General features: G+C 65.5%; 61 protein-coding genes, 2 tRNA genes and 1 pseudogene (1 of these 64 only partly in view). 11 read left to right on the top strand and 53 right to left on the bottom strand.

The window, feature by feature from the left end; translation table 11 throughout:
• Positions 1-1,316, bottom strand: partial view of a TolC family outer membrane protein gene (locus tag IEX25_RS11610; RefSeq protein ID WP_188715202.1) — the 5' portion only. Its footprint begins 85 nt before the window's first position; 1,316 of the gene's 1,401 nt are visible here — the first part of the coding sequence; it begins with the start codon at positions 1,314-1,316; its stop codon lies off the left edge, out of view.
• Entirely contained in the window at positions 1,313-1,966 is a 654-nt protein-coding gene (locus IEX25_RS11605; RefSeq protein ID WP_103172979.1) for a protein-L-isoaspartate O-methyltransferase family protein, read from the bottom strand. The genes IEX25_RS11610 and IEX25_RS11605 overlap by 4 nt, the downstream gene beginning before the upstream one ends.
• 122 nt (positions 1,967-2,088) lie before the next feature.
• On the opposite strand from IEX25_RS11605, the gene IEX25_RS11600 reads away from it, so the two are divergent.
• Positions 2,089-2,162, top strand: a tRNA-Cys gene (locus IEX25_RS11600).
• Between the two features lie 32 nt (positions 2,163-2,194).
• Here the strand turns inward: IEX25_RS11600 and opgC are convergent.
• The 12 genes and pseudogenes from opgC to IEX25_RS11540 all read right to left on the bottom strand — a co-directional run bounded on the left by opgC (position 2,195) and on the right by IEX25_RS11540 (position 19,966).
• Positions 2,195-3,334, bottom strand: coding sequence for an OpgC domain-containing protein (gene opgC / locus IEX25_RS11595; RefSeq protein WP_188715200.1), 1,140 nt, complete (start codon positions 3,332-3,334; stop codon positions 2,195-2,197).
• Positions 3,331-5,430: a glucans biosynthesis glucosyltransferase MdoH gene (mdoH, locus tag IEX25_RS11590; RefSeq protein WP_103172981.1), complete on the bottom strand. Its 2,100-nt coding sequence runs from the start codon at positions 5,428-5,430 to the stop codon at positions 3,331-3,333. The genes opgC and mdoH overlap by 4 nt, the downstream gene beginning before the upstream one ends.
• Positions 5,427-6,947 carry an OpgD/OpgG family glucan biosynthesis protein gene (locus IEX25_RS11585; protein WP_229665147.1) on the bottom strand — a complete coding sequence of 507 codons (1,521 nt, stop codon included), beginning with the start codon at positions 6,945-6,947 and terminating at the stop codon, positions 5,427-5,429. Before IEX25_RS11585 ends, mdoH begins: the two co-directional genes overlap by 4 nt.
• A gap of 191 nt (positions 6,948-7,138) precedes the next feature.
• A complete protein-coding gene (ptsP, locus tag IEX25_RS11580) occupies positions 7,139-9,385 on the bottom strand; it encodes a phosphoenolpyruvate--protein phosphotransferase (protein WP_188715197.1) in 2,247 nt (748 codons plus the stop codon).
• 63 nt (positions 9,386-9,448) lie between these two features.
• Entirely contained in the window at positions 9,449-10,705 is a 1,257-nt protein-coding gene (locus IEX25_RS11575; RefSeq protein WP_188715195.1) for an aspartate kinase, read from the bottom strand.
• A gap of 99 nt (positions 10,706-10,804) precedes the next feature.
• A complete protein-coding gene (locus IEX25_RS11570; protein WP_188715193.1) occupies positions 10,805-11,212 on the bottom strand; it encodes a DUF1178 family protein in 408 nt (135 codons plus the stop codon).
• 36 nt (positions 11,213-11,248) lie between these two features.
• Complete coding sequence (locus tag IEX25_RS11565) at positions 11,249-12,439, bottom strand: 3-deoxy-D-manno-octulosonic acid transferase (RefSeq protein ID WP_188715192.1); 1,191 nt, start codon at positions 12,437-12,439, stop codon at positions 11,249-11,251.
• Positions 12,440-12,767: 328 nt separating this feature from the next.
• Positions 12,768-16,053: pseudogene (locus IEX25_RS11560) on the bottom strand (error-prone DNA polymerase).
• Positions 16,053-17,582, bottom strand: a complete 1,530-nt coding sequence (locus IEX25_RS11555) for a Y-family DNA polymerase (protein ID WP_188715190.1) — start codon at positions 17,580-17,582, stop codon at positions 16,053-16,055. The pseudogene IEX25_RS11560 and the gene IEX25_RS11555 overlap by 1 nt, the downstream one beginning before the upstream one ends.
• A complete protein-coding gene (locus tag IEX25_RS11550) occupies positions 17,473-18,147 on the bottom strand; it encodes an ImuA family protein (protein ID WP_146038640.1) in 675 nt (224 codons plus the stop codon). The genes IEX25_RS11555 and IEX25_RS11550 overlap by 110 nt, the downstream gene beginning before the upstream one ends.
• Positions 18,148-18,390: 243 nt before the next feature.
• A tRNA-Arg gene (locus IEX25_RS11545) sits at positions 18,391-18,467 on the bottom strand.
• Between the two features lie 77 nt (positions 18,468-18,544).
• A complete protein-coding gene (locus tag IEX25_RS11540; RefSeq protein WP_103172989.1) occupies positions 18,545-19,966 on the bottom strand; it encodes a sensor histidine kinase in 1,422 nt (473 codons plus the stop codon).
• 261 nt (positions 19,967-20,227) lie between these two features.
• Here IEX25_RS11540 and rpmH point away from each other — a divergent pair, with 261 nt between their 5' ends.
• From rpmH to IEX25_RS11495, 9 genes are all read left to right on the top strand, one after another.
• Positions 20,228-20,362 carry a 50S ribosomal protein L34 gene (rpmH, locus tag IEX25_RS11535; RefSeq protein WP_103172990.1) on the top strand — a complete coding sequence of 45 codons (135 nt, stop codon included), beginning with the start codon at positions 20,228-20,230 and terminating at the stop codon, positions 20,360-20,362.
• A gap of 44 nt (positions 20,363-20,406) precedes the next feature.
• The gene (gene rnpA, locus IEX25_RS11530) at positions 20,407-20,808 is read left to right on the top strand and encodes a ribonuclease P protein component (protein WP_103172991.1); all 402 of its coding nucleotides are present in this window, start codon (positions 20,407-20,409) and stop codon (positions 20,806-20,808) included.
• Complete coding sequence (gene yidD, locus IEX25_RS11525) at positions 20,805-21,068, top strand: membrane protein insertion efficiency factor YidD (RefSeq protein ID WP_103172992.1); 264 nt, start codon at positions 20,805-20,807, stop codon at positions 21,066-21,068. The genes rnpA and yidD overlap by 4 nt, the downstream gene beginning before the upstream one ends.
• Positions 21,052-21,930 carry a tRNA 2-thiocytidine(32) synthetase TtcA gene (gene ttcA, locus IEX25_RS11520; RefSeq protein WP_103172993.1) on the top strand — a complete coding sequence of 293 codons (879 nt, stop codon included), beginning with the start codon at positions 21,052-21,054 and terminating at the stop codon, positions 21,928-21,930. The genes yidD and ttcA overlap by 17 nt, the downstream gene beginning before the upstream one ends.
• Positions 21,931-22,029: 99 nt before the next feature.
• Entirely contained in the window at positions 22,030-23,859 is a 1,830-nt protein-coding gene (gene yidC / locus IEX25_RS11515; protein ID WP_188715188.1) for a membrane protein insertase YidC, read from the top strand.
• Complete coding sequence (locus IEX25_RS11510) at positions 23,856-24,617, top strand: MOSC domain-containing protein (RefSeq protein WP_103172995.1); 762 nt, start codon at positions 23,856-23,858, stop codon at positions 24,615-24,617. The genes yidC and IEX25_RS11510 overlap by 4 nt, the downstream gene beginning before the upstream one ends.
• On the top strand, positions 24,614-25,264 hold the full coding sequence (gene yihA / locus IEX25_RS11505; RefSeq protein ID WP_103172996.1) for a ribosome biogenesis GTP-binding protein YihA/YsxC: 651 nt from the start codon (positions 24,614-24,616) through the stop codon (positions 25,262-25,264). Before IEX25_RS11510 ends, yihA begins: the two co-directional genes overlap by 4 nt.
• A 78-nt stretch (positions 25,265-25,342) precedes the next feature.
• On the top strand, positions 25,343-26,242 hold the full coding sequence (argB, locus tag IEX25_RS11500) for an acetylglutamate kinase (protein WP_103172997.1): 900 nt from the start codon (positions 25,343-25,345) through the stop codon (positions 26,240-26,242).
• 74 nt (positions 26,243-26,316) lie between these two features.
• The gene (locus IEX25_RS11495) at positions 26,317-26,835 is read left to right on the top strand and encodes a SixA phosphatase family protein (RefSeq protein ID WP_103172998.1); all 519 of its coding nucleotides are present in this window, start codon (positions 26,317-26,319) and stop codon (positions 26,833-26,835) included.
• A gap of 70 nt (positions 26,836-26,905) precedes the next feature.
• On the opposite strand, the gene IEX25_RS11490 is transcribed toward IEX25_RS11495, so the two are convergent.
• The 18 genes from IEX25_RS11490 to rplO all read right to left on the bottom strand — a co-directional run bounded on the left by IEX25_RS11490 (position 26,906) and on the right by rplO (position 42,711).
• Complete coding sequence (locus IEX25_RS11490; protein ID WP_103172999.1) at positions 26,906-27,694, bottom strand: amino acid ABC transporter ATP-binding protein; 789 nt, start codon at positions 27,692-27,694, stop codon at positions 26,906-26,908.
• A 10-nt stretch (positions 27,695-27,704) separates the two neighbouring features.
• Positions 27,705-29,159, bottom strand: coding sequence for an amino acid ABC transporter permease (locus IEX25_RS11485; protein WP_103173000.1), 1,455 nt, complete (start codon positions 29,157-29,159; stop codon positions 27,705-27,707).
• 1 nt (position 29,160) lies between these two features.
• Positions 29,161-30,417, bottom strand: coding sequence for an amino acid ABC transporter permease (locus IEX25_RS11480; protein ID WP_188715186.1), 1,257 nt, complete (start codon positions 30,415-30,417; stop codon positions 29,161-29,163).
• Positions 30,418-30,527: 110 nt separating this feature from the next.
• The gene (locus IEX25_RS11475) at positions 30,528-31,544 is read right to left on the bottom strand and encodes an amino acid ABC transporter substrate-binding protein (protein WP_103173002.1); all 1,017 of its coding nucleotides are present in this window, start codon (positions 31,542-31,544) and stop codon (positions 30,528-30,530) included.
• A gap of 158 nt (positions 31,545-31,702) precedes the next feature.
• The gene (locus IEX25_RS11470) at positions 31,703-32,416 is read right to left on the bottom strand and encodes an ATP12 family chaperone protein (protein ID WP_103173003.1); all 714 of its coding nucleotides are present in this window, start codon (positions 32,414-32,416) and stop codon (positions 31,703-31,705) included.
• Positions 32,413-33,069, bottom strand: coding sequence for an HAD-IA family hydrolase (locus IEX25_RS11465; RefSeq protein ID WP_103173004.1), 657 nt, complete (start codon positions 33,067-33,069; stop codon positions 32,413-32,415). Before IEX25_RS11465 ends, IEX25_RS11470 begins: the two co-directional genes overlap by 4 nt.
• The gene (locus IEX25_RS11460; RefSeq protein ID WP_103173005.1) at positions 33,066-34,121 is read right to left on the bottom strand and encodes an RluA family pseudouridine synthase; all 1,056 of its coding nucleotides are present in this window, start codon (positions 34,119-34,121) and stop codon (positions 33,066-33,068) included. The genes IEX25_RS11465 and IEX25_RS11460 overlap by 4 nt, the downstream gene beginning before the upstream one ends.
• Positions 34,118-34,477 carry a fluoride efflux transporter FluC gene (locus IEX25_RS11455; protein WP_103173006.1) on the bottom strand — a complete coding sequence of 120 codons (360 nt, stop codon included), beginning with the start codon at positions 34,475-34,477 and terminating at the stop codon, positions 34,118-34,120. Before IEX25_RS11455 ends, IEX25_RS11460 begins: the two co-directional genes overlap by 4 nt.
• Before the next feature lie 31 nt (positions 34,478-34,508).
• Complete coding sequence (locus tag IEX25_RS11450) at positions 34,509-35,825, bottom strand: replication-associated recombination protein A (protein WP_103173007.1); 1,317 nt, start codon at positions 35,823-35,825, stop codon at positions 34,509-34,511.
• A 48-nt stretch (positions 35,826-35,873) separates the two neighbouring features.
• Complete coding sequence (locus tag IEX25_RS11445) at positions 35,874-36,464, bottom strand: acyl-homoserine-lactone synthase (RefSeq protein ID WP_103173008.1); 591 nt, start codon at positions 36,462-36,464, stop codon at positions 35,874-35,876.
• A 62-nt stretch (positions 36,465-36,526) separates the two neighbouring features.
• Positions 36,527-37,138, bottom strand: a complete 612-nt coding sequence (locus IEX25_RS11440; protein WP_103173009.1) for a helix-turn-helix transcriptional regulator — start codon at positions 37,136-37,138, stop codon at positions 36,527-36,529.
• 310 nt (positions 37,139-37,448) lie between these two features.
• Positions 37,449-37,868, bottom strand: a complete 420-nt coding sequence (gene rplQ / locus IEX25_RS11435; protein ID WP_188715184.1) for a 50S ribosomal protein L17 — start codon at positions 37,866-37,868, stop codon at positions 37,449-37,451.
• A 120-nt stretch (positions 37,869-37,988) separates the two neighbouring features.
• Positions 37,989-39,005, bottom strand: coding sequence for a DNA-directed RNA polymerase subunit alpha (locus tag IEX25_RS11430; protein WP_103173011.1), 1,017 nt, complete (start codon positions 39,003-39,005; stop codon positions 37,989-37,991).
• Between the two features lie 116 nt (positions 39,006-39,121).
• Entirely contained in the window at positions 39,122-39,511 is a 390-nt protein-coding gene (gene rpsK, locus IEX25_RS11425) for a 30S ribosomal protein S11 (protein ID WP_089386342.1), read from the bottom strand.
• Between the two features lie 12 nt (positions 39,512-39,523).
• Positions 39,524-39,892, bottom strand: coding sequence for a 30S ribosomal protein S13 (gene rpsM, locus IEX25_RS11420; RefSeq protein ID WP_103173012.1), 369 nt, complete (start codon positions 39,890-39,892; stop codon positions 39,524-39,526).
• A gap of 152 nt (positions 39,893-40,044) precedes the next feature.
• Positions 40,045-40,716 carry an adenylate kinase gene (locus IEX25_RS11415; protein ID WP_103173013.1) on the bottom strand — a complete coding sequence of 224 codons (672 nt, stop codon included), beginning with the start codon at positions 40,714-40,716 and terminating at the stop codon, positions 40,045-40,047.
• Positions 40,717-40,751: 35 nt separating this feature from the next.
• On the bottom strand, positions 40,752-42,122 hold the full coding sequence (secY, locus tag IEX25_RS11410) for a preprotein translocase subunit SecY (protein WP_103173014.1): 1,371 nt from the start codon (positions 42,120-42,122) through the stop codon (positions 40,752-40,754).
• Between the two features lie 109 nt (positions 42,123-42,231).
• The gene (gene rplO, locus IEX25_RS11405) at positions 42,232-42,711 is read right to left on the bottom strand and encodes a 50S ribosomal protein L15 (RefSeq protein WP_188715182.1); all 480 of its coding nucleotides are present in this window, start codon (positions 42,709-42,711) and stop codon (positions 42,232-42,234) included.
• 212 nt (positions 42,712-42,923) lie between these two features.
• On the opposite strand from rplO, the gene IEX25_RS11400 reads away from it, so the two are divergent.
• A complete protein-coding gene (locus tag IEX25_RS11400) occupies positions 42,924-43,532 on the top strand; it encodes a hypothetical protein (RefSeq protein WP_103173016.1) in 609 nt (202 codons plus the stop codon).
• A 2-nt stretch (positions 43,533-43,534) separates the two neighbouring features.
• On the opposite strand, the gene IEX25_RS11395 is transcribed toward IEX25_RS11400, so the two are convergent.
• From IEX25_RS11395 to rpsJ, 21 genes are all read right to left on the bottom strand, one after another.
• A complete protein-coding gene (locus IEX25_RS11395; protein WP_188715180.1) occupies positions 43,535-44,209 on the bottom strand; it encodes a hypothetical protein in 675 nt (224 codons plus the stop codon).
• A gap of 167 nt (positions 44,210-44,376) precedes the next feature.
• Positions 44,377-44,562 (bottom strand): 50S ribosomal protein L30, encoded by a 186-nt coding sequence (gene rpmD / locus IEX25_RS11390; RefSeq protein WP_103173018.1) that lies wholly within the window; start codon positions 44,560-44,562, stop codon positions 44,377-44,379.
• Between the two features lie 12 nt (positions 44,563-44,574).
• Complete coding sequence (gene rpsE / locus IEX25_RS11385) at positions 44,575-45,141, bottom strand: 30S ribosomal protein S5 (RefSeq protein WP_103173040.1); 567 nt, start codon at positions 45,139-45,141, stop codon at positions 44,575-44,577.
• A gap of 130 nt (positions 45,142-45,271) precedes the next feature.
• A complete protein-coding gene (gene rplR, locus IEX25_RS11380; protein ID WP_103173019.1) occupies positions 45,272-45,631 on the bottom strand; it encodes a 50S ribosomal protein L18 in 360 nt (119 codons plus the stop codon).
• A gap of 12 nt (positions 45,632-45,643) precedes the next feature.
• Positions 45,644-46,177: a 50S ribosomal protein L6 gene (rplF, locus tag IEX25_RS11375; RefSeq protein ID WP_103173020.1), complete on the bottom strand. Its 534-nt coding sequence runs from the start codon at positions 46,175-46,177 to the stop codon at positions 45,644-45,646.
• Between the two features lie 12 nt (positions 46,178-46,189).
• Complete coding sequence (gene rpsH / locus IEX25_RS11370; protein WP_103173021.1) at positions 46,190-46,588, bottom strand: 30S ribosomal protein S8; 399 nt, start codon at positions 46,586-46,588, stop codon at positions 46,190-46,192.
• 9 nt (positions 46,589-46,597) lie between these two features.
• Positions 46,598-46,903 carry a 30S ribosomal protein S14 gene (gene rpsN / locus IEX25_RS11365; protein WP_103173022.1) on the bottom strand — a complete coding sequence of 102 codons (306 nt, stop codon included), beginning with the start codon at positions 46,901-46,903 and terminating at the stop codon, positions 46,598-46,600.
• A gap of 17 nt (positions 46,904-46,920) precedes the next feature.
• Entirely contained in the window at positions 46,921-47,481 is a 561-nt protein-coding gene (gene rplE, locus IEX25_RS11360) for a 50S ribosomal protein L5 (protein ID WP_103173023.1), read from the bottom strand.
• Complete coding sequence (rplX, locus tag IEX25_RS11355; RefSeq protein WP_103173024.1) at positions 47,481-47,786, bottom strand: 50S ribosomal protein L24; 306 nt, start codon at positions 47,784-47,786, stop codon at positions 47,481-47,483. Before rplX ends, rplE begins: the two co-directional genes overlap by 1 nt.
• The gene (rplN, locus tag IEX25_RS11350) at positions 47,786-48,154 is read right to left on the bottom strand and encodes a 50S ribosomal protein L14 (RefSeq protein WP_010400243.1); all 369 of its coding nucleotides are present in this window, start codon (positions 48,152-48,154) and stop codon (positions 47,786-47,788) included. The genes rplX and rplN overlap by 1 nt, the downstream gene beginning before the upstream one ends.
• A 76-nt stretch (positions 48,155-48,230) precedes the next feature.
• Complete coding sequence (rpsQ, locus tag IEX25_RS11345; RefSeq protein WP_103173025.1) at positions 48,231-48,476, bottom strand: 30S ribosomal protein S17; 246 nt, start codon at positions 48,474-48,476, stop codon at positions 48,231-48,233.
• 12 nt (positions 48,477-48,488) lie between these two features.
• On the bottom strand, positions 48,489-48,695 hold the full coding sequence (gene rpmC, locus IEX25_RS11340) for a 50S ribosomal protein L29 (RefSeq protein ID WP_103173026.1): 207 nt from the start codon (positions 48,693-48,695) through the stop codon (positions 48,489-48,491).
• A gap of 197 nt (positions 48,696-48,892) precedes the next feature.
• A complete protein-coding gene (gene rplP, locus IEX25_RS11335; RefSeq protein ID WP_103173027.1) occupies positions 48,893-49,306 on the bottom strand; it encodes a 50S ribosomal protein L16 in 414 nt (137 codons plus the stop codon).
• Between the two features lie 12 nt (positions 49,307-49,318).
• Complete coding sequence (rpsC, locus tag IEX25_RS11330; RefSeq protein WP_103173028.1) at positions 49,319-50,035, bottom strand: 30S ribosomal protein S3; 717 nt, start codon at positions 50,033-50,035, stop codon at positions 49,319-49,321.
• A complete protein-coding gene (gene rplV, locus IEX25_RS11325; RefSeq protein ID WP_103173029.1) occupies positions 50,035-50,415 on the bottom strand; it encodes a 50S ribosomal protein L22 in 381 nt (126 codons plus the stop codon). Before rplV ends, rpsC begins: the two co-directional genes overlap by 1 nt.
• A gap of 5 nt (positions 50,416-50,420) precedes the next feature.
• Complete coding sequence (rpsS, locus tag IEX25_RS11320) at positions 50,421-50,699, bottom strand: 30S ribosomal protein S19 (RefSeq protein WP_103173030.1); 279 nt, start codon at positions 50,697-50,699, stop codon at positions 50,421-50,423.
• Positions 50,700-50,702: 3 nt separating this feature from the next.
• Positions 50,703-51,542 carry a 50S ribosomal protein L2 gene (rplB, locus tag IEX25_RS11315; RefSeq protein WP_103173031.1) on the bottom strand — a complete coding sequence of 280 codons (840 nt, stop codon included), beginning with the start codon at positions 51,540-51,542 and terminating at the stop codon, positions 50,703-50,705.
• 94 nt (positions 51,543-51,636) lie between these two features.
• Positions 51,637-51,933, bottom strand: coding sequence for a 50S ribosomal protein L23 (locus IEX25_RS11310; RefSeq protein WP_103173032.1), 297 nt, complete (start codon positions 51,931-51,933; stop codon positions 51,637-51,639).
• Entirely contained in the window at positions 51,930-52,550 is a 621-nt protein-coding gene (gene rplD, locus IEX25_RS11305; RefSeq protein ID WP_103173033.1) for a 50S ribosomal protein L4, read from the bottom strand. Before rplD ends, IEX25_RS11310 begins: the two co-directional genes overlap by 4 nt.
• The gene (gene rplC, locus IEX25_RS11300; RefSeq protein ID WP_103173034.1) at positions 52,550-53,416 is read right to left on the bottom strand and encodes a 50S ribosomal protein L3; all 867 of its coding nucleotides are present in this window, start codon (positions 53,414-53,416) and stop codon (positions 52,550-52,552) included. The genes rplD and rplC overlap by 1 nt, the downstream gene beginning before the upstream one ends.
• Positions 53,417-53,426: 10 nt before the next feature.
• Complete coding sequence (gene rpsJ / locus IEX25_RS11295) at positions 53,427-53,735, bottom strand: 30S ribosomal protein S10 (protein WP_089386317.1); 309 nt, start codon at positions 53,733-53,735, stop codon at positions 53,427-53,429.
• Positions 53,736-54,102: the final 367 nt, after the last annotated feature.

Raw genomic sequence — 54,102 nt, 5'->3', positions numbered from 1 at the left:
TACTGCGAAGGGTCATATGTCGGAATCCCCAGGTTCAGGTGTTCTACCGTAAGACGACCCATAGCAGCCAGAAGTTGATAATGTGCTAACTGGAGATTGGCTTCCGCAGTGATCCTGTCGGCCCGCGCCTCGAGCAGCGCCTGTTCGGCATCCAGCACGTCAAGGGTGGTGCGGGCGCCAAGCGCCGCTTCCTCGCGGACCCCGTTATAGGCCTGCTGTGCCGCCGCGATCTGTTCGTCGATGGCACCGATCTGCGCGCGGGCGACCGAGATGTTGGCCCAGGTGACGCCGACAAGCTCGCTGATCTGGCGGGACACGTTCAGCAGGCTTGCCCGCGCCTGGTCGCGAACCGCCATGGCGCGACGATGGGCGGCGGGCAGGCGTCCCCCCGAATAGATGGTCTGGTTCAGTTCCAGGCCCACCGAGGCGCTGTTGCGGTTGTCGTAGGCCCCGTTCAACTGCGCCTGGGGGCTGCGGGTGATCCCTGCACCGATGTTTCCCGACAAGGACGGATTGCGTTCGGCCGCGGCCTGGGCGACGCCCAGTTCGGCCACCGCGGCCTGACGTTGCGCCTGTGCGATCAGCGGGTGATTGCGCTGACCGATCGCACGCGCCTCGTCCACCGAGGCAGGCAGGTTCGGCAGCGGAGGGGGTGGGTCGAGTTCGCCCGGAAAGCGCCCCGTCACCGCCAGATAGCGTTCGCGCGCGACTTCCAGATCCCCCTGCGCGGCGGCAAGCCCAGCCTGGGTTTGCGCCAACTGGGCATCCGCTTGCGCCACATCCGTCACGGTGATCTCGCCCACGTCGAATCGGTCCTGCGCCGCCTGGCGTTCGCTGGACAGCACCTCGACCGAGTTCTGTTGCAGCGCGACCCGCAAGGTCGCCTCCTGAATGTCGAAATAGGCGCTTGTGGCGTCCAGAAGGACGTCCTGTTCGACCGAGACAAGCCCCTGGCGCACGGCCAGAACCTGCTCCTTGGCTGCATCGATCGCCAACTGGGATCGTCCCCAGTCGTAAAGAAGAATCTGGGCGCCGATCTGCAGGGTGGTGTTTCGCGCCGTGACGTAATCGGTCGTGCCTTCGCTGCGGCTGATCGTATGGCTGGCGGTCCATTGGACGATCGGGCGCAGGGCGGCGATGGCTGCGGCCACGTCTTCGTCGGCGGCACGCAGCACGGCGCGGTTCTGTTCGATCAGGGCGGAATGACGATAGGCCGCTACCATCGTGTCGGCCAGGGATTCGGCCTTCGCCCCCTGGGCGCCAAGGGCGATCAGGGCTGCGAATGCAACCCCGGAAAGGACGCCGCGCCCCCTCACAGCGAAAAACTCCGGGCACGCAGGAAGCCAGGCAGCAATGGCGCCCCTGCGTTGAAGCCATAGCGCCAGACGATCCGGCCCCCGAGGCAATGGCCGATGCGGGCGACGCCAAGCGCCCCTTCCAGGAACAGCGCGGCAATCCGCCCGCCTTCCTTCAGTTGCGACAGGATCGCCTCGGGCACATCCTCGACGCCGCCATTGATGAGAATCGCGTCATAGGGGGCCTGCCTGGGCGCCCCTTCGGCCAGGGGGGCATTCAGGACGGCCACGTTGAAGACGCCCGCCTCGTTCAGGCGGCGTTCGGCCTCGGCGGCCATCTCGGCGCTTTCCTCGATGGCGACCACGGTCTGCACCAGGCGCGCCAGCACGGCCGAGGAATAGCCATAGCCGCAACCCAGATCCATGACCATGTCGCCGGGCTGCAGATCCAGCATGTCGATCATCTTGCCCAGAGTTCGCGGCTCCAGCAGCACCCGGCCGCCGCCCAGATCCAGGTTCTCGCCCGAATAGGCGACGGCCCGGCGCGAAGGGGGCACGAAATCTTCCATCGGGACCGACAGCATGGCTTCGATCACGGGGAATTTGGTGACGTCGTTGGGGCGAACCTGCGTGTCCACCATCATGGTGCGCCGCGCGGCGAAATCGCTCATCTTTGGGAACCTCTGCGAGCCGTTTCACGCTTATTGCCACGATTTCGGACCTCTCGCAACGCTGCACGTTCCCCGCTTGCAAGCGGTGCGCCGATCATTTATGCGATGCGAACCTCGACGGCGGCGGGTTGGCGGAGAGGTTACGCAGCGGATTGCAAATCCGTGAAGACCGGTTCGATTCCGGTACCCGCCTCCAAGGTTCCCCAGACTTGCCGGAAATGCCTTCGGTCAGCCTTTCGCCTGACGGCGCAGGCGCAGGCGCACGGAAAGCTGCCATGGCGTGCCATAGGTCAGCCACAGCGCGGAAACCCACCACAGCGCCACCATCGCCCAGACATCGACGGCCATCCGGCGCAGGATCCCTTGGTCAGCGGGGTTCATCTGGAAGGCGTCGCCCAGGACCGACAGCAGCACGCAGGCGAGGAAGGAAAACAGCCCGCCCCGGCCGATCTGTTGCAAGGCCACGCCCAGGCGGCTGGCGGCCATGCGTTCCATGATGCCGGCCAGGGGAACGGCGACCAGCCAGCTTGCGCCCATGATCGCCATGTAGCGGGTGCCGTCCAGGTCCCACTTGCCGATCTCGCCCCCATAGATCAGGCGCAGCGCGTCGCGGAAGGCCAGCGCGGGTTCGCCGATCTTGGCGCCGATGATGATCGCGGTGCCGAACAGGAACATGCCCGTGGACAGGACCGTCAGCAGTTTCCGGTGTTCCATCAGCACCGGCATCGCCTGCTTGCGGAACAGGCCCATCGCGATGCCCGAAAAGAACAGCATCTGCCAGCCGAAGGGGTTGAACAGCAACCCGCCAAGCCGGTGGTTGGGCACAAAGGCGTTCAGCACCGGGGCAAAGCACCACAGCGAAAACGAGGCCGCCGCAAAGCCCAGCGGATAGCGCAGCAACAGCGGCACCACAAAGGGAACCGAGGCCAGCAGGATCACATAGACGGCCAGCACATCGAGCAGGTTCGGCTGCAACCACATCGTCGCCAGCACGCCGAAGAAGCCGATCGGGTTTTCGATCACCCAGACCGCATATTGGTGCCAGATCGCCGTGTGGTCCATGTCCAGCGCCAGCAGCCCGGCCGAGACCAGCGCCATCAGCATCCCGCCGAATACCAGGGCGCGCCAGACCTCGAAGGCGCGGCGGGCGAAACGCCATTGCGCCGCGCGGCGGCCCTGCTTTGTCTCGACCGACTGCCAGACCATGCCGACCAGGAAGCCCGACAGCAGCACGAACAATTCCGCCGCGTCGAAGATCGAGAAATTCGCCAGCGTAAAGGACCGCAGTTCGGAAACCGGCATGTGGTCCAGCATGATGCAGACCAGCGCGTAGCCGCGCAGCATATCCAACGCGATAAGACGCTTCATGAGGGAAGGACGCTCCATTGCCGCAGCAGGGCGGGGTCGGACACCAGCGCGTCGGTTTCGTCGCGGGTCAGGTAATCCAGCGCCTGTGTCCTGCTGCCTGCATGGGTGATCTTGGCGCCCGCAGTGATGCGGTGCAGGCGCTTGTCTTCCGGCAATGCAGGGTCATCGGGCAACAGCGCGATGTGGCGGTCGATCCGGTCGGGCTGTCCGCCGAAGCGCAACAGATCCGTCGCGCCCTTCAGGGGGCGGGGCATGGACCGGACCACGGCGCTGGCATCGGACAGGATCGCGGGCGGGTCGCGTTCCTCGGGGGTGACCAGCAGCCCGCGCATCCGCGCCCAGCGACCGAAGACCGGGCTTGCCGAATAGCGCGAGGTCACGGGCGACAGGATCAGCCCGGCCAGGATCGGCGACAGCCAGATCAGCTGCGCGGGCGAGAACTGCGCCAGCACGATCAGCGTGCCGATGCCCAGCAGCACATGCCCCCAGTGCCGCGAAATGACGACGTTCCAGTCGGGCATCGACCCGGCACGCACCTGGGCGTTCCAGCCGCTGTCGCGACCGCGCAGGATTTCATAGATCTGGCGGGTCTGGATCAACATCTGCACGGGGGCGATCAGGGCCGACAGCAGGATCTCGAACAGGGAACTGGCGAAGATCCGCACCGGGCCGCCGGAATTGCGCGCCAGGGGCCGCAGCCAGGCGCGGAAGGTCGCGATCAGCTTGGGCAGCAGCAGAAGCGCCATGGACACCACGAACAGCCACAGCATCCGGCGGGAGTCGAAGACCGGCCAGTCGGGGAACAGCTGATAGGCGTTCGGGAAATATTCCGGCGTGGACAGCAGCACCGTGGCCGACAGGACCAGCCCGACCAGGATCAGGGCCAGCCACAGCGGGCTCATCAGGAAGCCCAGGATGCCGATGGTGAAATGCGCAAGCGTCACGGCCCGCGCGCCACGCATGCCGAACAGGCGGGAATGCTGCAGGTTGCCCTGCGCCCAGCGTCGTTCGCGCACGGCCATGTCCAGAAGCGTCGGCGGGCAGCCCTCGAAGCTGCCGCGCAGGTCATGGTCAAGGCGGACCTTCCAGCCGGCGCGGCACAGCGCCGCCGCCTCGACGAAGTCGTGCGACAGGATGGTCCCGCCAAAGGGCGGCCTGCCGGGCAAGCGCGGCAACCCGCAAGACCGCGCAAAGGCAGGCAGGCGGATGATGGCGTTGTGGCCCCAGAAATTGCCGGTATCGCCCGACCAGGCCGACACCCCGCGCGCGATCATCGGGCCATAGACGCGACCCGCGAATTGCGTCAGGCGGGCGAAGATCGTCTCGCCCCCGACCAGGATCGGCATGGTCTGGATCAGCGCCAGCCGGGGATCGGCGTTCATCCGCGCGGACAATTCGCGAATGGTGGCGCCGGTCATGATGCTGTCGGCGTCCAGGACGACCATCTGGTCGTAGCGCCCGCCCCAGCGACGGATGAAGTCACCGATGTTGCCGGTCTTGCGGTCCTCGTTGGTGATGCGGCGGCGATACCAGATGGGCAGGGGCGACATCTTGCGCGCCGCGTCGATCACCATCGTCTCGTTCACGGCGATCACCGGGTCGCGGCTGTCGGACAGCACGAAGATCTCGGCCCGATGGGCCATGCCCTCGCGTTCCAGTTCCCGGGCAAGCGCGGTCAGCAGGCCAATGCTTTTCTGCGCATCCTCGTGATAGATGGGCATGACGACGGCCAGGCGCGCGTCGTTCGGTCCCTGCGGCGTCGTCAGGCGAGGTGCGAACAGCCCGGCCAACACGTTGCAGAACGAAAACCCGACCCAGGCGAAGGTCGGCACGAACAGCACCAGCAGCGCCCATTGCATCGGCGTCGGGCTGTCGCCGAAGGTCCGCAGCATCTGCTGGAACCCGATGATGGCGATGGCCGCCGTGCCGCCGAACGCCACCAGCCGCGCCATCCAGACGCGCCAGCCGTTGCGCAGGCGCGGAAAGGCCAGTTCGGGCCGCGTGCGGAAATCCTGCACCGGCATGGCCAGTGGCGATTCGGGCGGGGTCGCGGGCATCTGTGCCAGATCTGCGGTACGCGGTTCGGCCAGGCTCATGCGGTCCAGCGTGCAAGCCAGGTTTCGCTTTGCGCCACGCCCTCCGGGCTGACCAGCACGGCCTGAAGGTCAGCCAGCGTGGCGTTGCCCGGTTCGAATTCGAAGGCAAGGCGCAGCACCCCCTGATCCACAAGGGGCTTGAGATAGGCATGAACGATGGTCCCGGCCGAGGTCGTGACCTTGGATTCCGGCATGGCGTCCGAAAACAGCGACAGGTCGAAATCGACGATCACGCTGCGCGTGGCCTGCGAATTGATCGAACGACCGCTGCGGACCTGTCGCACCTTTGCCAGGGGAAGGTCGTTGGCAGGCAGCGGCGCGAAGATCAGCCGATACTGGAATTCATGGCGCTTGTCCTTCGTCAGCGGTTCCTTGGGCACCCAATAGCTGACGATGTTGTCGTTGAACTCGTTCTCGACGGGGATTTCGACAAGGCGCACCTCGCCCTCGCCCCAGTTGCCCTCGGGCTCGATCCAGGCCGAGGGGCGCAGGTGATACAGCGCCTCGGCGTCCTGATAATCGTCGAAGTCGCGGCTGCGCTGGACAAGGCCGAAGCCGCGCGGATTGTTGTCCACGAAGGACGAGATCTGCAGGGTCTTGTGCGCGCCAAGCGTGCGCCACAGCGCCTGGCCCGCGCCGGTATGCATCTGCAGGCCGTCGCTGTCATGGACGGCGGGGCGATAGTCGTCCACCTCGCGGCGGCTGGCCGGTCCGAACCAGAACATCGAGGTCAGGGGCGCCAGCCCGGTGTTCTGAAGATCGACACGCGGGAACAGCGCCACGCGCGTGCGCACCATTGTCATGGCGCCAGGATTGACGTCGAACTGAAAGGCGCCTGCCACCGACTTGCTGTCCAGCAGCGCATGGATGCGCACCCAGCCCGATCCTTCCGCCGGTTCCTGGATCCAGAAATCCGTGAACAGCGGGAATTCCTCGCCATCGGGGCTGCCGGTCTTGATCGCCAGCCCGCGCGCCGACAGGCCATAGATCGTGCCGCGCGCCACGGCGCGGAAATAGGTGGCGCCCTGGAAGACCAGGAACTCGTCCATCACCCCGGGCCGGTTCAGGATCGTGCGCAGCCGGAAACCCGACCAACCCATGTTCCCTTTGGTTTGCAGATCCGCGCCGTCGGGAAATTGCGACGGGTCGAATTCCAGCATCGCCGGGTCGAATTCCAGGCGATGCGGCACGCCGTCGCGGACGATGCTGATGTTCACCGGCTCATAGAAGATCGCGCCGGGCGGAAGCAGGTCCATCCCGAACATGGGATTGCCCGCGAAGGGATCATGGTCGCGGCGGAACCGGATGCCGCGATACTGGTCATAGGTCAGGTTGGCGAAGCTGCCCACCTGTTCGGCCACCGGCTGTTCATAGACGCGTGTGGCGCGTTCCGCAGCCAGGGATGCGACCTCCTCGAACCCGAATGTCGTCGTGGGGGCGGGCGGAGGAGTGTTTACCTCATCCTCGGCTGGTGCCGCCCCGTCCGGTGCTGTCTGCGCCTGCGCAGGAACGGCCATGAACGACCCTCCTGCGGCCAAGGCTGTGGCTGCGTTGAGAAAATGACGGCGTTTCATATCGGGTGATGGTTGCCAAAAACCGTTTCATTATAAGGATGCCGCGCTGCCGCAGCAAGGCGCAAGCCGAAGGTGGCAGGACCGGCCGGACCGCTGCAGGGGCCGGGACACTGCCCGGTTTCGCGGCTTTCCGCCTATTGATGCGCCAGCCATTCGGTGATGGGGCGGCGCAGGTTCGGCATCCCCGAATCCAGCCCCTCGTCGATCAGGCGGCGCAGATCCGCGATCGAGACGCGGCGGATCAGGTGCTTGACCGGGCCGATCGAGGCCGGGCGCATCGACAGCCGCCGGATCCCCAGGGCGGCAAAGGTCAGCGCCTCGACCGGGCGGCCCGCATCCTCGCCGCAGAAGGACAGGGGCACCCGCGCCTCCTCGCAGCGCGCGATGATCTGGCGCAGCATCAGCAGGAAGGACGAGTTCAGCGTGTCATAGCGCCGCCGCACCCGCTCGTTTTCCCGGTCGGCGGCAAAGAAGAACTGCTTGAGGTCGTTGCCCCCGATCGAGATGAAGTCGCACATCTCGAAGAACTTCCGGGGCGCGAAGGCCAGCGACGGCGTTTCCAGCATCGCGCCCACGCGGATGTCGGTGGGCATCGGATGGCCCAGCCGCTGTTCGCGCGACAGTTCCTGCATCAGGATCTTGTAGGCGGCCTCGTATTCGGCAAGGTCGGCGATGAAGGGGAACATGACGTGCAGCGGCCGCCCCACGGATGCGCGGATCAGCGCCTGCAACTGCATCCGCAGCACGCCGCGCTTGTCCAGGCCCACGCGGATCGCGCGCCAGCCCATCGCCGGGTTCGGTTCGTCCTGCGGCTTCATATAGGGCAGGACCTTGTCGGACCCGATATCCAGGGTGCGGAACATCACCGGCTTGCCCTGGGCGTTGTCCATCACGCGGCGGTAAAGCTCGGCCAGCTCGCCCCTGCGGGGGACGTGGTTGCGGATCAGGAACTGCAACTCGGTGCGGAACAGGCCCACGCCCTCGGCCCCCGATCCTGCCAGCGACGGCAGGTCGGCCATCAGCCCCGCATTCATGTAAAGCTGGATCGTCGTGCCGCAGGTGCCGATCGCGGGCAGGCCGCGCAGGCTGGCATAACGGTTCTGCGCCTCGGCCTGCATGGCGATCTTGTCCAGGAAGGCCTTGTGGACCGACTCCTCGGGGCGCAGGTGGACGATGCCCTGGTCGCCATCGACCAGGATCGTGTCGCCGTTCAGCGCCTCGGTCGTGATGCGGGGCGCGTGGATGACCAGCGGGATCGCCAAGGCGCGGGCCACGATGGCGGCGTGGCTGCCCACGGACCCGTCCTCCAGCACGACACCCTTCAGGCGGCGGCCGTATTCCAGCAGTTCGGCCGGGCCGATGTTGCGGGCGACCAGGATCGGGTTGTCGGGCATCTCGGCCCCGGTATCAGCCCCCTGCCCGGTCAGGATGCGCAAAAGCCGGTTCGACAGGTCGTCCAGATCGTGCAGCCGTTCGCGCAGATAGGGATCGGCGGCCATTTCCAGCCGGGCGCGGGCGGCGGATTGTTCCTTTTCCACCGCGGCCTCGGCCGACAGGCCCAGAAGGATGTCTTCCTCCATCCGCCGCAACCAGCTGCGCGAATGGGCGAACATCCGATAGGTTTCCAGCACGGCCTGGTGTTCGCCCTCGCCGCCCATGTCGGCGGCGGCGACCATCCTGTCCACGGTGCTGCGCAGCATGTCCACGCCTTCATGCAGCCGCACGAGTTCCCGGTCGGGATCGTCGCCCACCGGGTTGGTGACGACCACGCGCGCCTCGTGCAGCCAGACCCGGCCCTCGGCCGCGCCTTCCTGGCCGGTCCCGCCCCGGATCATCAGCGGAAAGCGGTGTTTGGGGGGCAGGCTGTCGGACTGGCTGCCCTGGAAGGCGCCCAGTTCGGTCATCTCGGCCAGGACCATGGCCACGACTTCCAGGCCATAGATCTCGTCTTCGGAAAACAGCCGCGCCTCGCGGCACTGCACGACCAGCACGCCCAGCCTCTCGCCGACCCGCTGGATCGGCACGCCCAGGAAGCTTGGAAACACCTCCTCGCCGGTTTCGGGCATGAAGCGGAAGCCCGGTTCGGACGGCGCGTCGGCGGTGTTGACGTTGCGCCCCGTGCGGGCGACGCGGCCCACCAGCCCCTCGCCCAGGCGCAGGCGGGTGCGGTGCACGGATTCGGGGCGCAGCCCTTCGGTGGCGCACAGCTCCAGGGTGTCGGCATCGCGGAACAGATAGATCGAGCAGACCTGCGTGCCCATCGAATCGGCGATGTGATGGGTGATCTGGTCCAGACGGTCCTGGCCGCCGCCGGGGGCAGCCAGGATTTCCTTCAACCGTTGCAACAGCTTGCGCGAGTCGCTGTCCTTGCGGTCTTGCATCGCCTGCCTGCCCTGCTTTGCGATTGCCCAGCAGATGCCGTCCGGCACGCTGCCCTTGGGATGTCAGGCCGCTTCCAGGCCAAAGGCATCATGCAGCGCCTGCACGGCCAGTTCCATATATTTGCGGTCGATCAGCACCGAAATCTTGATCTCGCTGGTGGAGATGACCTTGATGTTGACGTTTTCATCGGCAAGCGCCTTGAACATCCGGGCCGCGACGCCCGTATGGCTGCGCATCCCGATGCCCACGACCGACACCTTGGCGACCTCGGTGTCCACGACCAGTTCGTCATAGGCGATCTGGCCGGCGGCCTTGGCTTCCTCCATCGCCCGCTTGGCGCGATCGACCTGGTTGATCGGCACCGAGAAGGTCATGTCCGTTACCGAGCCGGGATGATCCTCATAGTCCTTCTCGGAAATGTTCTGGACGATCATGTCCACGTTCACGCCCGCATCCGCCAGGGGCGCGAAGATGGCGGCGGAAATGCCGGGCCGGTCCTCGACCGTGACCAGGGTGATCTTGGCTTCATCGCGCGACGAGGCGACGCCGTTGACGACTTTCGATTCCATGATTTCCTCCTCGGCACAGATGAGGGTGCCCGAATTCTCGTCCGTATCCTCGAACGAGGACAGCACGCGCAGACGCACCTTGTAACGCATGGCCAGTTCCACCGACCGGGTTTGCAAGACCTTGGCGCCCAGGGAGGCCAGTTCCAGCATCTCCTCGAAGGCGATCCTGTCCAGCTTGCGGGCCTTGGTGGTGATGCGCGGGTCGGTCGTATAGACACCGTCCACATCGGTATAGATGTCGCAGCGTTCGGCGCCGAAGGCCGCGGCAAAGGCCACGGCGGTCGTGTCCGACCCGCCCCGGCCCAGCGTGGTGATGCGCCCGTCGGGGCCGATGCCCTGGAAGCCCGCGACAACCGCGACCTTGAAGCCTTCGGCGAATTTCTGGTCGATATTGGCGCGCGGGATTTCGACGAAACGCGCCGCCGAATGCTGCGCGGTGGTGTTGATCGGCACCTGCCAGCCCTGCCAGGACCGCGCGGGCACGCCCATTTCCTGCAGCGTCAGGGCCATCAGGCCGGCCGTCACATTCTCGCCCGAGCTGACCACCGCGTCGTATTCGCGCGCGTCGAACAGGGGCGAGGTCTGTTCGACCCAGCCGACCAGTTCGTTGGTCTTGCCGGACATGGCGCTGACGATGACGATCACGTCATAGCCGCGCTCGACCTCTCGCTGCACCTTCTGAGCGGCGTTCTTGATGCGGTCAAGGTCCGCGACCGAGGTGCCGCCGAATTTCATCACCAGAAGCGGCATCGCGGGCCTCCAGCCAAGGGTTTCTGTCGGCGCGGTGTTTAGGGGCGGGGTGACGAAAGGGCAAGGGCGGAAAGAAGGGCCGACGCGCCTGCCCCACGATCAGTTCGTCTTCTGGCGCGGGATGAACGGCAAGGGCGCGACCGGCACGCCTTCCTCGATCAGCTTGCGGGCTTCCTCGATCTTCGCCTCGCCGTGGATTGCGCGCGCGGGACTGCGGCCTTCGTGCATGGCGCGCGCCTCGTCCACGAACTTCAGGCCGACATAGTCGCTGTTCGCCTCGACCTGCTGGCGCAGGGCGTGCAGCGCGGCCTCGGCCGGGGTCATGGCGGTGTCCCCTTTTTTCGCGGCAGGCACGGCAGGGGCCATCAGCGACTTTTCGACCTTGGCCGATCCGCAGTGCATGCAGGACACATGACCGGCCGCACGCGTCGTCTCGAACGCCTCGGACGAACGGAACCAGCCGTCGAAATCATGGCCCTGGTCACAACGCAAAGCATAGCGGATCATCGGTCGAACCTTCTTTCCTTCCCCCTCTATATCGGGTCAGCGGGGCGTGCCTGCAAGTTCCCGCAGACGGGCGATCAGGGCGGCCGGATCGCCTGCGCGGTCATCCAGCACCTGCCGCGCCGCCCGCCCCATCCGCCGGGCCTGCGCCGGATCGCCCGCCAGACGGATCACATGGTCGGGCAGGCTTGCAGCATCGACCCCCGCTGCCCCGCCTGCCTGGTCCAGGACCGCATAGGCATCGCGGAAATTGCCGACATGCGGACCATGCAGGATCGCGCAGCCATGGGCCGCAGGTTCCCACGGGGTATGGCCGCCCCGGTCGGTCAGCGACCCGCCCACGAAGCACAGCCCCGCCGCCCTGTACCAGCGGTCCATTTCCCCCAGGGTATCGGCCAGCAGCACATCGCCCCCCGCACCGCCTTCCGAGCGACGCTGGAAAGCGATGCGACGGTGCCGCAGCAAACCGGCCACCTCGTCCCCGCGCTGCGGATGGCGGATGGCCAGGATCAGCCGCAGATCGGGAACGTGACGGCGCGCCTGCTGCCAGGCATCCAGGACATGAGCCTCCTCTCCTTCATGGGTCGAGGCGGCCAGCAGGACCCGGTCGCGCGCCTTCGAGGGTTCGGACGGGGGGATCCCGGCGGGCGTCAGCAGCTTCAAGTCCAGGGGCGGCAGGACCGCCCCATCCGGCAGGCCCAGCGAACGCAGCCGAGCCTCGCTGTCCGGGTCCTGGGCGGACAGCGCCGCAAGCCGTCCCAGGACCTGTCCGATCAGTGCGGGCAGACGCGCCCAGCGGGATGCGGACCGCTGCGACAGGCGGGCGCCGATCACCGCCTGGGCAATCCCCCGATCGGCCAGCGCCTGCGACCGCAAGGGCCAGAATTCGGATTCGACCGTGACCTGCAATCGCGGCGCGACCTGTGCCAGGAACCGCGCCAAGGCCCCGGGCAGGTCCAACGGCGCCAGCCGCGCCTCCATCCCCCAGCCCGCCGCCATGTCCCGGCCGGTGAGGCTGTTCGCCGTCACCAGAACCCGATGCGTCCGCGCCAAGGTCTCGATGATTGGCCGGGCCGAGGTCAGTTCGCCGACCGAAGCCCCGTGAAACCAGATATCCGCAGGCCCCGGCGCGTCCAGCGCCAGCCGCTGCCGCAGCGCATCCGACCCGCCGGCCTTGGCCCGCAGGCGAAGCGCCGCTTCAAGCATATGGGCAGTGGCACGATAGATCATGAAAATCCGCAAGCGACCTTTGGGCGGCTATAGCGGATCGGCCACAGGTTCTGAAGACCGCCTGGTGCTGCGGAACCCGGCCCCCGGCGTGACGTTGGCCTTGCAACTACATATGGTCAGGAGGTTTCCATGAAAGGACTTGTTGCCTGGTGGCTGGGCGTGCCGGTCATCGTCATCATCATCCTGTATGTTTTCGGGATTTTCTGAGAATACGGCGCAAATGGCGGACCCTTAGCGAACGATTGATCCCCGGATGACCTGGGACGGCTTGTCGTCGGGTTCGCCATCTTGCCATCACCCGTCCGCCGGGTGGGCGTGTCAGCACGGCCTAGTGGAAATCCCGCGACTTCGGGATCACCTGGACATCGCGCGGATGGGTCTGGCGGCTGGCGGGGATGGGGCGGTTCACCTCGTCGGCGTGGGACATGGGCAGGGCCAGCCGTTCGTTCGACAGGCGCGACAGCACGTCGCTGCGGTCGGTCAGGCTGGCGGCGACGACGTGGATCACCCCGTCGCCACGCTGCACCCGGCCCTTCACGTCGATCAGCCGCGCGGTCATGACGACCTTCCGAAACGCCGCAAAGGTCTTGGGCCAGATCACAAGGTTCGCGGTGCCGGTTTCATCCTCCACGGTGATGAAGCAGACCCCCTTTGGCGCTGCCCGGCCGCTGGCGGATCAGGACCAGCCCCGCCAATCGCACGGGGCCACCCTGGCGAATCGAAGGCAGATCGCAGGCAGGGGAATAGCCCTGCGCCGCCATGGATCGCCGAAGAAACTGCATGGGATGGGCCTTCAGGGACAGCCGCAGCGTCTGGTAATCCGCGACGACCTGTTCGCAGACGGGCATCGCGGGCAGGGTGACGGCGGCTTCCCGACCTTCGTCCTCGTGTCCCGCAAACAACGGCAGGTCGGGCGCATCGCGCAACGCCCTGGCATCCCAAAGCGCCGCGCGCCGGTCCAGGCCGGCGGACCGGAACGCATCCGCCGCCGCCAACCGCCGGATCGAACCCGTGTCCAGCCTTGCCCGATCCTGCAGGTCGGCCAGCCCGGAAAACGGCATGTCCCGCGCCGCAATCAGCCGACCGGCCATGGCCTGTCCCATCCCCTCGATCTGGCGCAAGCCCAGCCGCAGGGCCGGACCGCCATCCCCCGGTTCCAGGGTGTTGTCCCAATCCGAGAAGTTCACGTCCACCCCCCGCACCTGAACCCCGTGTTCGCGGGCATCGCGGACGATCTGGGCAGGGGCATAGAAGCCCATCGGCTGGCTGTTCAGCAGCGCCGCCGCAAAGGCCGCCGGGTAATAGTGCTTCAGCCAGGCCGAGACATAGACCAGATGCGCAAAGGCCGCCGCGTGACTTTCGGGAAAGCCGTATTCGCCGAAGCCCTTGATCTGGTCGAAGCAGCGGCGCGCGAAGTCGGGATCATAGCCGCGCCGGGTCATGCCCTCGACCATGTCGGACTGAAGCGCCTCGATGGTGCCGCGCGACCGGAAGGTGGCCATCGCCTTGCGCAATTCGTTAGCCTTCTTCGAATCGAACTCGGCCGCGACCATGGCGATCTTCATGGCCTGTTCCTGGAAGATCGGCACGCCCAGGGTGCGGCCCAGGATTTCCTCCAATTCAGATTGCGGATGGGCAGGGCCGGGGCGCGGGTATTCGGTCGGCTCCTCCTCGTTGCGGCGGCGCAGATAGGGGTGGACCATGTCGCCCTGGATGGGACCGGGGCGGACGATCGCGACCTCGATCACCAGGTCATAGAAGCAGCGCGGCTTGAGGCGCGGCAGCATGTTCATCTGCGCGCGGCTTTCGACCTGGAAGACGCCGATGCTGTCGCCCCGGCACAGCATGTCGAAGACGGGCGCGGCATCCGGGACGTCGGGGTTCAGGTCCGCCAGGGTCAGCCGCCGCCCGTGATGGACGGCGACCAGGTCGAAGCACTTGCGGATGCAGGTCAGCATCCCCAGCGCCAGCACATCCATCTTGAGGATGCGCAACTCGTCGATGTCGTCCTTGTCCCATTCGATGAAGCTGCGGTCCGGCATGGCGCCGTTGCCGATGGGCACGGTCTCGGTCAGCTTTCCTTCGGTCAGGATGAAGCCGCCGACATGCTGGGACAGGTGGCGGGGCATTCCGATCATCTGCTGGGCCAGCTTCAGGGTGCGGCGCAGGCGCAGGTCGGACAGATCGACGCCCGCTTCGCCCGCCTCGACCTCGCCCATGCTGGTGCCCCAGGCGCCCCAGACGGTCCGGGCAAGCGCGCCGGTGATGTCCTCGGACAGGCCCATGGCGCGGCCGACTTCCCGGATGGCGGAACGCGGGCGGTAATGGATCACGGTGGCGCACAGCGCGGCGCGGTCGCGGCCGTATTTGCGGTAGATGTGCTGGATCACCTCCTCGCGGCGTTCATGTTCGAAATCGACGTCGATGTCGGGGGGCTCCTCGCGGTCCTCGCTGATGAAGCGTTCGAACAGCAGGTCGAAATGGACAGGATCGACGGGGGTGATCCCCAGGACGAAGCAGACCGCCGAATTGGCGGCAGACCCCCGCCCCTGCCAGAGGATGCCTTGCGACCTGGCGAAATCGACGACCTCGTGGATGGTCAGGAAATAGGGGGCGATGTTCTTCCTGGCGATCAGCGCCAGTTCGCGTCGCAGCGCCGCCCGGACCTTGTCCGGCACGCCATCGGGATAGCGCGCGGCGGCCCCCGCCCAGGTCAGTTCCGCGAGATGATCCTGCGGATCGCGCCCGGCGGGCGCGGTTTCCCGCGGATATTCATAGGCCAGTTCGCGTAGGGAAAAGGTCAGCCGGTCCGCCAGGTCGCGCGCGGCGCGGATGGCATGGGGCCAGCGGGCGAACAGGCGAACCATCTCGGCCGGGGATTTCAGGTGACGCTCGGCATTGGCGTGCAGCAGGAAGCCGGCCCGGTCGATGGTGGTGCCGTGGCGGATGCAGGTCATCACGTCCTGCAACGGGCGGCGGTCGGGGGCGTGGTAATGCACGTCGTTCGTGGCCAGGATCGACAGCCCGCAATCCTTCGCCGCCCGGTCCAGCCGGTTGATCCGCGCCACGTCGTCGCCGCGATAAAGATATGCCGCCGCGACATGGCCCAACCCCGGCAGGCGCGCGGCCAGACCGGGCAGCACCGACAGATCCCTGCCGGGCAGCCAGATCAGGGCCAATCCCTCGGCATGATCGGCCAGATCGTCCAGCGTCAGGTCGCAGACGCCTTTTTTCTGCCACCGCCCTTCGGGATCGCGCATCCTGCCCTTGGAGATCAGCGTGGACAACCGCCCATAGGCCGCGCGGTCGCGGGGATAGGCCAGAAAGCCCGTGCCGCAGGTCAGCACGATCCGGGCGCCGATGATCGGGCGCAGGGCCGCGCGCCGCGCCTCGGCATGAAGGCGCACGACGCCGGCCAGGCTGTTCAGGTCTGCGATGCCGATGGCGTCATAACCCAGACCATGCGCCGTCTGCACAAGTTCGGTCGCGTCCGACGCGCCCCGCAGGAAGGAAAAGGCCGAGGTCACGCCCAGTTCCACGAAAGGCGCGCGCGGGTTCGGGGAAAAGTCGCCCTTCAGCCTGCGGCGGGGCGCCTGGTGGTCGTTCTGGGGCATCAGGCAAAGACCCCGTGTACGAACCAGCGGGGCATCCCGCCCCGCCCGTCGCCCGGCAGGCCTTCGCGATACAGCCACAGGCGGCGGCCGCTGGCGTCCTCGATCCGGAAATAGTCGCGCAGCCGTGTGCCGGGACTGTCCCGCCACCATTCGGGGGCAATACGCTCGGGACCGGCATGGCGGGTCACCGCGATCCGCTGGCGCCGCCAAACGAACAACGCGGGCGGACCTTCCGGAACGGCGTAAAGGACGCGCACCTCCTCGGGGGGGGCGAAGATGCGGAGAGGGCGGTCGGGACGCGGCGCGGGCGGCGGATCGGCCAGCATGGGTTCGGCGCGCCCTTCGGATCGTTCGGGAAGGTGGCTTTCCACCGGCACCGGACGCACAATGGCATCGGCCCCGAACCGCGCCACCAGCCGATCGACCAGGCGCGACAGATGCAGCGCGGCGTCAGCCTTGCCGTCCAGCCCGACCTGCGTGGTGGCCAGGGGTTCGGTCGCCTCGGCCGCAAGCCGGATCAGGTCGAAGCCAAAGCCGGGGTCCAATCCTTCAAGCCGCCCGTCGAAGAGCCGCAGAAGATGCCTGGCCTCGCGCGTAGGGGCAGCGGTCGCCACGCGGATGTCACCCCTGTGGCCATTGACGCGGAACACCGACAGGCACAGCCGCCGGCAGCCGCGATCCTGCCGGGCCATCTTGGCGGCCAGTTCCGCGACCAGACCGGGCAGCCAGTCGGCCGGATCGAACACCGGTTCGGCCAGCCGCGCCTCGGCCACGAAATCCGGCGGCGGATCGGGCGCGGCAAGGGGTTCGGCCAGGTGCCCCATCGCCTGATCCAGCCGGGTCAGCGGATTGTCCCAGGCCGGTGCCCGGGCAAAGCGACGCATCAGGAACAGGCGCGGGATGTTCGCCAGATCGCCGATCCGGCGCAGCCCCAGCCTGCGCAACAGCAGCAGCGTGTCCCCCGACAACCGCAGCGCGGCAACGGGCAGCGGATGCAGATCGGTCAGGTCGCGGCACACGGGGCGGTCGGCCCCGTATCGCGCCAGTCCCCAGGCCGCCCCCCAGGTCGGCGCCAGCGCCACCCGCGCGGTCAGCCCTGCGCGGGCAAGGCGCGTCTGCATGTCGGTCAGCAGTGCCTCCTCGCCGCCGAACAGATGCGCGACGCCCGTGGTGTCAATGACCAGCCCGTCATCGCCATCGGTCGCCGAGAACGGTCCCCAGCGCCGCGCCCAGAACATCAGCCGCGCCAGTGCAGTCGCATCCTCTGCCGGATTGGCCGGAACCACCTGAAGGGCCGGGCACAGCGCGCGCATGTCCACCACCCGCGCGCCACGACGCACGCCCGCCGATCGTGCCGCGTCGTTCAGGTCATGGACGACAGGGCCATGCGGGCCATCGGCGGACAGGACCACCGCCGCATCATCCGGCACCGCCCTGCCCGTCCGCCGCTGCAGGTTCCACCACCGCTCGACCGGCAGCGAGGGCAGAAAAACCGAGGCGATCCGACGTTCCGTTCCCTTCTCGTTCATGGCGCACCAGCCATGCGCCGGGGGGCGACAGGCGGGACCGGAACAACTCCACCCGCCACAGCGGATCGCCCGGCGCCGCGGGATCGTCCTGGCCTGGATCCGACGGAAAGGCCGTCACCCGCCATCGCAGCCGCGCCGCCGATGCATTGGCGGAACCCGCTCTGCGCAGCAGCCAGCAGGGCCTGCCCGCAGCCTCGGCCCGCAAGGCCAGCCGCCGCGTTGCGGTGAAATCCAAGGCCGCCGGATCGCCCCAGATCTCGCCCACCACGGCCGAGATGGCGGGACAGGCCAAAGCGTCCTCCATCGCCGTCAGCACGTCGGCGGGCCGCGACAGATCGGCGCGCAGCAGCCACCGTCCCAATCCGGGCAGGAAAGGCGTCCCTGCCTCGCGCCGCGTCAGCCTGTCCTGCGCCCACAGCACCGGCCCCTCGGGCAGGGACGCCGCCAGAAACCCCATCCCCGCCCCGTCCAGCGACGACGCGCAACTGATCTCGGCCAGGGTGGCGGCGCGCAGGTCCGGCACCCGCCTTGGAGGCGCCAGAGGCCGCAGGACATGAACGGACATACATGACATCAACAATAATGTTTCTGTTTTGTTCTAGTTCCTTCAGAACCGGTCCGTCAACGCCGCTGGGCAGATCGCGCCAAAAATTGCTGGGGATAACAACACGGAAAAGGTCCGTCCGGCTGGCAGTGCCGCCCAAGAAGGCGCAGCCGAACCAAAGAACCGCCGAACCGGTGCCTCGACACGGCAGTTCACCGCCTCGGCAAGCCTGCCGGGCGGCTGGATAAATCTTGGAATGGAAGGTGGCGGACCCGGAGCGATTCGAACGCCCGACCCCCAGATTCGTAGTCTGGTGCTCTATCCAGCTGAGCTACGGGTCCGTCGTAGGGCGGTCATGTAGACGGGTGTTCGGGGGGACGCAAGAGGGGTCGGCGGAAAAAACGCCGTCTTCGTGATTTTATCGTCCCCCGGCCATGCGGCGCATGGGCAGGATCGCCATGTCACGGGGGATATGGATCATGAACTCGCTGCCCTCGCTGTCGCTGCGGACCAGATCCAGGCGGCCGCCATGGCCGCGCACCAGATCGGCGGCGATGGTCAGCCCCAGGCCGGTGCCGCCCTTGCGCGCGCTGCCCGCGAAGGGCTTGAACAGGTATTCGCGGGCCTTTTCCGGCAGGCCCGGCCCCGTATCGCCCACGCGGATCCACCAGTCGCTGTCGCTTTCGCCCGCGCCGATCTCCACCGTGCCGGGCAGGCCCGTGCCCTCGATGGCCTGGCGGGCATTGCGAGTCAGGTTCGCCAGCACGCGATAAAGCTGGTCGCGGTCGGCGCGGATCGTCATGCTGGGGGGAATGTCGGTCAGGAACTCGACCCTGGGGCCTTCGCTGCCGGCCAGGGTTTCGGCCTCGATCACCTCGGCGGCCAGTTGCGCCAGGTTGAACCGGGACAAGGTGGGCGCGGGTTCCTCGGCCCGACCGAAGGCCAGGGTCGTCTCGCACAGGTTCACGGCGCGGCTGATCGAGTTGACCAGCTTGGGCGCGGCGCGCCGGACCTTGGGATCGCCGCTGTCTTCCAGCCGGTCGGCAAAGATCTGGGCGGTTGTCAGGATGTTGCGCAGGTCATGGCTGATCTTGGCGACCGCCTCGCCAAGCTGGGCCATGCGTTCGCGTTGCTTCAACGACGAGGTCACGGTCTTCTGCATCGCCTCCAGCGCGGCTTCGGCATCGCGCAGTTCGGCCAGCCTGGCGTCGGGGGTGATGATGTGGCGCGGATCCTCGGGCGCCTGGGCATAGGACACCATGTGGCTGATGACGCGGCGGATCGGCACCAGGACCAGCCGCTGCACGGCAAGGTTCAGCAGAATCGCCGTCAGGATCGAGAAGGCGGCAGACAGCAGCAGCAAGCGCAGGCCGAAGTCGATCATGCTGGCCCGCAGCGACTCGGTTTCCATCGTGATCTCGATCAGCTGGCCCGCCTGGTTGACAGGGGCGCCGATCACCCGGATCACCTCGTTCCTGCGATCCAGAAGGGCGCGCAATGCGTCGTCGATGGACTGGACCACCCCCTGCTCTCGCAGGTCATAGGTCTCGGTCACTGGTCCCGGAAGCTTCGACTGCAGGACAAGCTGCCGGATGTCGTTGCGCCGCAGGACGACGTTGAAGACCCCGGCATTCTGCAACAGTTCCGATTCCAGGTCGTCGGCCAGCGATTCGTCCGATGCCAGCACCGCAAGGCTGGCGATCTGCCCGCGTTCCAGCCGCGATTCGAGATAGTCCAGCCGGAAGCTGGCCAGTGCCGGAAGAAGGATCAGCACTTCGGCAAGCATGACGAAGATGATCGTCAGTGCGGCGAATCGGCCAGAGATCGTATTCAGTTTCATGTAATCTTGATCATCAGCGCCCGGCATGGCGCGTGTTTCAGCCTGACCGGCTCGGTTTGCACATCAAACGAATGTGATCTGTCGCAGGTTCCTGACAAGGGATAAAGGGGTCTGCACGATTATGCGCCTTATCGGTTGACGGCGGGGATCGTCTGATCTATCCAGCGGGCTTCGAACAACCGGCGCGTCCGCGCGCAGGGTGGCATCTTGCCATCCCGCGTCACCGCCCGCCACCCGCAAACACGACCCCGGAGACTGACCATGAAGCGCACTTATCAACCCTCGAACCTCGTTCGTGCGCGTCGCCACGGCTTTCGCGCCCGCATGGCCACCAGCGGTGGCCGTCGCGTGCTGAACGCCCGCCGCGCCAAGGGCCGCAAGCGTCTGTCGGCTTGATCCCTTGCGGCGGGTTCATCCCGCCGGACCCAAGGCTTCTGCCCATGCCGCCCCTGCCCCATCCCGTTGCCGAAGCGCGACCCGTGGATGACGGCACGGCGGCATTTCGCATGTCGATGCCCCCGATCATTGCCAAGCGCGCCGATTTCCTTGCGGCCTCGCGGGCCTTGCGCCAGGGCACGCCCGGCTTTCTGCTGCAAGCCCGCGACCGTGGCGACGGGCTGCCCTTCCGGGTGGGCTTCACCTGTTCCAAGAAGATCGGCAATGCCGTGATGCGCAATCGCGCCAAGCGGCGGTTGCGAGAGGTCGCGCGCCTGCACCTGCCCGAAGGCGCGCGGCTGGGGTGGGATTATGTGCTGGTTGGCCGCCCCCAGGCGACGATCGACCGCGACTTCGCCGACCTGTGCCGCGACCTGTCCACCGCGCTGCGGAAGATCCATCCATGACCCCGCTGGCCCATCTTGTCGCGCTGCCGGTGCGCGCCTATCGCCTGGTCGCGTCCCCCTGGGTCGGCCATGCCTGCCGCTTTCAGCCGACCTGTTCCGCCTATGCGCTTGACGCGCTGTCGCGCCACGGCGCCATCCGCGGCGGCTGGCTGGCGGCCCGGCGCATCGGACGCTGCCATCCCTGGGGCGGCGCGGGCTATGACCCGGTGCCGGGGGCCGATCCAGACCACGAAAGGCAGTCCCATGCTGGACGACACTGACGACCTGGGCGAGATTCACCCGCTGTTCGCGGGCGCGCCTTCCTCGACCGAGTTCCGCAAGCTGCGCAAGCGGCTGGTCCGCGAAACCCGCGCCGCGATCGAGGATTACGGCATGATCCGGCCCGGCGACCGCTGGCTGGTCTGCCTGTCGGGCGGCAAGGACAGCTATACCCTGCTGGCGGTGCTGCACGAGTTGAAATGGCGCGGGCTGCTGCCGGTGGACCTGCTGGCCTGCAACCTGGACCAGGGCCAGCCGAACTTCCCGGCGACCGTGCTGCCGAAGTTCCTGACCGAACGCGGCGTGGTGCATCGGATCGAATACCAGGACACCTATTCCATCGTCACCGACAAGATCGCGCCGGGCGGCACGATGTGTTCGCTGTGTTCGCGCCTGCGCCGGGGCAACCTGTATCGCATTGCGCGCGAGGAAGGTTGTTCCGCCGTCGTGCTGGGCCATCACCGCGACGACATCTTGGAAACCTTCTTCATGAACCTGTTCCACGGCGGCAGGCTGGCGACCATGCCGCCCAAGCTGTTGAACGAGGACGGCGACCTGACCGTGCTGCGCCCCCTGGCCTATGTGGCCGAGGCCGATTGCGAGCGGTTTTCGCGCGCGATGAACTATCCGATCATTCCCTGCGACCTCTGCGGCAGCCAGGAAGGGCTGCAGCGCGTGCAGGTGAAACGCCTGCTGGACGAATGGGAATCCCGCACGCCGGGCCGTCGGCAGGTGATGTTCCGGGCGCTGATGAACGTGCGCCCGTCGCATCTTCTGGACCCGAAGCTGTTCGACTTTGCCGCGCTGTTTCCAGGCGGCGCGGCGGCATCGCCCGACGACATCCCGCGCCTGCGAGAGGCGTGACGAACGCTGCGGTGGCTGGTCCCCTGGGCCAAATCCGCTTGACCTTTAAGCGCCCCTTCTGTTGAAGCGGCGCGACGGACGCGAGAAGGCTGGTAAGCGATGGAAGACAACAACCGCAATCTGATCCTGGCGACGGTCCTGTCGTTCCTGGTGATCCTGGTTTGGTACACGGTCTTTGCGCCCGAACCGCCCGTGCCCACGGAACAGCCGGTCGCGGTGGAAACCCAGACCCAGGACGTGCCGCTGGCCAATCCGGAAAGCAGCACCCTGCCCGCCGACCTGGGCGCTGCGGCACCTGCCGCCCAGCAGGCCGGACGGGTCCAGATCCAGACGCCTTCGCTGTCTGGCTCGATCTCGCTGGCCGGTGGCCGGATCGACGACCTGCTGCTGGTGAAATACCGCGAGACGCTGGACGACAATTCGCCCAACGTCCGCCTCCTGTCGCCGTCGTCCGCCACCGCCACTGACGCCATCCAGACGGGCGCCGCGAAACCCTATTATGCCGTTTATGGCTGGACCCCCGGACCGGGCGTCGATGCCGCACTGGTTCCCGGCCCTTCGACCATCTGGACGGTGGAATCGGGCGATACGCTGGCCCCCGGTCAGCCGGTCACGCTGGCCTGGGACAACGGCGCGGGCCAGATCTTCCGCCGCACCTTCTCGGTGGATGAGGATTACCTGTTCACCGTCAGCCATGCCTTGCAGAACAACGGCGACGCGGCTTTCACCGCCGCGCCCTATGGCATCATCGCGCGCCATGGCCACCCCGACACGCAGAACTTCTTCGTGCTGCATGAAGGCGCGGTGGGGATGTCGGACGGCACGCTGACCGAACTGAAATACGACAACATCGCCGAACTGGACCCCGTGGAACGCGAGGGTCGGGCCGAAGTGACGCAGGTCACGAACAACGGCTGGATCGGCTTCACCGACAAGTACTGGATGACCACGCTGGCCCCTGCGCCAGGCCAGGCCTTCACCTCGGTCGTGAAATACGCCGAAGGGGCGGACATCTATCAGACCGAAGCCCGCTATCCGATGCAGACGGTCGCGCCGGGCACCCAGGTTTCCGCCGACAGCTATCTGTTCGCGGGGGCGAAGGTCTGGGAAACCATCAACGCCTATCAGGAAAATCCCGGCATCCAGGGCTTCGTGGATTCGATCGACTGGGGCTGGTTCTATTTCCTGACCAAGCCGATCTTCCGCCTGCTGCACTGGCTGCACGGCATGATCGGCAACATGGGCTGGTCGATCATCGCGCTGACCTTCATCCTCAAGACGCTGGTCTTCCCGCTGGCGCGCAAGTCCTACATCTCGATGGCGAAGATGAAGGAACTGCAGCCCCAGATGGAGGCGCTGAAGGAACGGACGGGCGACGACCGCATGAAGTTCCAGAAGGAGATGATGGAGCTTTACAAGCGCGAGAAGGTGAATCCCGCCGCGGGCTGCCTTCCGGTGCTGCTGCAGATCCCGATCTTCTTCGCGCTCTACAAGGTGATCTTCGTCACCATCGAACTGCGCCACGCGCCCTGGATCGGCTGGATCCACGACCTTGCCGCGCCGGACCCCTCGTCGCTGTTGAACCTGTTCGGGCTGCTGCCCTTCGCGCCGCCCGCCCAAGGCACGCTGCTGCATTCGCTGTCGCTGCCGGCGCTGGCCATCGTCCTGGGCATCAGCATGTGGCTGCAACAGCGCCTGAACCCGACCCCGGCCGATCCCGCGCAGAAGATGATCTTCGCCTGGATGCCCTGGATCTTCATGTTCATGCTGGGCGGCTTCGCCTCGGGCCTGGTGCTCTACTGGATCACCAACAACCTGATCACCATCGCGCAGCAATACACGATCATGTCGATGCACGGCCACCGGCCCGACCTGTTCGGCAACATCAAGTCCTCGATCCCGTCGCGTCCCAAGAAGGACAGCAAGTGACGGCGCGTCTGGCCCATATCCGCCGCCATCCGATCAAGTCGATCGGCGGAGAGGGGCTGGACAGCGTGACCCTGGCCCCGGCGCGCCGCCTGCCCGGCGACCGCGAATGGGCGGTCCTGACCGAAGCGGGCGAACGGAACGCCCAGGCCAGCCAGACGGCGGGACAGCCCGACCGCTGGCTGCCCAAGTCCTGCTTCGTGCGCGGCGTCCAGTCGCCGCAGGTCCAAGCGATCAGCGGCGGCTGGTCGGACGGCCGTCTGGTGCTGCGCCAACCGACGCAGGCCGATCTGGATATCGACCCGGAAACCCAGGGCGACCGCCTTGTCGAATGGCTGCGCCCGCTTTGGCCCGCCCATGCCCCGGCACCCACCCGCCTCGTGCGCGGGGCGGCGATCTGGACCGACCAGAAATGGCCCTGGATCTCGATCCTGTCGCTGGCAAGCCTTGCCGATCTTGAGGAACGCACCGGCCGGACGCTGGGCCTGCACCGCTGGCGCGGCAATCTGTGGATCGACGGCTGGCAGCCCTGGGCCGAGCGTGCGCTGATCGGCCAGGTCATCAGCATCGGCAGCGTGGAACTGCGCGTCACCCAGCATATCGGCCGCTGCGAGGCGACAAGCGCCAATACCGACACCGGGGAAAACGACATCGACATGCTGGACAGCCTGGAACGCCTTTACGGCCATACCGACTTCGGCATCTTCGCCGAGGTCGTGACCGGCGGGACCGTCACCCTGGGCGATGAGGTGACGGCATGAAGGTCGCCTTCCCCGTCGCCCCCGAACCCGAAGCGGATGTGGCCGAGGCCGCGCGCCTGCTGTTCGCTGGCCCAGTCGATTTCCTCAAGGGCGTGGTCGCGATGGACGGCCTGCCCCCCGCCGACCGCCCCGAGGTCTGCTTCGCGGGCCGCAGCAATGCGGGCAAGTCCAGCCTGATCAACGCCCTGACCGGCCGCAAGGGCCTGGCCCGCGCCTCGAACACGCCGGGCCGGACGCAGGAAATCAACTATTTCACCTTGGGCGAACACAGCTATCTGGTGGACCTTCCGGGCTATGGCTTCGCCAAGGCGCCCGTCGCCGTGGTCGCCAAGTGGCAGGCCCTGCTCAAGAACTATCTCGCCGGCCGTCCGACGCTGCGCCGGGCCTTCTGCCTGATCGATTCGCGCCACGGCGTGAAACCCGTCGATCACGAGATCATGACCCTGCTGGACAAGTCCGCCGTCCCCTTCCAGGTCGTGCTGACCAAGGCCGACAAGCTGGGTCCGAACGCGATCAAGCCCGTTCTGGAACAGGTCGAGACCGAGTTGCAAAAGCATCCGGCCGCCTTCCCGCAGATCGTCGTGACCTCGTCCGAAAAGGGCCAGGGGATCGCCACCCTCCGCGCGATCATCGCCGGGTTGGACTGAACCCGTCTGGACTGATCCGGCGCAGCGTCCTAGGGTCCGCCCGTCGAAAAAGGGCCTTCAAGGATGAGAACGCAGAACATGAACCGCGACTGGACCGCCACCGCCAGAACCCTGTCCGAGGCCCTGCCCTATCTGCAACGCTATTCCGGCGCGGTCGTCGTCGTGAAGTTCGGCGGCAATGCCATGGGGGACGATGACGCCATGGCCGAATTCGCCCGCGACATCGTGCTGATGAAGCAGGTGGGCATGAACCCTGTCGTCTGCCACGGCGGCGGCCCGATGATCAACGAATTGCTGGGCAGGCTGGGCATCGAAAGCACCTTCGTGCGCGGCAAGCGCGTGACCACCAAGGAAACGGTGGAGGTCGTGGAAATGGTCCTGTCGGGCCTGGTCAACAAGCGCATCGTCCAAGCCATCAACGACGCGGGCGGCCGCGCCGTGGGCATCAGCGGCAAGGACGACGACCTGATGGTCTGCGAGGCGGACGACCCCGAACTGGGCTTCGTCGGCCGCCCAGTCGAAATGAACGTCCAGATCATCCGCGATCTTTACAAGGCGGGCCTGATCCCGGTCATCGCCCCCGTCGCCACCGGCATGGCCGACAACGAGACCTTCAACGTCAACGGCGACACCGCCGCGGGCGCCATCGCCGGCGCGCTGCGCGCCGACCGGCTGCTGCTGCTGACCGACGTGGCGGGCGTCAAGGACAAGAACGGAGAGGTCCTGACCCAGCTTCACCCCGATCAGGTGCGCGAGATGATCGCCGACGGCACCATCGCGGGCGGCATGATCCCCAAGACGGAAACCGCGTTGAAGGCGCTGCAGGACGGGGTGCGGGCCGTGGTGATCCTGGACGGGCGCGTGCCCAACGCCAGCCTTCTGGAACTGTTCACCGAACATGGGGCGGGCAGCCTGATCCGGTCCACCCCGCCCAGCACCCGGCCACGCGGCCTGCGGCAAGGCGACGCGTCGTTGTAAGACCACGCCTTGCCGAACGCGCGGGGGAATGGCAGGCTGCGCCCATATTGGCTGAAAACGGGGGCTGCCTGCACATGACACCGCTTGGACATCGACGGCTGATCCTGACGCGCCACGCCAAGTCGGCCTGGGATGATCCGGCACTGCCCGATCACGACCGCCCGCTGAACGACCGGGGCCGCAGGTCGGCCCGGGCGCTTGGCGACTGGCTGGCCTCGCGCGGGTACGAGCCCGAGGAGGTCCTGTGCTCGTCCGCCGCCCGCACCCAGGAAACCTGGTCCATGGTGGCCAGCGCGGCGCTGGAGGTTCGGCCGATGGTGCGGATCGAGGCGGGGCTTTACCAGGCCGGTCCCGACAGGATGCTGTCGATCCTGAAGACCGCCACCCATCCGACGGTGATGATGATCGGTCACAACCCCGGGATCTCGGAACTGGCGGCGCTTCTGCCCGCGCGCCTGCCGCTGGACCCGGATTTCCGCCGCTATCCGACCGGCGCCACCCTGGTCGTGGATTTCCAGGTGGATGAGTGGAGCCAGGTGGAACCCGGCCAAGGCAGCGTGATGGACTTCGTCCGCCTCGACGGTCGGGGCTGACGCGCGCCACCATCTTCTGTGCTTAAATATCCTCGGGGGGTCCGGGGGGCGAAGCGCCCCCGGCTTTCCGTCAATGCCCCAGGATCTGGCTCAGGAACAGCTTGGTGCGTTCCGACTTGGGATTGTTGAAGAACTCGCGCGGCTCGTTCTGCTCGACGATCTGGCCCTGGTCCATGAAGATCACCCGGTTCGCCACCGCCTGGGCAAAGCCCATCTCATGCGTGACGCACAGCATGGTCATGCCTTCTTCGGCCAGCTCGATCATGGTGTCCAGGACTTCCTTGATCATCTCGGGGTCCAGGGCGGATGTCGGCTCGTCGAACAGCATGATCTTGGGCTGCATGCATAGCGACCGGGCGATGGCCACGCGCTGCTGCTGACCGCCCGACAACTGGCCCGGATACTTGTGTGCCTGTTCGGGGATCTTGACCTTTTCCAGAAAGCGCATCGCCGTTTCCTCGGCCTGGCGGCGCGGCACCTTGCGCACCCAGATCGGCGCCAGGGTGCAGTTCTCAAGCACCGTCAGATGCGGGAACAGGTTGAAGTGCTGGAACACCATGCCCACTTCGGACCGCACCTTGTCGATGTTCTTGATGTCGTTGGTCAGTTCGATCCCGTCCACGACGATATGGCCGGCCTGATGTTCCTCAAGCCGGTTGATGCAGCGGATCAGGGTGGACTTGCCCGACCCCGACGGACCGGCGATCACGATGCGTTCGCCCCGATGCACGGTCAGGTCGATGTCGCGCAGCACATGGAACGTCCCGTACCACTTGTTCATGTTGCGGATGTCGATCGCGATTTCGTCGCTAACCAGCATATGGCTGCGGTCGATGGGGCGGGTGATGGTTTCGCTCATGGCGGTGTCCTTACCTGTGGTCGCGGGCCAGACGGCGTTCGAGATACATCGAATAACGCGACATGGCGAAGCAGATCAGAAAGAAGATGAAACCGACGAAGATATAAGGCTCCCAGTAGATGCCCTTCCAGGACGTGCTGGCGCGCACCGCGTCGGACATGGATTTCAGCGGGTCATACAGGCCCACGAAGGTTACCAGCGTGGTGTCCTTGAACATGCCGATGAAGGTGGACACGATGCCGGGGATCGAGATCTTCAGCGCCTGCGGCAGCACGATCAGCCGCTGCGCCTTCCAGTAATCTAGGCCCAGGGCGTCGGCGGCCTCGTACTGGCCCTTGGGCAGGGCGGCAAGCCCGCCCCGGATCACCTCGGCCATGTAGGCTGCGGCGAACAGCGTGACCATGATGATCACGCGCAGGATGATGTCGAAATTGGTGCCGGGCGGCAGGAAATAGTTCAGCAGCAGGGATGCCACGAACAGCAGCGCGATCAGCGGCACGCCCCGGATGAATTCGATGAAGATCACCGCCAGCGATTTCACCAGGAACATGTCCGACCGCCGCGCCAGTGCCAGCACGATCCCCAGCGGCAGGGACAGCGCGATCCCGGAAATACCGATGGTGATCGACAGCAGGAAGCCCCCGAACCGGTCGGATGCGACGGCCGGGATCGCGAATGAAACGATGCTTTCGGCATCCCGCGCGGCCTCGCCCGCATAGCCGACCCACCACAGCACCGGGATCACCAGGGCGGCGATGACCGCCACCATGCCGGACAGGGGATGCATCACCCGCCAGGCGATCCATCCCAGCACCGGTCCGACCAGCACCATGATCGGCCCCCAGGCGGATCCGCCCCACAGGAACCAGACCCCCATCAGCGGATAAAGGACGGAAAAGACCAGCAGCCAGGACACATGCCGCTCCGAAATCGCCAGCGCGCCGACCAGCACGATGGCGGCAAAGACCAGCCAGGCCGCAGGCGCACCCAGGGCGACCATCAGCCACAGCGTCAGCACCGTGGTCAGGCCCAGCACGATCCGCCGGATCCCCGGCGCTTCCGAAAACAGCACCGGGGCAAGCGCCACGAACAGCAGGCCGAAGGCCATGGTGGGCCGCCAATACAGCGCGGGCGGATAGAAGCCATAGACATACTGGTTCCAGCGTTCGCGGATCACCGCCCAGCAGGCGCCGCGCGCCCCCTCGCCCCAGGTTTCCGCGATGATCTGGCGGCATTCGGACAGGCTGGCGGCGTTCCAGACGGAATGGGCGAACCAGTCCCAGAAATGGCTGACCAGGAACCAGACGATCAGGATGCCCAGGATGGTCAGGATCGTGTTCACCGGGCCCGAGAACAGGTTTTCGCGCAGCCAGCGCATCGCGCCGGCCTCCTTTATGGGCGGCTCTGCCGGGGGCAGCATAGTGTCGCGGACAAAGGGAACGGTCTGGGCATGGGTATCGCTCATCTCACCGTTCCTTCAGCTTGACGCGGGAATTGAAGATGTTCATCCCGGCCGAGATGATCAGGCTGAGGACCAGATAGACCCCCATCATCAGCAGGATCGCCTCAAGCTCTCGACCCGTCTGGTTCAGCGTGGTGCCGCCCAGCGTGCCCTTGATGTCCATGTAGCCCACGGCGATCGCCAGCGAGCTGTTCTTGGTCAGGTTCAGGTATTGGGAAATCAGCGGCGGGATGATCACCCGCAATGCCTGGGGCAGGATCACGAGGTTCATGGTCCGGCCGGGACGCAGGCCCAAGGCAAAGGCGGCCTCGGACTGTCCGCGGCTGACGGCCAGGATGCCCGCGCGCACGATTTCCGCGATAAAGGCCCCGGTGTAAAGCGTCAGGGCCAGCCACAGCGCGACCAGCCCGTTCTGCACGTTCAGCCCGCCCGCGAAGTTGAAGCCGCGCAGTTCGGGCGCCTCGAAATGCAGGCCGAAGAACCAGATCAGCAGCAGCGACGGGACGGTCATCACGGCCAGGCTCATCCACCAGGTGGTGGGGCGGCTGCCGGTCTGGTCCTGCACCCGCTGCGCCCAGGCGCCGATCATGCGGCGCACGATCCAGCCGCCGATCAGGACCACGACAAAGGCGATGGTGGCCCAGCTGATGGTGATCCTCGCGCCCAGATCCAGGCTGCCCGGATCGTTGGTCATCGCCAGCGTCGGGATGGCGGTATAGCGGTTGGTCAGCGCCACATGGTCGAACAGGATCATAGATGCGGCAGGATCGTCGCCCCGGAAGGCATTGGGCGGCGGCATCACCTCGGTGAAGATCGCAAAGACGATCAGGATCCACAGCAACAGGGGAACGTTGCGGAACGCCTCGACATAGACGGTCATCAGCCGCGCGATCAGCCAGTTGTTCGACAACCGCGCCACGCCCGCGATGATGCCCACGAAGGTCGCGGCGATGCAGCCCAGGATCGACACGATCAGCGTGTTCAGCAGGCCCACCATGGCGGCGCGGAAATGCGTGTCGTCCGAGGTATAGGGGATCGGCGTCTGCGGGATGTCATAGCCCGCACGCTGCCACAGGAAGCCGAAGTTGAAATCCTTGCCCAGCGCGGCAAGGTTGCGGATGGTGTTGTTGACCAGCCACCAGGCCAGGGCCATCACCAGAATGAACACGATCACCTGGAAGGTCATCGAACGATAGCGCCGATCATAGATCAGCATGCTTGGCCGGAATGGTGGATTCCCCGGCGCTGACATGTCCGTCATGAATTTTACCCCTGTGGCCGGTCATGCCTTATGTGGCAGCGTTTGTCGCGACCGGTCTTTTCATTATGGGAAAGGGGCGCAGATGCGCCCCCTTCGGTCGTGGCGATCCCTTAGCGGAAGGGCATCGCGTACATCAGGCCGCCCTGCGTCCACTGGGCGTTCAGGCCGCGCGCCAGCCCGATGGGGGTCTGTTCGCCGATATTGGCGGCGAAGATTTCGCCATAGTTGCCTCTGGCCATGATGGCGCGCTTGGCCCATTCCTTGTCCAGCCCGATCATCGCCCCCAGGTCGTCGGTCACGCCCAGCAGGCGCTGAACCTCGGGATTCTGGGACGAGGTCGTCAGTTCCCCGATATTGGCCGAGGTGACGCCGTATTCCTCGGCCGCGATCAGCGCGTAAAGCGTCCAGCGGACGATGTCGCCCCAGTTGTTGTCGCCATGGCGCACCGCCGGCCCAAGCGGTTCCTTCGAGATGATCTCGGGCAGGATGATGTGGTTTTCAGGATCGGCGAAGGCGGCGCGGGTGGCGGCAAGGCCCGACGCGTCGGTCGTATAGGCGTCGCAGGCGCCGGCCATGTATTGCTGCTCGCCCTCGGCGTTGCTGTCGATGTTGACCGGCTGATAGGCCATGTTGTTGGCCTTGAAGTAATCGGCCAGGTTCAGTTCCGTCGTGGTGCCGGTCTGGATGCAGACGGTCGCGCCGTCCAGTTCCTTGGCCGAGGTCACGCCCAGATCCTTGCGGACCATGAAGCCCTGGCCGTCATAATAGTTCACGCCGATGAAATCGAGCTTCAGGTCGGTGTCGCGCGAAAAGGTCCAGGTCGAGTTTCGGGCCAGCAGATCCACCTCGCCTGAGGACAGCGCCGTGAAGCGGGTCTGGCCGGTGGTGGGGACGTATTTCACCTTGGTCGCATCGCCCAGCACGGCAGCGGCGACGGCCTTGCAGAAATCGACGTCGAAGCCTGTCCAGTTGCCGTTCGCATCCGGCGCGGCAAAGCCGACAAGGCCCGTATTGACGCCGCAGTTCAGTTCACCGCGCGCCTTCACATCGGCCAGCGTGTCAGCCATGCCCGCACCGGCCATCAGCGTGGCGGCGGCGACAGTGCCCAGGAAAATCGAAGTCTTCATGTTTACCCCTTTGTTGGATGCCGTCCCGGCTGTGTCGGGACGACGCCCGGACCTTGTCGGCCGGACTTTTCAATGGGCGCCAGGACAAGCGCCTCATAGGCAACATAGTGCCGATCCTTCCCGATGCGTCAAGCGTGACGCCCAGGATGCAGGCACATTCAACTGAGGCGCGACAGATGCCAGAACCGTTCGGCAACCAGCATCGCAGCCCTGCGGCTTTCGGCAGCAATGCGCGCCTCGTCGTCCTGGCCCCATTGCTCGGCCTGGAAATCCTCGTCGATGCGAGAGATGCGGAAAGCCTCGGAGGCATCGATTCGGCTGCGGATGACGGCCAAGCCCAGAACCAGCGATCCTGGCAGCGTCACCAGATCGTGCAGCGCCGTCAGGCCAAAGGGGTCCAGGGCCTCGACATGGCCGCGCAGCCGCGCAAGCGCCTGGCGGTCCTGGGCGATGGGGATGACGCCATGGGTGATGCGCAGGGGCGCGCGCAACTCGGTCGCGGCCCAATCGACCAGGGGATCCCAGGCCTCGGCCTGGCGGCGGGCCAGTTCGGCAGGCTGGTCGGCGCGATAGGACAGCAGGTCGGTGCCGCCATATTCGGCAAGCATGCCCGCCACATCGCCAAATTGCGGCGTCACCTTTTCGATGGCGGAATTCGCAGCGCGGGTCAGCGGCATGGTGTTGGGGTCGATCACATCGGCCTGGGCGTCCCATTCCGACGCGACCGCCGCCGCCAATCCGGGCGTGGGCAGGATCAGCGGCAGCTTGCCGGGGGTTCGCAGGGGACGGTCGTCCAACGCCACCTCGAACCCGTCACCGGCGGGCCTGACTGAGGATGCCTTCCAGAACCGCCGCGCTTTCCATTCGCTCATGCTGCCCACCTTGCCAGTGCCTGGCCCAAATCCGCAAAATCCGCCGCGACAAGCGCGGCCCCCGAACCCGTCAGCAGGTCCGGCGCGTGATAACCCCAGCCGACGCCAAAGCCGGTCATTCCCGCCGCCCGGGCCATGTCCATGTCGAAACTGGTGTCGCCGACCATCACCGCATCCGTGGCGGCAACACCAGTATCGGCCAGGGCGGCCAGCAGCATCGCCGGATGGGGCTTCGACGGATGATCGTCCGCCGTCTGCAGGCTGACAAATCGCCCCTCCAGCCCATGCGCCTGGATCATCGCCGCAAGGCCGCGCCGCGACTTGCCCGTCGCCACGGCCAGCAGGATGTCGTCTCGCCCGGCCAGCACGTCCAGGCAGTCCAGCGCACCGGGGTAAAGCGGCGCCGGTTGCACCAGCCTGGCCTGCATGAAAGCCGCGCGGTATCCCTCCACGATCCGCGCCTGCGTCTCCCCGTCATGCCCCTGCGCCAGTTGCGCCACCGCGACGGGCAGCGACAGGCCGACGATCTGCAACACCGCCTCGCGCGGCAGGGGGGCCAGCCCCGCACCCTTGAAGGCGGCCGTCATGGCCCCGTGGATATGGTGCTGGCTGTCCACCAGCGTGCCATCGACATCGAAGACGACCAGCTTCATTCGATATCCGCGAAAGGATCGTCCGGCACGTCGTTTTCATGCCAGCCCAGCGTCTTCCAGGTTCTCGCCATATGGTCGGGCAAGGGCGCGGTCAGCGTGACGCGCTTCTTGGTGATCGGGTGGTCGAAGCTGATGCTGCGGGCGTGCAGGTGCAGCTTCCGGCTGATCTCTCCGCCCAATTGGGCCCCCCAGCCGTCGCCCAGGTTTTCCTGACCCGAGCCGCCGTATTTTCCGTCGCCCACGATGGGATGGCCCAGTTGGGCCATATGCGCGCGTAACTGATGCGTCCGCCCGGTGATCGGCACCAGCGCGCACCAGCTGGCCCGCGTACCCAGCGCGTCCAGGACGGCATAGTCGGTGGTGGCGCGCTTGGCGCCTTCGGTGCTGTCGATGTCGCGGGGGTGGACGGCGATCATCTTTTCGTTGTCGCCGCGCCCGGCCCCGCCCTTGACCAGCCCGTACCGGATCGTGCCCATGCGCGGATGGGGCACGCCCGCCACCGCCGCCCAATAGATCTTGCGCGTGGTGCGCGCCCGGAACGCCTCGGACAGGGCACGGGCGATGCGGTCGGTGCGCGCCAGCAGCAGCACGCCCGAGGTGTCCTTGTCCAGCCGATGCACCAGCTTCGGCCGGTCCTTGAAGCCGAACATCAGCGCGGTCGTCAGCCCGTCCACATGCCGGTCGCCCTGCCCGCTGCCGCCTTGGGACGGCAGGCCCGGCGGCTTGTTCAGGGCGATGATGTGTTCGTCCTTCCACAGGACCGCGGCCTGGATCATCTGCGCGTCCGTGTCCGTCACGCGCGGCCCCAGCGGACGTTCCTTCGCCCGCTCGGCGGCGGGCTGGGCATCGGGCAGCGGTGGGATGCGAACCTCCTGCCCCGTCTCGACGCGCGTGGCGGGCTTGACCCGGCCGCCGTCCACGCGGATCTGGCCGGTGCGGCACAGCTTTTCGATCGCGATCTGGTTCAGATGGGGAAACTTCTTCTTCAGCCAACGATCCAGGCGCTGCTCGCCCTCGTCCCCGCCGACCCGCATGGTCTGCACACCGCTCATGCCCATATTCCTCGTCCCAAGGCCAGCCCCGCCACGACGGCAGCCAGCGACAACAGGACCGAAGCCCCGACATAGGCGAACGCCCCTACGCCCTGCCCCCGTTCCCACAGCGTCACCACATCCAGCGAAAAGGCCGAAAAGGTGGTAAAGCCGCCCAGCACGCCCGTCAGCGCCAGGGGTGCCCAGGCATCGCCCAGACGGTGCACGAAGGCGGCGGCCAGAATCCCCATCGCAAAGCTGCCCAGCACATTGACCAGCAGCGTGGCCTGCCAGGCCAGCGGCATCATGCGATACAGCGAAAAGCGGCAGGTGGCCCCGATGGCCCCGCCAATGGCGACTTGCAGATAGGGGTTCATGGCGCGTCTCTGTGGTCCCGCGCGGCCAAAGTCAACTGCCGCGCTTCAGCCGCTGCGACACGAACCAGTCAAGCCGCTTCTTCAGTTCCCGTTCGAAACCCCGTTCCACCGGGACATACAGCACCGGCCGCTTCATCCCGTCGGGGAAATAGTTCTGGCCCGAAAAGCCGTCCTCGGCGTCGTGGTCATAGGCATAGCCCGCGCCATAGCCCTGATCCTTCATCATCTTCGTCGGCGCATTCAGGATATGGGCGGGCGGCATCAGGCTGCCTGTGCGCCGCGCCTCGGCCCGGGCGGCCTTGTAGGCGACATAGCCCGCGTTCGATTTCGGCGCGAGCGCCAGATAGATCACCGCCTGCGCCAGGGCCAGTTCGCCTTCCGGGCTGCCAAGCCGTTCATAAAGCGCCCAGGCATCCAGGCAATGGCGCTGCGCGGCAGGATCGGCCAGGCCGATATCCTCGACGGCCATGCGGGTGATGCGGCGCGCCAGATAACGCGGATCCTCGCCTCCTTCCAGCATCCGCGACAGCCAGTAAAGCGCCGCGTCGGGGTCGCTGCCACGCACCGATTTGTGCAGGGCCGAGATCAGGTTGTAATGCTCGTCCCCCGACTTGTCGTATTTCGCCGCACGCCGCATCAACCGCTGCGCCATGGCGGGCTGGTCGATGGGCTTGTCGGTCTTCCAGGCCGCGACCTGCTCGATCAGGTTCAGCGCGGCGCGGCCGTCGCCATCGGCCATTTCCAGCAACGCCTCGCGCGCCTCGGCGGTCAGGGGCAGCTTGCGGCCCAGTTCGCGCTCGGCGCGCTGCGCCAGCAGTTCCAGGTCGCGCAACGACAGGCGTTCCAGGACGATCACCTGCGCCCGCGACATCAAGGCGGCGTTCAGCTCGAAGGACGGGTTCTCGGTCGTCGCACCGACCAAAAGGATCGTCCCGTCCTCCATGTACGGCAGGAAGCTGTCCTGCTGCGCCTTGTTGAAGCGGTGGATCTCGTCCACGAACAGCAGCGTGCCGCGCCCCTGCTGGCGGCGCAGTTTCGCGGTCTCGAAGACCTTGCGCAGTTCCGGCACGCCCGAGAAGATGGCGCTGATCTGCACGAAGGCCAGATCCGTTTCATCCGCCAGAAGGCGGGCGATGGTCGTCTTGCCGACACCCGGTGGTCCCCAGAGGATGAGGGACGACAGGCTGCGGGACGCCAGCATCGAACCCAGCGGCCCGTCCGGTCCAAGCACCTTGTCCTGGCCGATCACGTCGCCCATGCGCACGGGGCGGATGCGATCGGCCAAGGGCCGCACCGAAGGGGACGGGGGCGGGCCGGGCAAGGGATTGGCGTCGAACAGATCGGGCATGATGCCGTCAGTGTAAGGCGGCAGAACGGCTGCGAACAGCCCCCGCCATCAATGCATCTTCGGGGCCAGGCTGATGGCGACGCATTGGAAATGGGCGTCGTCGATCCACATCACCCGGCCGATCGCCTCGGCGTCAAGGCCGCAGCGGCCGTACCACCGCGGCCAGCTTGCCCCGGTCAGGGCGATCAGACGCGTGGCGCCCAGTTCGCGGGCCGAACCGGTCATGGCCTCGACCATCTTGAAGTGGACCTTGCGGCGATACATCTGCGGGATGTCGTGGCTGACGAACACGCGCGAACATTCCCAGACCTGATCATCGACCGGCGCCTCGGCATCCAGCAGATCCTGCGGGATCGACCCGCCCAGGATGCCCTTCTGGGCGTCGCGGATCATGTAGCTGTAGATGCCGCAGCGCGCCGTGGTGGGGGTCAGGCGGAAGCCCGCAAGAACCTCGCCCTTGTCGTGGACGGCGATCCAGCGGCTTTGCGGCGTGTCGTACTGGTCAAATTCCATGTCTTCGGCCTCGGGCAGATCCCAGTTCTTCTGGATGATGAAGCTCTGCTTGCGGGCGCGGAACAGATTGGCGAACAATTCGCCATGGTTGTGAAGGTTCGAAAAGGAAAGCGTGGTCGTCTGCATTGTCATACTCCTGGGGTGTAAGGACAGCCCCTCCTCGCGTCCCGGATCCCCTGGGCGAACGCCTAGAGCAGACGGTATTCCTTGGCCCGTTGCAGCGCCTCGGCGGTCGTGCGTGCCTTCAGTCTTTCGCGGACCGAAATCAGCCTGGCCTTGAACGCGCTTTCGGTAATGCCAAGTTTGGCTGCCGCTGCCGCATGACGATCACCCTCCGCGACGCAACGAAGGGCTTCTTTCTGAGCCTTGGTCAGGCTCGCCGGCGGCTCCGTCGAATCGTGAAGCCGACGTACCGTGGTCGAGATCTCGGCGATCTCGTCATCACTGAATTCCCGGTCGCCGCGCGCAAAACTGGCGATGGTGCGGGAATTGATCGGACCATAGGACACCGTCAGTCCGAAGGTGAGGCCGTGGTCCGCTGCGTCCTTGAGGATGTTGAAAGGATCGGGGATCGGCAGGCTGGACCAGCGACAGGCGCCGGTCGTGGAAAAGCCCCAGGCAATCGTCGGATCGCGCAGCGCATAGCCGTTCTGGGAATAGAATTCCGACCATTCCTCGGCATAGGTCTGGAACTGCATCAAGGGGGCGGCAAAGCGTATGTGCAGGCCTACGAAATAGCCTGCCGGAGCAAGCTTCCCCAACTTTCTAAGACCAGCATTGATATCGGCGCGAGATGACATGACTTTTTAGACAAATTGCGTTTTGAACCGTCAACGACCAAAGTAGTTCTGACAAATAATAGTTGCCATATCCTTAATGGGACAGGAGATCCCGCCTATGCGGCCCTCCCACGGAATCCGGGCATTGCCTGTCGATCTTTGCCAACAACTGCTGGCGATGCCCTTGACGGCAGATGAACGGCAAGAGGCTGCTCAGGCTATCATGAAATTTACCGAACGTCGCAAAATTCGTGCATTTTGTCACAGCACTACGGAAAACGCCCCGCAACCGGATTGGCTGCGGGGCGTCTGATTCGGTCGCGAGGAACGCTTATTCGGCGTCGGCAGCCTCGGCCTCGACGCGGGCGAGGTCGGCGGCACCCTTGGCCGAAACGTCGCGATCCACGAATTCGATGATCGCCATCGGCGCCATGTCGCCATAGCGGAAGCCGGCTTTCAGGACGCGGACATAGCCGCCCTGGCGGTCCTTGTAGCGGGCGCCCAGCACCTCGAACAGCTTGGCGACATACTGGTCCTGCTTCAGCTGCGCCGCAGCCTGGCGGCGGGCGTGCAGGTCACCGCGCTTGGCCAGCGTGATCAGCTTTTCGATGATCGGGCGCAGTTCCTTGGCCTTGGGCAGGGTCGTCTTGATCTGCTCGTGCTCGATCAGCGAGCCGGCCATGTTGGCGAACAGCGCCTTGCGGTGTTCGTGGGTGCGGTTGAGGCGGCGATAGCCACGGGCGTGACGCATGATGATTCTCCGTTTACGTCTTTTGCTTTGTCCGGCGGCCCATGCGTGCGGGCCGCTCTCCTTGGGGCGGGATGCCCATATGTCGCAAGGTGCGTGCAAGCACGCACCCTACGCTATCTTTCAGAACTGGTCGTCGAACCGCTTGGCCAGATCCTCGATGTTCTCTGGCGGCCAGTCCACGACATCCATGCCCAGGTGCAGGCCCATGCCCGACAGCACTTCCTTGATCTCGTTCAAGGACTTGCGGCCGAAGTTCGGGGTGCGCAGCATCTCGGCCTCGGTTTTCTGGATCAGGTCGCCGATATAGACGATGTTGTCGTTCTTCAGGCAGTTGGCCGAACGGACCGACAGCTCCAGCTCGTCCACCTTCTTCAGCAGGCGCGGATCGAACTCCAGGCCATCCTCGGCATCCTGGCGGTTGGCCGATTCGGGTTCGTCGAAGTTCACGAAGACCGACAACTGGTCCTGGACGATGCGCGCGGCATAGGCCACGGCGTCTTCCGGGGTCAGCGAACCGTCGGTCTCGATCTTCATCGTCAGCTTGTCATAGTCCAGCACCTGCCCCTCGCGGGTGGGCGTGACTTCATAGCTGACGCGCTTGACCGGCGAGAAGATCGCGTCGATCGGGATCAGACCGATGGGCGCATCCTCGGGGCGGTTCTTGTCGGCGGCGACATAGCCCTTGCCCGTCTGCACGGTCAGTTCCATGTTCAGGTCCGCGCCGTCGTCCAGGTGGCAGATGACGTGATCGCGGTTCAGCACCGTGATCCCGGCCGTTTCCTGGATGTCGCCGGCCTTGACCTCGCCCGGGCCCTTGGCGGACAGGGTCAGGCGCTTGGGCCCTTCCACGTCCATCTTCAGCGTCACGCCCTTGAGGTTCAGGACGATGTCGGTAACGTCCTCGCGGACGCCGGCGACGCTGCTGAATTCATGCAGGACGTTGTCGATCTGGACCGAGGTGATGGCCCCGCCCTGCAGCGACGACAGCAGCACGCGGCGCAGCGCGTTGCCCAGGGTCAGGCCGAAACCACGTTCCAGCGGTTCGGCGACCAGCGTGGCGGTGCGGGTGGCATCCGCGCCCGGCTTGACGACCAGCTGAGTCGGCTTGATCAGCTCGGCCCAATTCTTGTGGATCATGCGTTTGCCTCCATTCTTGTCCCCGGCCCATGTCCTTGGCCGGAAACGCCCGAGGTTGAAAACGTAAAGACCGAACCGCGCGAAGCCGCGCGGTCCGGGTAAGCATCATCTGAAAATCAGACGCGGCGGCGCTTCGGCGGACGGCAGCCGTTATGCGCGATCGGCGTCACGTCGCGGATCGCGGTGATGTTGAAGCCAACCGAGGCCAGCGCGCGCAGCGCCGATTCACGGCCTGAACCGGGGCCCTGGACTTCGACTTCCAGCGTACGGACGCCGTGTTCCTGTGCCTTGCGGCCTGCGTCTTCGGCGGCCATCTGGGCGGCATAGGGGGTCGATTTGCGCGAGCCCTTGAAGCCCATGGTGCCGGCGGACGACCACGAGATCGCGTTGCCCTGCACGTCGGAAATCAGGATTTTCGTGTTGTTGAAGCTGGAATTCACATGCGCAACGCCGGTGGCGATGTTCTTGCGTTCCTTGCGCTTCATGCGGGTCTTGTCGCGTGCCATATCCGTTACCCCTTATTTCTTCTTGCCAGCGATGGGCTTCGCCGGGCCCTTGCGGGTGCGGGCATTGGTATGGGTGCGCTGACCGCGGACCGGCAGGCCGCGACGGTGGCGCAAGCCACGATACGAACCCAGGTCCATCATCCGCTTGATGTTCATCTGGGTTTCACGACGCAGGTCGCCTTCGACGGTCAGGTTGGCGTCGATGTATTCGCGGATCTGCAGAACTTCGGCGTCCGACAGGTCGTTGACGCGGCGCGCGCGGTCGATGCCGACGGCTTCGCAGATCTGTTCGGCATACATCGGGCCGATGCCGTGGATATAGGTCAGTGCGATCGGGACGCGTTTCCCGGTCGGAATGTTGACGCCAGCAATACGAGCCACGCGTTATCCTTTATCGGTTGCGGTTCCGTAGCACCGGAACCTTTTTTCACAACGGAAGGCCCGAAAGCCATGCCTTCGGGCCGCTGATGGTCCACCCCTGAAGGGTGATTCTCTTGCGAGATGACGTGACTTAAAGGCCGTTGACTGTGGCGTCAAGTGCCGGTCGCGATTTCGCTTGACGCGGGCAGGACGGTCTCGATCTGTGCGGCCACATCATCCATGGCGGCAAGACCGTCGACCGGCGCCAGCTTCCCCTTGGCATAGTAATAGCCGATCAGGGGCGAGGTCTTCTTGTAGTATTCCAGAAGCCGCGTCTTCAGGCTTTCCTCGTTGTCGTCGGCACGCCGCTTCAGGTCGGTCGATCCGCAGACGTCGCAGACCCCTTGCTTTGCAACCGGCTTGGTTTCGTCGTGATACACCTCGCCGCAGTTGCCGCAGGTATAGCGGCCGGTGATGCGGCGGACCAAGGCCTCGTCATCCACCTGCATCTCGACCACGGCGTCCAGCACCATGCCGGTCTCGTCCAGCAACTGGCCAAGCGCGTCGGCTTGCGCCAGTGTCCGGGGGAAGCCGTCGAAGATGAAGCCGTTGCCGCCTTCCGACAGTCTTTCGCGGATCAGGCCGATGACGATCTCGTCGGTGACAAGTTGGCCCCGGTCCATGACCTCGGCCACGCGCTTGCCCATCTCGGTTCCCGAAGACCGGGCCGCGCGCAGCATGTCGCCGGTAGAGAGCTGCACCAGCCCGCGTTCCTCGACCAGCTTGCGGGCCTGGGTTCCCTTGCCGGCACCGGGCGGTCCCAGCAGAATGATATTGATCGTCATCTAAGGTCTGTCCCCCTCGTCAGCCCTTGGGGCCGTTAGCGGCGCGACGGTGCGCGACGCGGCTTTGCGCTTCCCTCTTTGCGTTTACCACGCAGTTGGGATTTCTCAATCAGGCCTTCGTACTGATGCGCCAGAAGATGGCTTTGCACCTGGTTGATCGTGTCCATCGTCACCGACACCACGATCAGGACCGAGGTTCCGCCGAAGTAGAACGGGATCGACCACTGGTGGCGCAGGATTTCGGGAAGCAGACAGACCGCCGCCAGATAGGCCGCGCCGATCACCAGCACGCGGTTGACGACATAATCCAGGTATTCCTCGGTCCGCTTGCCCGGACGGATGCCCGGGATGAAGCCGCCCTGGTTCTTCAGGTTCTCGGCCACGTCGTCGGATTTGAAGCTGACGTTCTGGGTATAGAAATAGGCGAAGAAGACGATCATCGCCGCGAAGAAGATCAGGTAAAGCGGCTGGCCCGGGCCGAAATAGGCCAGGATCGTGGACATGATCGGACCCGTCTGGTTGCCCGAGAAGGTCGAGATCGTGATCGGCAGCAAGAGCAGCGAGGACGCGAAGATCGCCGGGATGACGCCCGCCGGGTTCACCTTGATCGGCAGGTGGCTGGACTGGCCGTCATAGATCTTCATGCCGACCTGGCGCCGCGGGTACTGGATGCGGATCTTGCGCAGCGCGCGTTCCATGAAGACCACGAAGGCGATCACGGCAACAACCATCACGATCACGCCCAGGATCACCGGGGTCGAGATCGCGCCCGACCGGCCCTGCGCGAAGAAGCTGGCCAAGGCCGCCGGAATTTCCGCGACGATGCCCACGAAGATGATCAGAGAGATGCCGTTGCCGATGCCGCGTGCGGTGATCTGTTCGCCCAGCCACATCAGGAACATGGTGCCGCCGACCAGGGTGATGACCACGGATGCCTGGAAGAACAGGCCCGGATCATGCGCAAGGCCGCCGGCTTCCAGCGACTTCGCCAGGCCGTAAGCCTGGAACAGCGCCAGGGCCACGGTGCCATAGCGGGTGTACTGGTTGATCTTCTTGCGCCCTTGCTCGCCTTCCTTCTTCAGCTGTTCCAGCGAAGGCACCATTGAGGTCAGAAGCTGCACGATGATCGAGGCCGAGATATAGGGCATGATCCCCAGGGCGAAGACACCCATGCGGCCAAGCGCGCCGCCGGTGAACATCGACAGGATGCCGCCGATGCCCGACTGGGCCTGGTCCATGAAGTTGCGCAGCGCCGCGCCGTCGATGCCCGGCACGGGAATATAGGTGCCCAGGCGATAGATGATCAGCAGGCCGATCGTGAACCAGATACGCTGGCGAAGTTCCGTGGCCTTGCCGAATGCGCTCCATGAAAGGTTCGCGGCCATCTGTTCTGCGGCTGACGCCATGTGTTTTACGTCCCGTGTCATGACAGCGCCGCCGACCCGTTTCCGGGGACCGGCGGCGCCAGGAAAACCTGTTCGCTATCTATGGGGCGCGCACGCCCCGATCAACAGCTTATTCCGCCGCCGCTTCGGCCTTGACCGGCAGCGACACCTTGCCGCCCGCCTTCTCGACCGCCTCGACCGCCGATTTCGACGCGCCGGTGACGGTGATGGTCAGGGCCGAGGTCAGCTCGCCCTTGGCCAGCAGACGGATGCCGTCCAGCTTGCGGCGCACCAGGCCGGATGCGACCAGGGCGTCCTCGGTCAGTTCGGCGGTGGCGTCGATCTTGCCGGCGTCGATGAAGGTCTGGATCTGGCCCAGGTTCACCACGGCGAAGGATTTCGCGTTCGGCGCGGTGAAGCCGCGCTTCGGCAGGCGGCGGTACAGCGGCATCTGGCCGCCTTCATAGCCGTTCAGCGCAACGCCCGAACGCGAGCTTTGGCCCTTGATACCACGGCCGGCGGTCTTGCCCTTGCCCGAACCGGGTCCGCGCGCAACGCGCTTCTTCTTGCGGTTGGCGCCGTCGTTGTCGCGGATTTCATGCAGTTTCATGTCGCTTCTCCTAGGCCGGACGCACCCCCGAAGCGATGATGGGGCGGACGCGGCATGTCAGTTTCGTGAATCGGTGCGCGATGGCACCCGCGGGCGTATAGCGGGAACCGTCCCCTGGGGCAAGGCTTGGCTTTCCGGCCGGACAAGCGGATGTGAGTTGCCGTTGCGGATGGCCGGATTATCAGGATGGGATCAGCTTACGGACCGATTTCATGACCCGCATCGCCCTTTTCCTTGCCACGCTGCTTCTTGCCCCCGCCGCCGCCCAGGCCGAGCCCACCTTCTGCACCGCCCGCATCAATGGCCGCGATGTCCCGCTGGCCTATGACCCCAAGGAACCAGGCCTGCGCGATCACTTCAGCCGGCGAGAGATCCTTTTCACCTCCTGGGGCCGCGACACCTGCCCCAGCTATGTCGTGCTGCGCAGCCTCACGCCCGACCTGAACGACGACGAGCGCGGCCCCTTTTGCCTGCGCCACGACAAGACCAGCGATTCGATCATCGGCTATGACCTGGGGCGCCGCGATGCCTATGGCCGCTGCGAGGCGGCAGCCAAGACCGTCTGCCAGCGGGTGAACCAGACCAAGAACGCGGCCGTCGCCATCACCGGCGCTGCCGCACGGGGCGCGATCAGTGGCGCAAGGGCGCTGCCCGACGGGTCGGGCGCGGTGATCCTCAGCGGCTCGCAGGGCTATATCACCGGGGCGCTGTCCTCGATCGGCGGGGCGGCCGCAGCGATGGCGTCGTCGCCCGCGATCGTCGCGGGGGCCGCCGTTTCGGTCGTCGCGGTGGGTGGCGCGGTCTATGCCTGCCAGGAATAGCCTCAGAACTCCAGCCAGGTTCCGATCTTGATCGCGGGCTCGCTGGGCCCCACCAGCGGGACGATCACCCCTGCTTCAAGCCGTGCCGGGCCGGGAATGTCATAAACGACGGAACTAGCCAGCTTGGCCTGGAAGTCGCTGTCCTTGCGCGTCTCCAGCCGAAGCTGATTGACAAGGGCCCAGGCGGGCTGCGGGCGGATTCCGACGGTCAGGTCCAGCTTGCCGACGATCTCGGGCGTCAGATAGGCGTATTCCACCTGCGTCAGCCCATCGCGCACAGTGACCTCCTCGGTCTTGCCGGCGACCTTCACCCGGGCTTCGGCCGTCATCCAGCCCCCGTCCCATGGCCCCGAAAAGCCGCGTCCCAGCATCAGGGCTGCCTGGCTCAGCGGCAGGATCTCTCCATCCCGCCGGATTGCACCAAAGCCCATGGAATAGGACAGCCGATAGGGCCCCTGCCCGCCGTCCAGCGATTTCTGGTACCACAGCATGGCCGTGGTTTCACCCACATCCGTGTGGCCCAGTTCGAACCCCAGGACACGGTGGCGGGACAGGCCATATTCCAGGTACAAGCCCAGGTGAGAGTTCCGCGCCTTGTCATGTTCCCCCGAGAAAGCCACGAAGACCTGCCCCGGATCGCGCGGCCATGGACCGGCGGAAGCCAGAGAAGCCGCCATCAGCCAGAAAAGGCAGGCACCAAAGAGCCGCGTCACCGTCGTCCCCATCCGGTTTGCATCACCGACAGGGATAGGAGCCAGACGTTAGGAAAGGATTAACGCGACAGGGCGAAATGAAATACGCCCCGGATTTCTCCGGGGCGTTCTTTCCTGCCGATCCCGATGGATCAGGCTTTTTCTTCGATGATGGTCACCAGATGCGGGATCTTCGCGACCATGCCGCGGATCGAGGGAGTATCCTCAAGCTCGCGCGTGCGGTTCATCTTGTTCAGGCCCAGGCCCTTCAGCGTCTCACGCTGGATGGCGGGGCGGCGGATCGGGCTGCCGATCTGCTTGACGACGATGGTTGCCATTCGCCTGTCTCCTTAGGCTTCGACCGGCTCGGCAGCCGGCTTGTTGTCCTGCGGCAGGATGTCGGCCACCTTCTTGCCGCGACGCTGCGCGACCGAACGGGGGCTCGATTCCTTCTTCAGGCCATCCAGCGTCGCACGGATCATGTTGTAGGGGTTCTGCGAACCCTGCGACTTCGCCACGACGTCCTGGACGCCCAGCATCTCGAACACGGCGCGCATCGGACCACCGGCGATGATCCCGGTCCCCGGAACCGCGGTGCGCATGATCACCTTGCCCGCGCCATGACGGCCTTCGATGTCGTGGTGCAGGGTGCGGCCGTCGCGCAGGGGCACGCGGACCAGCGAACGCTTGGCCTGCTCGGTGGCCTTGCGGATCGCTTCCGGCACTTCCTTGGCCTTGCCCTTGCCGAAGCCGACACGGCCGCGCTGATCGCCGACGACGACCAGGGCTGCAAAGCCGAAGCGCTTGCCACCCTTGACGGTCTTCGACACACGGTTGATCGCAACAAGGCGATCCTGGAATTCCGGGTTTTCCTCGCGCTCTTCGCGGCGACCCCGGCGGTTATCACGTTCTGCCATGAGGCATTCCTTGTCAGGTGGCGCTTCATTCGCGCCGGTTGGTTCAATCCAGGTGGGGCGGCCCGCAAGGACCGCCCCCCGGATCATCGGGGCGGCGCCGCCCCTTCCGGAACCGGCGCCACCCGCATCATCAGAACTTCAGGCCACCTTCACGGGCAGCGTCGGCCAGGGCCTTCACCTTGCCGTGGAAGATGAAGCCGCCGCGGTCGAACACGACTTCCTCGATGCCGGCGGCTTTCGCACGCTCGGCGATCGCGGCGCCGATCTTGGCGGCAGCCTCGACGTTGTTCTTGCCGACCAGGCCGAAGTCCTTCTCCAGCGTGCTGGCGGAAGCCAGGGTCACACCGTTCAGGTCGTCGATGACCTGAACCGAGATGTTCTTCGACGAACGGTGGACGGACAGCCGCGGACGGCCATTCGACATCGCCCGCAGTTTGTTCCGAACGCGCAGGCGGCGCTTCTGGAACAGCTCTTGCTTTTTCAGTGCCATTTCATGCGCCCCTTACTTCTTCTTGCCTTCCTTGCGGAAGACGAACTCGCCCTTGTAGCGGATGCCCTTGCCCTTGTAGGGCTCGGGCTTGCGCCATTCGCGAATGTTCGCGGCCACCTGACCAACAAGCTGCTGGTCGATGCCTTCCACGACGATTTCGGTCTGCTTCGGCGCCGTGATCGTCACGCCTTCCGGCGTTTCGAAGTTCACGTCGTGCGAATAGCCCAGAGCCAGCTTCAGGGTCTTGCCCTGCATCGAGGCGCGGTAACCCACGCCCTGGATTTCCAGCTCTTTCTTGAAGCCTTCCGACACGCCGACGGTCAGGTTCTCCACCATCGAGCGGGTCAGGCCCCACTGCTGGCGGGCCCGCTTCGAGGTGCCGCGCGGCTTCACCGCCACCGAACCTTCGTCCAGAACCAGATCGACGTCATCCGTCGCCGTGAAGCTGCGGGTGCCTTTCGGCCCCTTCACTTCGATGGTCTGGCCCTTGATCTCGGCCGTCACGCCCTTGGGCAGAGCGACCGGCTTTTTACCAATCCGAGACATCTGCTGCCCTCCTTAGAACACGGTGCAGAGGACTTCGCCGCCGACATTGGCGTTGCGAGCCGCTGCATCCGACATGACGCCCTTGGGCGTCGAGACGATGGAGACGCCCAGACCCTGGCGGACCTGCGGGATTTCCTTGGCGCCGGCGTAAACGCGGCGGCCAGGCTTCGAGACACGCGACAGCTCGCGGATGACCGGGGTGCCGTCGTGGTACTTCAGACCGATCTCAAGCTCGGCATGGCCGGCTTCGGTGGTCACTTCTTCATAGCCGCGGATGTAACCTTCGGCTTTCAGCACGTCCAGAACCCAAGCGCGCAGCTTGGAGGCCGGGGTGCGGACGGTCGATTTGCCGCGCATCTGTGCGTTGCGGATGCGGGTCAGCATATCGCCGAGAGGATCGTTCATCGACATTGTGCCCCCTTACCAGCTGGACTTGACGAGACCGGGGATCTGACCTTGCGAGCCCAGCTCGCGCAGCATGATCCGCGACAGTTTCAGTTTGCGGTAATACGCGTGCGGACGGCCGGTCAGTTGGCACCGGTTGTGCAGACGCGTTTCCGACGAGTTGCGCGGCAGTTCGGCCAGCTTCAGCGAAGCCTTGAACCGCTCTTCCATCGGACGGGACTGGTCGTTGATGACCTCCTTGAGGGAGGCGCGCTTGGCGGCGAATTTCGCGACCAGACGCTCGCGCTTCTTCTCGCGCTCGACCATGGATTTCTTTGCCATATCTCTTACCTCCGCGATCAGCTGTTGAAGGGCATGTTGAAATGCTTCAACAGCGCTTTCGCTTCCGCGTCGGTCGGCGCGGTGGTGCAGATGATGATGTCCATCCCCAGAACTTCGTCGACCTTGTCGAAGTTGATTTCCGGGAACACGATGTGCTCCTTCAGGCCCATGGCATAGTTGCCGCGGCCGTCGAAAGAGGTGCCCTTCACGCCGCGGAAGTCGCGGACGCGCGGCAGCGCGATGTTGATCAGGCGGTCCAGGAATTCGTACATCCGGTCGCCGCGCAGGGTCACCTTGGCGCCCAGCGGCATTTCTTCCCGGACGCGGAAGCCCGCGATCGAGTTCTTCGCCTTGGTGATCACGGCCTTCTGGCCGGCGATCAGCGACAGTTCCTCGGCGCCCTGCTTCACCTTCTTGGTGTCTTTCACGGCCTCGCCGATGCCCATGTTCAGGACGATCTTGTCCAGACGCGGGATCTGCATGTCGTTCTTGTAGCCGAATTCTTCCTTCAGCGCGGCCCGGACGGTGTCGCGGTAAACCGCCTTGAGGCGCGGCGTGTACTTGGTTGCGTCCAGCATCAGATCACGTCTCCCGTGGTCTTGGCGAAGCGGACCTTCTTGTCGCCTTCCATGCGGAAGCCGACGCGGGTCGCCTTGCCATTGGCATCCAGCAGCGCCAGGTTCGACAGGTCGATCGGCATCGCCTTCGGCGTGCGGCCGCCCTGGGTCGTCTGGGTCTGGCGGGCGTGACGGATCGCGATGTTGATGCCGTCAACGATGGCCTTGTTGTCCTTGGGCATGACGGCGGTGATTTCGCCCTGCTTGCCCTTGTCCTTGCCGGTCAGCACGACGACCTTGTCGCCCTTTTTCAGCTTGGCAGCCATTACAGCACCTCCGGCGCAAGCGAGATGATCTTCATGAAGTTCTTCGCGCGCAGCTCGCGGACGACCGGCCCGAAGATACGGGTGCCGACCGGTTCGCCCTGGTTGTTCAGGATGACGGCGGCGTTGCGGTCGAAGCGGATCGAGGTTCCGTCTTCGCGCTTCACTTCCTTGGCGGTCCGAACGACCACGGCCTTGCGGACGTCGCCCTTCTTGACCCGGCCCCGCGGGATGGCTTCCTTGACGGACACGACAATGATGTCGCCCACCGACGCATAGCGACGGTGCGAACCACCCAGGACCTTGATGCACTGAACCCGGCGTGCGCCGGAGTTGTCAGCAACATCCAGATTGGTCTGCATCTGGATCATTTGGTTTCTCCCGACCTTTGGGGACCGCCACTTGCGGCCCCAGGGTTTCGATCATTTCTGATCTGTGATGATGGACTTACGCGGAAACCGCTTCGTCCGTCAGGACAGTCCAGCGTTTCGTCTTCGAGATCGGCGCGCATTCGACGATGCGAACGAGGTCACCGACCTTGAACTGGTTGTTCGCGTCATGCGCCCGATACTTCTTGGACGAGCGAACGGTCTTGTGCAGCAGCGGGTGCTTGAAGCGACGCTCGACCAGGACGGTGATGGTCTGTTCGTTCTTGTCGCTGGTGACGCGGCCTTGCAGGATGCGTTTGGGCATGGGCCAGGCTCCTTAGTTCGAGGCCGCGGCTTCCGCCGCTTTCTGGTTCAGAATAGTTTTCACACGGGCCACGTCGCGGCGAACGGCACGCATCCGGGCGGTGCTTTCCAGTTGGCCGGTGGCCTGCTGGAAGCGGAGGTTGAAGGCCTCCTTCTTCAGCGCGACAAGCTGATCCTTCAGCTGGTCGGGCGTCTTCGACGTCAGTTCCTGCGCTTTCATGGCGCTTTCCTTTCAACATCACCGGAGAGCCCCTGCACGCAGGGCCACCCTGATTCCCGGTGGAGTTTCATGATGAAGGCCTGCCCATACAGGCAATGCGGCCTTGGCGCAACCCTTTTCCCGCCAGGAAAAGGAAAACCCCGCCAGTCGCCCGGCGGGGTCGTGTTCCCTGGGGTGCGTGCTTGCACGCCCCGATCTTACCAGTCTTCGCGCGCCACGATGCGGGTCAGCACCGGAAGCTTGTTCGCCCCCAGGCGCAGGGCTTCACGCGCGATCTCGTCGGACACGCCGTCGATCTCGAACATGATGCGGCCGGGATGGACGCGGGCGGCCCAGAAATCGACCGAACCCTTGCCTTTACCCATCCGCACTTCGGTCGGCTTCGAGGAAACCGGGACGTCCGGGAAAATCCGGATCCAGACCCGGCCCTGACGCTTCATGTGGCGGGTGATCGCGCGGCGGGCCGCTTCGATCTGACGGGCGGTCACGCGCTCGGGCTCGGTGGCCTTCAGCGCATAGGATCCGAAGTTCAGGGCGAAACCGCCCTTGGCTTCGCCGTGGATCCGGCCCTTGTGCTGTTTGCGGAACTTGGTCCGTTTCGGTTGCAGCATCTTGTTTGCTCCTTAGCGCGCGTCGCGGTCACGGCGCGGACCACGGGGGGCCGGACCTTCCTGAGCCTCGGCGGCCTTGCGGTCGCGGGCCTGGGGGTCGTGCTCCATGATCTCGCCCTTGAAGATCCACACCTTCACCCCGATGATCCCGTAGGGGGTCGAGGCTTCGGCCAACGCATAGTCGATGTCGGCACGCAGGGTGTGCAGGGGCACACGGCCCTCGCGATACCATTCGGTCCGCGCGATCTCGGCGCCGCCAAGGCGGCCCGACACGTTCACGCGGATGCCCAGGGCACCCATGCGCATCGCGTTCTGCACGGCGCGCTTCATCGCGCGGCGGAACGAAACCCGACGCTCGAGCTGCTGGGCGATCGATTCCGCGACCAGGGCGGCATCGACTTCCGGCTTGCGCACTTCGACGATGTTCAGGTGAACTTCCGACTTGGTGAAGTTCGCCAGCTTGTTGCGCAGGACCTCGATATCGGCGCCTTTCTTGCCGATGATCACGCCCGGACGCGCCGCATGGATCGTCACGCGGCACTTGCGGTGCGGACGCTCGATGATGACGCGGCTGACGCCGGCCTGCTTGGCTTCCGTCTTGATGAAGTCCCGGATCTTCAGGTCTTCAAGCAGCAGGTTGCCATAGTCCTTGTCGTCGGCGTACCAGCGGCTGTCCCAGGTGCGGTTGACCTGGAGGCGCATGCCGATCGGATTGACCTTCTGACCCATTACGCTTGCTCCTCGACTTGGCGCACCTTGATGGTGATTTCCGAAAACGGCTTCATGATCTTGCCATAACGGCCACGCGCCCGCGGACGGCCGCGCTTCATCACCAGGTTCTTGCCCACCCAGGCTTCGGCGACGATCAGGTTGTCGACATCCAGGCCGTGGTTGTTTTCGGCGTTCGCGATCGCCGACTGCAGGCACTTCTTCACGTCGCCCGCGATCCGCTTGTGCGAGAAGGTCAAGTCGGCCAGGGCCTTGTCCACCTTCTTGCCGCGGATCAGCGCTGCGACGAGGTTCAGCTTCTGCGGCGAAGTGCGCAGACCCTTGGTCTTCGCGAATGCTTCGTTCTCCGCCACGCGGCGCGGATTTTGTTCCTTACCCATGACGCTTACTTCCTCTTGGCTTTCTTGTCCGCCGCGTGGCCGTAATAGGTCCGCGTGGGCGAGTATTCACCGAATTTCTGGCCGATCATCTCCTCGGAGACGGCAACGGGGATATGCTTCTGCCCGTTGTAGACGCCGAAGGTCAGGCCGACGAATTGCGGCAGGATGGTGGAACGACGCGACCAGATCTTGATGACGTCGGATTTGCCCGACTCGCGGGCCTTTTCCGCCTTCTTGAGCACATAGGCGTCAACAAAGGGGCCTTTCCAGATAGAACGTGCCATAGGTCAGCGCCCCTTCTTCTTCGCGTGACGCGACCGCAGGATGTACTTGTCGGTCGCCTTGTTCGAGCGGGTCTTCTTGCCCTTGGTGTCCTTGCCCCAGGGTGTGACCGGCGTACGGCCGCCCGAGGTCCGGCCTTCACCACCACCATGCGGGTGGTCGATCGGGTTCATGGCAACACCGCGAACGCTGGGACGGATGCCCTTGTGGCGGTTCCGGCCAGCCTTGCCCAGGTTCTGGTTCGAATGGTCAGCGTTCGACACGGCGCCGATGGTCGCCATGCATTCCTGACGGACCAGGCGCAGCTCGCCCGAGGACAGGCGGATCTGGGCATAGCCGCCGTCGCGGCCGACGAACTGGGCATAGGTGCCAGCCGAACGGGCGATCTGGCCGCCCTTGCCGGGCTTCAGCTCGACGTTGTGGACGATCGTGCCGATCGGCATGCCGCTGAAGGGCATGGCGTTGCCGGGCTTCACGTCGACCTTGGCGCCGGCGATGACCTTGTCGCCCACGGCCAGACGCTGCGGCGCGATGATATAGGCGCGCTCGCCGTCCTCATAGCCGATCAGGGCGATGAAGGCGGTGCGGTTGGGATCGTATTCGATCCGCTCGACCACGGCGGCCATGTCGAACTTGGTGCGCTTGAAATCGACGATGCGATACAGGCGCTTCGCCCCGCCGCCCTTGCGGCGCATGGTGATCCGTCCGGTGTTGTTCCGACCGCCGTTCTTGGTCAGGCCTTCGGTGAGGGCCTTGACCGGGCGACCTTTCCAAAGCTCCGAACGGTCGATCAGAACCAGCCCGCGCTGGCCAGGCGTCGTCGGTTTATACGACTTCAATGCCATCTTTCTGTCTTCCGTTGCTTTGGACCAGGGTGGTCCGTTGTCGTCAAAAGATCGCGGCCCCGGTTAACCCAGGGCCGCAGATTTCCGCCTGCTATCAGAGTCCGGTGGACACGTCGATAGTGCTACCCTCTTCCAGGGTGACATAGGCTTTCTTCACGTCGCTGCGGCGACCCAGGATGCCCCGGAAGCGCTTCTGCTTGCCCTTGGTGACGGTGGTGTTGACCGCCTTCACCTTGACGCCGAACAGGGCCTCGACCGCCTGCTTGATCTGCGGCTTGGTCGAATCCTTCGCCACCTGGAAGACCACGCCGTTGTTTTCCGACGTCATGGTGGCTTTCTCGGTGATGATCGGCTTGACGATCACGTCGTAATGTTCAGCTTTCGCGCTCATTTCAAACGAGCCTCCAGAGCTTCGACGCCCGAACGCGTGATCACAAGCGTGTCGCGCTTCAGGATGTCATACACGTTGGCACCCATCGACGGCAGGATGTCCACGCCTTCGATGTTGCGGGCGGCGCGGGCGAAGCCTTCGTTGACTTCGGCACCGTCGATCACCAGCACGCGCTTCCAGCCGTTTTCCTTGACGGCCTTGGCCACGGCCGAGGTCTTGGCATCGGCGAGGTTCAGATCCTCGACGATCACCAGTTCACCCGCGGTTGCCTTGGCGGACAGGGCATGGCGCAGACCCAGGGCGCGCACCTTCTTCGGCAGATCGAAGGCGTGCGAACGCGGGGTCGGGCCCTTGTAGACGCCACCATGACGGAAGGTCGGCGCCTTGCGGGAACCGTGGCGTGCGCCGCCGGTGCCTTTCTGGCGATAGATCTTCTTGGTCGAATAGCTGACGTCGGACTTGCCCAGCACCGAGTGGGTGCCCTGCTGCGCCTTGGCGCGCTGCCAGCGAACGACGCGCTGCAGGATGTCGCCGCGCGGCTCCAGCCCGAAGATCTCGTCGGCCAGCTCGATTTCACCGGCCTTGCCGGCGTCCAGCTTGATCACATCGAGTTTCATCACTTGTCTCCTTCGGGCGCAGCAGCGTCGTCACCCTCGGCCTTGTCGGCCTGGATCGAAGCCTGGGCTTCGGCCAGTGCAGCTTCCTCGGCGGCGGCGGCTTCGGCGGCGGCAGCCTCGCGGGCGGCTTCCTCGGCCGCGGCGGCTTCGGCGGCGGCGGCTTCGGCCAGACGCTTGGCTTCTTCAGCGGCGGACTTCAGCGCGGCGGGATAGATCACGTTCTCGGGCGCCGCTTTCTTCACGGCGTCCTTGATCGTGACCCAGCCACCTTTCGAACCGGGGACCGAACCCTTGACCATGATCAGGCCACGGTCGGCATCGGTGCGCACGACCTGCAGGTTCTGCGTGGTGACGCGGACGGCGCCCAGGTGGCCGGCCATCTTCTTGCCTTTGAACACCTTGCCGGGGTCCTGGCACTGGCCGGTCGAACCGTGCGAACGGTGGCTGATCGACACGCCGTGCGAGGCGCGCAGACCGCCGAAGTTGTGACGCTTCATGGCGCCCGCAAAGCCCTTACCGATCGAGGTGCCGGCGATGTCCACGAACTGACCCGCGAAATAGTGGTCAGCCGTGATCTCCTCACCGACGTTGATCAGGTTTTCCTCGGCAACGCGGAATTCCGCGATCTTGCGCTTGGGCGCGACCGAGGCCTTGGCGAAGTGGCCGCGCATCGCGGCGGTCGTGCGCTTGGCCTTGGCGACACCGGCGCCCAGCTGGACGGCGGTATAGCCGTCGCGCGCAACGGTGCGCTGATCGACGACCTGCAGGTTGTCCAGTTGCAGGACGGTCACCGGAACCTGACGGCCGTCTTCCAGGAACAGCCGGGTCATGCCCAGTTTCTTGGCGATAATACCAGTACGCAGCATCATCCCCTCCTTACACCTTGATCTCGACGTCCACGCCGGCGGCGAGGTCGAGCTTCATCAGGGCGTCAACGGTCTGCGGGGTCGGATCGACGATGTCCAGCAGGCGCTTGTGGGTGCGGATTTCCCACTGGTCGCGCGACTTCTTGTCGATGTGCGGGCCGCGCAGGACGGTGAATTTCTCGATCTTGTTCGGCAGCGGAATCGGGCCGCGAACGGTCGCGCCGGTGCGCTTGGCGGTGTTGACGATTTCCTGGGTGCTGGCTTCCAGCACGCGGTAATCGAACGCCTTCAGCCGGATGCGGATATTCTGACTTTGCATAGTCATCCCTCTGACGGGGAGTTCCAGTCGAGAGGCTGACATCGCACCACGCGGCGCCAGCGTCGGACCGTATAAAAACTGCAAGGCCGCCCTGACAAGGCGGCCGCGCGCAAGGCAAGCGAATCTCGGCGCAATGCGGATTCGACTGCGATGCGGGCCTATAGCCTCTTTGCAAGGCGGACGTCAAGCACGATCGGCCATGTTCCTGATACGGGGCCTGCCCTCTGGCGCCGGGCCGTCCCGCAGTGTGACCCCGCCCCACGAAAAAGCCCGCCCCTTTCGGGACGGGCCTTGTTGTCACCGCGATGCGGCTCGGATCACTTGATGATCTTGGAGACCACGCCGGCGCCGACAGTGCGGCCGCCTT

Source organism: Paracoccus acridae (assembly GCF_014642735.1).
GTDB lineage: Bacteria > Pseudomonadota > Alphaproteobacteria > Rhodobacterales > Rhodobacteraceae > Paracoccus > Paracoccus acridae.
This window is presented reverse-complemented; position numbering and strand designations above follow the sequence as displayed.

Coding starts and splice junctions, on each gene's coding strand:
- rplC (WP_103173034.1), bottom strand. CDS start 53,416: ATGCTGCGTACTGGTATTATCGCCAAGAAACTGGGCATGACCCGGCTG.
- IEX25_RS11310 (WP_103173032.1), bottom strand. CDS start 51,933: ATGAGCGCGAAAGCTGAACATTACGACGTGATCGTCAAGCCGATCATC.
- IEX25_RS11495 (WP_103172998.1), top strand. CDS start 26,317: ATGACACCGCTTGGACATCGACGGCTGATCCTGACGCGCCACGCCAAG.
- IEX25_RS11555 (WP_188715190.1), bottom strand. CDS start 17,582: ATGAACGAGAAGGGAACGGAACGTCGGATCGCCTCGGTTTTTCTGCCC.
- rpsE (WP_103173040.1), bottom strand. CDS start 45,141: ATGGCAGAACGTGATAACCGCCGGGGTCGCCGCGAAGAGCGCGAGGAA.
- IEX25_RS11470 (WP_103173003.1), bottom strand. CDS start 32,416: ATGAGCGAATGGAAAGCGCGGCGGTTCTGGAAGGCATCCTCAGTCAGG.
- IEX25_RS11570 (WP_188715193.1), bottom strand. CDS start 11,212: ATGATCCGCTATGCTTTGCGTTGTGACCAGGGCCATGATTTCGACGGC.
- yidC (WP_188715188.1), top strand. CDS start 22,030: ATGGAAGACAACAACCGCAATCTGATCCTGGCGACGGTCCTGTCGTTC.
- rplF (WP_103173020.1), bottom strand. CDS start 46,177: ATGTCTCGGATTGGTAAAAAGCCGGTCGCTCTGCCCAAGGGCGTGACG.
- IEX25_RS11440 (WP_103173009.1), bottom strand. CDS start 37,138: ATGTCATCTCGCGCCGATATCAATGCTGGTCTTAGAAAGTTGGGGAAG.
- rpsK (WP_089386342.1), bottom strand. CDS start 39,511: ATGGCACGCGACAAGACCCGCATGAAGCGCAAGGAACGCAAGAACATC.
- IEX25_RS11550 (WP_146038640.1), bottom strand. CDS start 18,147: ATGTCCGTTCATGTCCTGCGGCCTCTGGCGCCTCCAAGGCGGGTGCCG.
- rpsH (WP_103173021.1), bottom strand. CDS start 46,588: ATGTCGATGAACGATCCTCTCGGCGATATGCTGACCCGCATCCGCAAC.
- IEX25_RS11460 (WP_103173005.1), bottom strand. CDS start 34,121: ATGAGCGGTGTGCAGACCATGCGGGTCGGCGGGGACGAGGGCGAGCAG.
- rpsS (WP_103173030.1), bottom strand. CDS start 50,699: ATGGCACGTTCTATCTGGAAAGGCCCCTTTGTTGACGCCTATGTGCTC.
- rnpA (WP_103172991.1), top strand. CDS start 20,407: ATGCCGCCCCTGCCCCATCCCGTTGCCGAAGCGCGACCCGTGGATGAC.
- IEX25_RS11605 (WP_103172979.1), bottom strand. CDS start 1,966: ATGAGCGATTTCGCCGCGCGGCGCACCATGATGGTGGACACGCAGGTT.
- rplD (WP_103173033.1), bottom strand. CDS start 52,550: ATGAAACTCGATGTGATCAAGCTGGACGCCGGCAAGGCCGGTGAAATC.
- rplB (WP_103173031.1), bottom strand. CDS start 51,542: ATGGCATTGAAGTCGTATAAACCGACGACGCCTGGCCAGCGCGGGCTG.
- IEX25_RS11415 (WP_103173013.1), bottom strand. CDS start 40,716: ATGACGATCAATATCATTCTGCTGGGACCGCCCGGTGCCGGCAAGGGA.
- mdoH (WP_103172981.1), bottom strand. CDS start 5,430: ATGAGCCTGGCCGAACCGCGTACCGCAGATCTGGCACAGATGCCCGCG.
- rplQ (WP_188715184.1), bottom strand. CDS start 37,868: ATGCGTCACGCCCGTGGCTATCGCCGCCTCAACCGCACCCACGAACAC.
- rpsN (WP_103173022.1), bottom strand. CDS start 46,903: ATGGCAAAGAAATCCATGGTCGAGCGCGAGAAGAAGCGCGAGCGTCTG.
- rpmC (WP_103173026.1), bottom strand. CDS start 48,695: ATGAAAGCGCAGGAACTGACGTCGAAGACGCCCGACCAGCTGAAGGAT.
- IEX25_RS11430 (WP_103173011.1), bottom strand. CDS start 39,005: ATGATCCACAAGAATTGGGCCGAGCTGATCAAGCCGACTCAGCTGGTC.
- IEX25_RS11400 (WP_103173016.1), top strand. CDS start 42,924: ATGACCCGCATCGCCCTTTTCCTTGCCACGCTGCTTCTTGCCCCCGCC.
- rplE (WP_103173023.1), bottom strand. CDS start 47,481: ATGCTGGACGCAACCAAGTACACGCCGCGCCTCAAGGCGGTTTACCGC.
- rplV (WP_103173029.1), bottom strand. CDS start 50,415: ATGGGTAAGGAACAAAATCCGCGCCGCGTGGCGGAGAACGAAGCATTC.
- IEX25_RS11480 (WP_188715186.1), bottom strand. CDS start 30,417: ATGACGGACATGTCAGCGCCGGGGAATCCACCATTCCGGCCAAGCATG.
- ttcA (WP_103172993.1), top strand. CDS start 21,052: ATGCTGGACGACACTGACGACCTGGGCGAGATTCACCCGCTGTTCGCG.
- rplX (WP_103173024.1), bottom strand. CDS start 47,786: ATGGCTGCCAAGCTGAAAAAGGGCGACAAGGTCGTCGTGCTGACCGGC.
- rpmD (WP_103173018.1), bottom strand. CDS start 44,562: ATGGCAACCATCGTCGTCAAGCAGATCGGCAGCCCGATCCGCCGCCCC.
- IEX25_RS11450 (WP_103173007.1), bottom strand. CDS start 35,825: ATGCCCGATCTGTTCGACGCCAATCCCTTGCCCGGCCCGCCCCCGTCC.
- IEX25_RS11485 (WP_103173000.1), bottom strand. CDS start 29,159: ATGAGCGATACCCATGCCCAGACCGTTCCCTTTGTCCGCGACACTATG.
- rplR (WP_103173019.1), bottom strand. CDS start 45,631: ATGGCACTGAAAAAGCAAGAGCTGTTCCAGAAGCGCCGCCTGCGCGTT.
- IEX25_RS11565 (WP_188715192.1), bottom strand. CDS start 12,439: ATGATCTATCGTGCCACTGCCCATATGCTTGAAGCGGCGCTTCGCCTG.
- rplO (WP_188715182.1), bottom strand. CDS start 42,711: ATGAAACTGCATGAAATCCGCGACAACGACGGCGCCAACCGCAAGAAG.
- IEX25_RS11585 (WP_229665147.1), bottom strand. CDS start 6,947: ATGGCCGTTCCTGCGCAGGCGCAGACAGCACCGGACGGGGCGGCACCA.
- IEX25_RS11395 (WP_188715180.1), bottom strand. CDS start 44,209: ATGGCGGCTTCTCTGGCTTCCGCCGGTCCATGGCCGCGCGATCCGGGG.
- IEX25_RS11490 (WP_103172999.1), bottom strand. CDS start 27,694: ATGAGCGAAACCATCACCCGCCCCATCGACCGCAGCCATATGCTGGTT.
- IEX25_RS11445 (WP_103173008.1), bottom strand. CDS start 36,464: ATGCAGACGACCACGCTTTCCTTTTCGAACCTTCACAACCATGGCGAA.
- rpmH (WP_103172990.1), top strand. CDS start 20,228: ATGAAGCGCACTTATCAACCCTCGAACCTCGTTCGTGCGCGTCGCCAC.
- rplN (WP_010400243.1), bottom strand. CDS start 48,154: ATGATCCAGATGCAGACCAATCTGGATGTTGCTGACAACTCCGGCGCA.
- IEX25_RS11455 (WP_103173006.1), bottom strand. CDS start 34,477: ATGAACCCCTATCTGCAAGTCGCCATTGGCGGGGCCATCGGGGCCACC.
- argB (WP_103172997.1), top strand. CDS start 25,343: ATGAACCGCGACTGGACCGCCACCGCCAGAACCCTGTCCGAGGCCCTG.
- IEX25_RS11465 (WP_103173004.1), bottom strand. CDS start 33,069: ATGAAGCTGGTCGTCTTCGATGTCGATGGCACGCTGGTGGACAGCCAG.
- IEX25_RS11575 (WP_188715195.1), bottom strand. CDS start 10,705: ATGCCGCTTCTGGTGATGAAATTCGGCGGCACCTCGGTCGCGGACCTT.
- yidD (WP_103172992.1), top strand. CDS start 20,805: ATGACCCCGCTGGCCCATCTTGTCGCGCTGCCGGTGCGCGCCTATCGC.
- secY (WP_103173014.1), bottom strand. CDS start 42,122: ATGGCGTCAGCCGCAGAACAGATGGCCGCGAACCTTTCATGGAGCGCA.
- IEX25_RS11475 (WP_103173002.1), bottom strand. CDS start 31,544: ATGAAGACTTCGATTTTCCTGGGCACTGTCGCCGCCGCCACGCTGATG.
- rpsQ (WP_103173025.1), bottom strand. CDS start 48,476: ATGCCCAAACGCATCCTGCAAGGCCGCGTCACCAGCGACAAGAACGAA.
- rpsJ (WP_089386317.1), bottom strand. CDS start 53,735: ATGCAAAGTCAGAATATCCGCATCCGGCTGAAGGCGTTCGATTACCGC.
- yihA (WP_103172996.1), top strand. CDS start 24,614: ATGAAGGTCGCCTTCCCCGTCGCCCCCGAACCCGAAGCGGATGTGGCC.
- opgC (WP_188715200.1), bottom strand. CDS start 3,334: ATGAAGCGTCTTATCGCGTTGGATATGCTGCGCGGCTACGCGCTGGTC.
- rpsC (WP_103173028.1), bottom strand. CDS start 50,035: ATGGGTCAGAAGGTCAATCCGATCGGCATGCGCCTCCAGGTCAACCGC.
- ptsP (WP_188715197.1), bottom strand. CDS start 9,385: ATGCAAGACCGCAAGGACAGCGACTCGCGCAAGCTGTTGCAACGGTTG.
- IEX25_RS11540 (WP_103172989.1), bottom strand. CDS start 19,966: ATGAAACTGAATACGATCTCTGGCCGATTCGCCGCACTGACGATCATC.
- rplP (WP_103173027.1), bottom strand. CDS start 49,306: ATGCTGCAACCGAAACGGACCAAGTTCCGCAAACAGCACAAGGGCCGG.